A 57671-nucleotide genomic window follows, 5' to 3' on the forward strand; every position below is an offset into this window, starting at 1 on the left:
CGGCCAATGAGATTATTCGCAGCCTAACTTTCATCGATATCCGATTTTTCCCGTGAGTGCTCGCATTCACGGGTTTCGTCCGTTTATGACTCGAATTCCTGTCGATCACTGGCTACTGGCATTGAGAACCGTGCTCGCCGTCTGGCTGGCGCTTTATCTCTCGTTGCGTCTGGACCTCTATCAGCCAGCGTGGGCACTGCTGGCGGTGATGATCGTGACGTTGCAGCCGGTCATGTTCACGGGCGGCACGCCGCCGATCGGCATCATCATCGGCCGCAGCATCGCGCGGCTGTTCGGCACCCTGTTCGGCGCCATCGTCGGGCTGGTGCTGATCGCGCTGTTCGGTCAGCAGCCGATGCTCTATCTGCTGTTCGCCGGTGCCTGGCTCGCCTTCTGCCTCTACTGGGTCATGCTCGAGCAGGACGAGCATCTCGGCTACGTAATGATGCTCAGCGGCTACACCGCCACGCTGGTTTCGCTGACCGCCATCGGCACCGGTGTCGACGACATCTGGTCGGTCGCGCAGGGGCGCTTCAGCGAGACTGCACTGGGTATCGGCTGCGGGTTGCTGATGCATGTGGTGATCGCGCCGCGCTTCGGCAGCCGAGCGCTGCCCACGGCGCTCTCCGGCTTTCTCTCCAAGGCAGCGACCGAAGCGCTGGCATCGCTCGAGATGCCGCGCCCACGCACCACGCGGGATGCCGAACTCAAGTCGCTGCTGCAGGCGTATCAGCAGTTCGAGAAGCTTCGCGGACTCACGCGCCTGGAGACGCGCCGGCTGAGCCACTTCATTCCGGCACTGGATCGTTTCGCCAGCGACAGCCTCGCGCTGATCACGGCCGTGCGCGAGCTAGAGACGGCGCTCGACTATCTGCGGGCCTGCGATGACGGCGAGATCTGGCTAAACCGGCTCCGCGAGCAGGCCATTCCACTGTTGAAAGCGATCGAGAACGAGCCGGACGGCCAGCCCAGCGAGCGCTTGCTGCTGGCCGATTTCGAGTGGGACGAAGCGGCCGTGCCGGCGCGCTCGCGCGCACGCGCAGAGCTGGTGCGCCAGCGTCTGGGCGAGGTGATGGGCCTGCTTCAGCATGGGCGCCGCCTGCGCCATGCGCTCAATGATCCCGCCTCCTCCCGCATCAAGTCATTGCCGCGCGAGCGCCGTTCACGCAGCACGCACAACGAACATTTCGTCGCGCGCTACAACGCATTTCGCGTCTTCATCGGCTTCGAGCTGCTCGGCCAGTTCTGGATTCACAGCGGCTGGCACTCCGGTTATCTCGCGATGATGCTGCTCGGCGTCTTCACCATGCTGTTCGCCAAGGCGCCCAATCCGGCCGCGGTGGTCTATCAATTCATGTGGGGCACGATCGCGGCGGTCCTGCTGGGCGGCGTGCTGCTGTTTCTGATCATGCCGATGATCAGCGGCTTCTGGCTACTGGCCATCGCCATTGGGATACCGGTCGCCATCGGCACGCTGATGACGCCACATCCACGCTGGTCGCTGATCGGGCTCGCCGGCGCGATCACGCTGATGACGCTGCTCAACCTGCACTCGACCTACAATTTCGCGCCGACCAGCTATATCAATGGCGGTCTGGCCTCGATTCTGGGCACGATCGTGACCATGATCGTCTATTCGCTGCTGCGTCAGCGCTCGGCCGGGGAACGTCTCCAGACGCTGATGGCCTCCTACTGGCGCGGCCTGAGCCGGCTGATGCGAGAGCGATCCCTGCCCAATCGTGCACGTCTGGAGAGCCGTCTCTATGATCGTCTCGGCCGATTGGTCACCCTCGGAGGCAGCGACCGGGCACTGCGTGAAGCCGTCGATCTGCACGCCATGGCGCTCTGCGTCTGGCGCATTCGCCGCCTCCGGGATAGCCTCGGCGATCATCGCGCCGGCATCGAGGCCTGGCTTGCCGACATCGGCACACGGCTCGTCGCCCGCGAGCGCCACGACCCCGATAACTGGCGGCGACTCGCCGACGAGGGCATCCTCTGGGTCGAGCGCCTTTACGACGAAACCCGGCTGCCGATCGCCAGCATCGGCGAGATGGCCATGCTGAGCCATCTGATGCGTTCGGCCCCCGGCATCGAGCTGGAGAGCGGCGGACAAGCGAACGATGCCGAGACGAATGCCACCAAGGGAGCGCCCAGGCATGCTGGCTGAATGGTCCTTTCTGGGATTTCTGATCCCGCCGCTGGCGGTCCCGGTGCTGATCGCGCTCGGCCTCTATCTGCTGCTGCGCCGACTCTTCGTGCGTCTGCGGCTCTATCACTGGTTCTGGCAGCCGGTGTTGCTGGATATCGCCATTTACGCACTGCTGCTCTGGGCCGTGCTGACGCTCACCGGCTCGCTGCCGATCGCCGGATAGCGCTCGTTGGAAAGGATTCGCAGGATGAGGAAACAGACTCGATGAACTGGACTACCGGAGCGCGCAAGACGATTCGTCTCGTGCTGACGCTGATCGTGGTGATCGCCGCGATTCTCGCCGTCGCCCAGATCTGGAATCACTACATGCACGATCCCTGGACGCGAGACGGCCGCATTCGCGCCGATGTCGTCAATCTCGGCACCGATGTCGCCGGTCTCGTCGACGAACTCGACGTGCATGACAACCAGCTCGTACAGAAAGGCGATGTGCTCTTCACCATCGACAAGGCGCGCTATCAGCTCGCGCTCGACGAAGCGAAGGCCAATCTCAATCAGCTCGAACAGGATCGCGACGAGGCCCGCGCCGCCAACAACCGCCGTCAGCGACTGCACAATAACGTCATCTCCCAGGAAACCAAGGACAACGCCCGGTTTGCACTGAGCTCCGCCGAGGCTGCAGTGCAGAAAGCGAAAGTGGAAGTCAATCAGGCCGCACTCGACCTCGAGCGCGCCACCGTTCGCGCCCCGGTCGACGGCTACGTCACCAACCTGCTGCTGCGGCCGGGCCAGTACGTCACGGTCGGCACCGATGCAATGACGCTGGTCGATGCCGAAAGCTTCTATGCACTCGGCTACTTCGAGGAGACCAAGCTCGACAGTATCGACATCGGCGCACCGGTGCGCGTCCAGCTGCTCTCGAGCGACAAGCCGATCTGGGGCCATGTCGACAGCTTCGCCCGTGGTATCAGCGACAACAGTCTGGCAAGCCAGGGCAACGGCCTTGCCTCGGTCAACGCGTCGTTCGACTGGGTGCGTCTGTCACAGCGCATCCCGGTGCGTATCGCGTTGGATGACATCCCGCAAGGCACCAAGCTCTCTGCCGGTCTGACCGCAACGATCTATCTCGACGGTCATCGCGAAGCCGAAGAGGATGCGCCGGACTGGAAAACCGCGCTGCGGCGCTGGTGGGAAGGACTGATCAGCATCTGAGCATGGCGAGCGACGAGCGAGACGGCGCCGGTAGCGGGGCGCTGACAGCAGTGACGAGCGACGAGCGACGAGCTTCGAGGCAGCATTCTGACTCGTCGCTCAACGTCATGGGGCGCCAGAACAGGGCGCCAGAACAGGACGGCCGGATATCCCGCCGCCCTTCGTGCATAGATCGCTTCTGATGCCGCGAGACAGCGCGTGTTACCGCAACGCCGCGCAAGCCTTGGCGATTCGCCGACACGCCTCCATCAGCCGTTCGGTATCGGTCGCGAACGAGATGCGGAAATGCCCGCCCAGCCCGAAGGCGGTGCCAGGCACGACGGCGACCTGCGCCGATTCGAGCAGATATTGGGCCAGTTCCTGATCGCTGGTGAGCGTCTCGCCATCCGGTGTCTTTTTCCCCAACAGCGCTTCGCAGTTGGGAAAGAGATAGAACGCCCCTTCCGGCAGACGGCAATCAAGTCCATCGACGGCGTTCAGCGCTGCCAGACAGCGGTCGCGGCGTTCGGCGAAGATGGCGTTACGCGCCTTGATGTCATCCAGCGGCAGTGACAGCGCCGTTACCGCCGCCGCCTGCGAGACGGAAGCCGGGTTGGAAGTGGTCTGCGACTGCATCACCGCCATCGCCTTGATCAGATCTCGCGGCCCTGCACCGAAGCCGATCCGCCAGCCGGTCATGGCATGCCCCTTCGACACGCCGTTGATCGTCAGCGTGCGCGCCTTGAGCGCCGGCTCTACCTCGGCGAGCGTGCAGAACTCGAAGTCATCGAAGACCAGGTATTCGTAGATATCGTCGCACAGCACGAATACATCCGGATATGCCAGCAGCACGTCGGCCAGCCCGCGAAGTTCGGCGCGGGTATAGCCCGCGCCGGTCGGGTTGCCCGGCGAATTGAGAATCAGCACCCGCGTGTGCGGCGTAATCGCCGCTTCGAGCTGCGCGGGCGTCAGCTTGAAGCCCTGCTCCGCCGGGCAGGCCAGCGCCACCGGCGTGCCGCCGGCGAGACGCACCATATCCGGGTAGGAAACCCAGTGCGGCGCGGCAAAAATGATCTCGTCGCCGGGATCGACCAGCGCCATCAGCGCATTAAAGATCACCTGCTTGCCACCCGCGCCAACGCTGATCTCGTCGGTCGCGTAATCGAGTCCGCTGTCGCGCTTGAACTTGTCGACGATCGCCTGTTTCAGCGCCGGGGTGCCATCGACATCGGTATAGCGCGTCGCGCCGTCATCGAGCGCCGTCTTGGCCGCGTCGCGAATGGCCGCGGGCGTATCGAAATCCGGCTCTCCCTGGGAGAGCGAGATGACATCGATGCCATCGCGACGCATGGCGCCGGCACGGCGGCTGATCTCGATGGAAGCGGAGGGTTGAACCACGGAAAGCCGTTGGGCCAGTCGCGTCATGATGTTGTTCCCTGAAAATTCAGCTTGAGATTGGAGACATTGGCCAGTGAGCCTTCAGCGAGCGTCGACTAGGTCCGCCATCGGCCGGATAGCGACGCCGGCATTCTCCAGGCGCCGACGCAGCGTTGCCGCCATCTCGACCGCACCCGGCGTATCGCCGTGAACGCAGACACTGTCGATGGCGAGTGGAATCCGTTGACCGGAGACCGTGGTCACCGCCTGCTCCTCGAGCATTCTCAGCACCCGATCGGCCGCGACCTCGGGGTCATGAATCACCGCGCCGGGCAGCTTGCGCGAGAGCAGATTGCCGTTGTCGGCGTAGGCGCGATCGGCGAAGACCTCGTTGCCGACCTTCAATCCCATCTCGCCAGCCGTCAGCGAAGTCTGCATGCCGGGCATGGCAAGATGAACCAGGCTCGGATCAACGGCGAGTATGGCGCGAGATACGGCGAGTGCCAGCTCCCGATCCTCGGCCGCCATGTTGCCGAGCGCGCCATGCGTCTTGACGTGCCGAATGGGGTGACCGATGACCTCAGCCATCGTCTTGATGGCACCAATCTGGTAGATCAGCTGCTTCTCCAGATCCGCAGGACTCTCCCCCTCCAGGCGGCGGCGGCCGAACCCGACCAGATCCATGAAACTGGGATGCGCGCCGACCTGGACCCCGCGTTCGCGCGCGAGACTTAACGTCTCGTGCATCACCATCGGGTCGCCGGCGTGAAAGCCGCAGGCGATGTTGGCCGTGGTGACGATGTCGAGCATGGCCCGGTCGTCCCCCATCTTCCACGCGGCGAAACTTTCGCCCATGTCGCAGTTGAGATCCACGCTGAGACTCACGGTACCTCCTGAGAAATGCTATCTGAGCAGTGCTATCTGAGCAGTGCTATCGATGAATTGTTGTTGGTTGATGACGATTGTGCGATTCACGAACGCCGCTCGCCAGCGGGTATCGAACCGTCGCCCACCATGGTATACCAATAGTATGCACAAACGCAGAGGCATGTAAGAGCCGCTGCTGCTCGACGGCCGCTCGACGCCAGGCGTTGGCCCGCGCCGATCATGAGCTGCGCGATGCCCTCTTCGATAACAACGACACTGCAAGGAATCCGCTTTGCCAGATTTTACCTGCCTGATTGCCCAGCCGATTCATCAGGACGGCATGACCGCACTCCACGATGCCGGCATTCACACGATCGAGGCGCCCGCCCCGGACCCGGCGACCCTCGCCTCGCTGCTCGACGACGTCGATGCATTGATCGTGCGCAGCGCCGCCGTCACTCGCGAGATGCTGACACGCGCCCCAAAGCTGAAAGTCATCGGCGTCCACGGGGTCGGTGTCAACGCCATCGATCTCGAAGCCGCAACGGCGCATGGCGTCATCGTTGCCAATACGCCGGGCAGCAATGCCCAGGCGGTCGCCGAACAGGCCATCGCCTTGATGTTCGCCTGCGCCAGGCGTGTTCCGCTGGCCGATCGCACCGTTCGCGAAGGCGATTTCTTCGCCTTCAAATACGGCGTGCCGATGATCGAGCTGGCCGGGCAGACCTTCGGGGTCATCGGCTTCGGTAATATCGGCCAGCGCGCCGCACGGATGGCCCAGGGGTTGGGAATGCGGACCATCGCCTACTCACCCAACGCACCGGACGCGCGTTTTGCCGAGCTCGGCGTCGAGCGGGCCGACACGCTCGATACTCTGCTGGCGGATGCCGACGTGGTCTCGGTACACGTGGGATTGAACGAGCGCACGCATCATCTGATCGGTCGCCGCGAGCTCGAGCGGATGAAGCCCGACGCCATCCTCCTCAACACGGGTCGCGGCGGCACGATCGACGAAAGCGCCCTGGCCGAGACGCTCGCCGCCGGTCATCTGGCCGGTGCCGGACTCGACGTCTTCGCCGTCGAGCCGATGCCTTATGACCACCCGCTTCTTCAGCTCGATAACGTCGTCGTATCGCCGCACAATGGCGGCTCCACGGCGGCCAGCATGTCACGCACGGCGCGCGCTGCGGCGCAGAACATCATCGATATCCATCGCGGCCAGCGCCCCGCCCATATTGTCAATGACCGAGTCCATGCCGACGCGGTATCCCATCATCAGAAGGAGACGTCATGACGCCCGACGCCATCGATCTCACGCTGATCGAAACGCTGTTCTCCCGCCTGGCCGAACCCGACTCGGATCAGGTCGGTATCACCCGCGACGCCTACGGCCCGGGCGAGCAGCGCGCACATGAACTGTTCCTCGAGACCGCCCGTGAACTCGGCCTGGAGATAGAGCGGGACGCCGCCGGCAACCACTTCGCCATCTGTCCGGGCGGCGATCGTGCCCTGCCCGCCTGGGTGATCGGCTCTCATCTCGATTCCGTTCCTCAGGGCGGCAACTACGACGGCGCCGCCGGCGTCATCGCCGGGCTCGCGGCGGTCGCCGCCCTGCGCTCGCGCGGCATCACACCGGTGCGCGATATCATCGTCGCCGCCTTCCGCGCCGAAGAGAGCACCTGGTTTCCGGCCTCCTATCTCGGCAGTCGCAGCGCGCTTGGCCGACTCGATAGCGAGGAGCTGGCGCTTTTGCGTGCCGACAGCGGACGCACGCTCGCCGACCACATGCGCGACTGCGGCGGCGACCCGGAAGCAGTGGCGGCCGGTGACAACTGGCTCGGCCGGCGTACGCTTCACGGCATGCTCGAGCTGCACATCGAACAGGGCCCGACACTCGAGACCGAAGCCACGGCGCTCGGTATCGTCACCGGCATTGCCGGCAGCTTCCGCTACCGTCAGGCTCGCTGCTTCGGCGAGTGGGGACACTCGGGTGCGGTGGCCAAGCCCTATCGTCACGATGCGTTGATGGCATTCTCGGAAGTCGCCATGGCGCTGGAAGCGCGTTGGGAAGCACTGGAGCAGGCGGGCAGACGCGCGACCGTCACCGTTGGCCAGATCGCGACACCACCCGAGCAGCACGCCTTCAGCAAGATTCCCGGCGAGGTTGGTTTCTGCCTCGACGTACGCAGCGAAGAGCCAGCGACGCTCAAAGAGCTCGAGGAAGCGCTATTCGAGATCACCGATCGGGTCGCCAAAAAGCGCGGTGTCCGCTTCGATCTCGGCCCGCGTAGCGCCAGTACGCCGGCGCCGATGGACCCGACGCTGACGGCGCGCTGCCAGGCCATCGCCAGTGAACTCAAGATCGCCCATCGGCGACTGCCTAGCGGCGCCGGTCATGATGCCGCCACCTTCGCCAACGCGGGCATTCCCACGCAGATGCTGTTCGTGCGCAATCAGCATGGCAGTCATAACCCGTTCGAGGCGATGCGCATCGAGGATTTCGTCGAGGGCGTGAGAGTCCTGGCGGCCCTGATTCAGGAGTAGGCTGGCCCAGGAGTAGACCGATCCAGGAGTAGACTGGTCCAGGGACAGGTTCCGGGAATCGGCCGTGGGTCAGATATGGGCCAAACGGTTGATGATGCTTTGCCGCACGTTGCCGATATGGGCCTCCATCGCCGCTCTGGCACCTTCGGTGTCGCGCGAGCGCAGGCGGTCGAGAATCGTCAGGTGTTCGCGACAGCCGGGCTCGAAGCGCTCCGGTACCTGAACCAGATCGAAGACGCGCGTCTTCAGCCGTAGATCGGCAACCATCCGCGCCAGTAGCTGATTGTCGGCAGCAACGGCGATACCGTTGTGCAGCGCATCGTCGACCCGATGCAGATGTTCGGAGGTGCGGGCTTCCGGTGGCGTTTCGAGCAGCGTCGTCACCTGCTGAGTCAGCACTTCGATCGCATCGAGATCCAGTCGGGTCGCGGCATGCCAGGCGGACTCACCCTCGAGCAGCGCGCGCACGCGCAGAATCTCCATGTATTCGTGCACCGATGGCGCCTTGACCGCGAGCTGGCCACGCGCCACCCGAACCGCGAAGCCCTCGTGCTCCAGCCGGGAAAGCGCCTCGCGCACTGGCGTGCGTGAGATATCGAGCGCCTCGGCGAGATTGCGCTCCTGCAGCAGCGTACCGGCCGGCAGTCGGCCAAGCTGAATCATTTCGAACAGCTGCTGGTACGCCTGCCCCGCCAGGCTCTGAATGCGGGTTCCCTGCAAGATTCGGTCGATGTCCAGCGTCTGCATCGCAACGATTCCCTGATCTTGTGTGATTGTCGTCTTCCAGCTTTGAATGATCGAGCTTCGAGTATACGTGACTCAGCCGCCGAGCCGGGCCAGATAGTCTCCAAATGCCTGCTGCCGCCCTCGCCAGAGCTGCTCGGCGTGACCGGCCTCGACCGGCTCGAAGCAGAGCGTATCGCCGGGCTTCATCTGTCCCAGGCGAGCCAGGTCGGCACGAATCACCGTGGCGATCTTGGGGTAGCCACCGGTGGTGCCGCGATCGTTCATGGCGATGATCGGCTGCCCGTCGCCCGGAATCTGCACGCTGCCGGTCATCAGCGCGTCGGAGACGATATTGTGCCCCTTCGCACTGGCCAGCGTCGGCCCGGTGAGACGGTAGCCCATGCGGTCGGCCAGCGTCGAGATGCGCCACTGCGCGGAGAAAAAGCGCGCCTGCTTGGCACGGGCAAAAAAGGCTGCCTGCGGGCCGAGCACCACACGGATCGGACGTTTCTCGCGCTGCGGCAGGTGCTGCTCTCCCACGAGTCCCGCCCGTTCGCGACCGAGATCGGCTGCGGCCAATGGCAAGCGGTCGCCGGCGAGCAGCGCCCGGCCCGCGAAGCCGCCGATGCCGGCGCGAGCGAGCGTCGAGACGCTGCCCAGAAACGGTTCGGCCGCAAAGCCGCCGCCAACCGCCAGATAAGCCCTGGCGCCGCTCAAGAGTCGTTTCACCTGCAGCACGTCGCCCACTTCCAGCGCCAGCGTGCGAAAGGCATCCACGGGCGCGTCGTTCAGCAGAACCTCGGCGTCCCCGGCGATGGCGACCACGCAGCCATCGCCCTCGACGACCAGACGCGGGCCCATCAGCGTGATCTCGAGCGCGCCGGTATCGGGCGCATTGCCAACCAGCGCATTGGCGAGCCCAAGGCTCAGAGCATCGAGCGCGCCCGAGGGCGGCACCCCGAGATGCCCCTGGCCGTGACGGCCGCCATCCTGCAGTGTGGTCATCATGCCGGGCGCCTCGACTCGCAGCGCGGCCGTCTCGATCGCAAGGTCGGTCATCGCACTCATTCGCACCACTCCCAATCCGGTCGCCAGGCGCAGTCCGATGCCAGACGCGCGAACTCGGCCTCGTCGATAGGCACGAAGCGCACGCTGTCGCCTGCTTCGATCAGCATCGGCGGGTCGCGTCGGGCATCGAAGGTCGCCAGCGGCGTCTGCCCCAGCAGATGCCAGCCGCTCGGCGCTTCCACCGAGGTGACCGCTGTCTGCTGGCCGCCAACGCTGATACTGCCAGCCGGCGTGCGGGTGCGCGGTGAATCGCGCCGCGGCGTGTGCAGACTCGTGTCGAGCCCGCCGAGATAGGCGAAGCCGGGCATGAAGCCGATCATGTAGACGCGATAATCCGGCGCGCTATGCAGCGCGATCAGTTCCTCGCGAGAGAGGCCGTGGCGCTGTCGAAAGTCATCGAAGTCGAGCCCGAATTCACCACCGTAGGCGACCGGCACTCGCCAGCGGCGCGCCCGTCGCCGTGTTGCCGTCAGCGTCGAGAGCAGGGCTTCGAGTCTGTCGATCAAGGTCGCCTGGGTGATCGAGACACTGTCGTACTCGATCGCCAACGAGCGGTAGGTCGGCACGATACCGGTCACGCCGTCGATACCCGCCTCGCGAACCGCATTCGCGGCGCAGTCGATCCAGCGATTGATCTCGAGATCGATTCGCTCGCCGCACTCGATCAGCACGCCCTGATCGGCCAGCGCGACGATGGTGTAGTCAGGTGTCATGTCGGCCTTATCCTCGAGCTTCGACGAGATCGGGCAACCAGGTCACGATCTGCGGAAATACCGCCAGCAGCAGGGTGAACGCCACCATGATCAAAAAGAATGGCGCAACGGCGCGCGCGATCCTGCCGATCTTCATGCCGGTGATGCCATTGATCACGAACAGATTGAAACCGACCGGCGGCGTGATCTGCGCCATCTCGACCACCAGCACCAGGAACACGCCGAACCAGATCGGATCGAAACCGGCCTGGGTGATCAGCGGCAGCGTGATCGGCAAGGTCATCACGATGATCGACATGCCCTCGAGCAGCATGCCGAGCACGACATAGAACACCAGCAGCATGGCGACCAGCGCCAGCGGTGACAGACCCAGCGCGCCGATGGTATCGGCGATCGTTCGCGGTACGTTGAGAAAGCCCATGGCGACCGATAAAAACATCGCCCCGACGATGATCAGGCCAATCATCGAGGTAATCTGAGCCGCCCCCATCAGCGCACTCCACAGGCTTTTCCAGCTAAGGCAACGCTGCAGGAGGCAGACGATCAGCGCGCCCAGCACGCCGACCGCGCCGGCCTCCGTCGGCGTCGCCATGCCGGTCAGCATGCTGCCGATCACGAACGCGATCAACACCGCCACCGGGCCGAGCTGGACCAACGCACGCAGATAGTCAGCCGCTTTCAGCCCCCGCTGTCGTGGTGGCAGTTCGCCCGGCCGCGATAGCGCATAAAGACCGAGATAGACCATGAACGCGAGCGCCAGCAAGAGCCCCGGCACGATGCCGGCGATGAACATCTTCAGGATCGAGACCTGCGCCAGCACGCCGTAGATGATCATGATCGTGCTCGGCGGAATCAAAAAGCCGAGCGTACCGGCACCGGCCAGCGAGCCAGCGGCGATGCGAGCGTCGTAGCCGCGCGCCATCAGTTCGCTGGAGGTGATCCGTCCGACCGTCGCGGTCGTGGCTGCCGAGGAACCGGAGATCGCCGCGAACAGCGTGCAGCCGAGAATATTGGTGTGCAGAAGACGCCCGGGAATGCGGTCGACCCAGGGTGCCAGGCCGTCGAACAGCAGTTGGGTCAGGCGGCTGCGGAAAAGCAGCTCGCCCATCAGGATGAACAGCGGCAGCGCCACCAGCTCGGCACTGGTGGTCGAATTCCACACGGTCTGCGCCAGCAGCTTCTCCACCGGCATGAAACCGCGAAAGCTCTCCAGCGAGAGAATACCGACGCCGGCGAGACCCAGTCCGACCCAGACCCCGCTGGCGAGCAGCGCCACCAGCAGGCCGAAGGCCGTTAGCATGATCGCAGTCATGATTCACCCTCCGTAGGGCCAGAAGCGGCGGCGCCATCGTCATCGGGCGTCGTCTCCAGCAGACTCGGCGCTGCGATCAGCGCCACTGCCCTGACCACGAGCGTCAGCGTGAAAATGGTGATCCCGAGTAGCATCAGCGCCCGCGGCACGATCAGCGGAATCTGCTGAGGTGTGCTCGAAACCGTGCCGTTGTGCCACGTCTGCAGGCAGAAACCGACGAACGCCGCCGTAAAGAAGACCGCAATGGCAGCGCCGATCAGCGTCGCCAGTAGATCCAGCCAGCGCACGGCAGCCGCCGGCAGATGCTCGCGCAGCAGCGTGATGCGGATGTGCTTGTCGTTGCGCAGCGCCCAGCTACTCGCCATGAAGATCACCAGTCCAAGCAGATAGCCGCTGACTTCCCAGGTAAAACCGAGGCTCGTCCCGAGCAGGTTGCGCGAGACGATCTCGGAGAGCATCAGAACGAACAATAGCGCCATGGCGATAGCCGCCAGCATGCCGGCAGCGCGCGCCAGAAAGTCGCTCGCTTGGAGTAGACGAGAGATCATCGAGCCCCCTGTAGGAAACGACCGAAACCGACGCCGAAGTTGGAACTCGGCGTCGCGTGGGGAGGGTGAACGGTTACTCGGCGTCGCGCGCGTCGAGGTACTTCGTCATCAGCTCGTCAGCCTCGGCACCGGCGGATTCGCGGAATTGCTTCCACTGCGGCTGCGCGGCTTCCGTGAGCTGCTTCGACAATGTCTCGCTGGGGCTCGACATGTGGATGCCGTGATCGGCGAGGATCTTGGCGTTGCGCTTATCCTCGTCCTGCGACACCTGCTGGAACTGCGGCTCCATCTTCTGTGCCAGCGACTCGATCGTCTGCTGCTGCTCATCGGTCAGCGAATTCCAGGCATCGAGATTGATCGAGACGACATCCGGTGCGAGCTGCCAGTCGAGCTTGTTGAAGTAGTCGGTGAACTCCCAGAAACTGCCATCCACACCGGAGGGCGTCGAGGTCGTCACGCCGTCGATCGCCCCGGACGCCAGTGCGGGAACCACCTCCCCCCACGGCATCTGCACCGGTGAGGCGCCCAGCGCCTTGAAGAACTCGGTGCCGTTCTTGTCGACCGTGCGCAGCTTCACGCCCTGCAGGTCATCGACGCTCTCGACCGGTTGCTGGGTGAAGACCCCCTGACCGGGCCACGGCACGGTGTAGAGAAACTTCTGGTTGAACTGTGCAGCGGTCTTCTCGTAATACGGCCATGCCAGCTTGCGCAGCAGCGCCGCATCGTCCTGATCGCGCGTCAGATACGGGACTGACTCGATACCCAGCAGCGGTGCCTGCCCGACCTGCTGGGTCAACAGCATGTCGGCGCCCTGGACGATCCCGTCACGCACCGCGGACAGCAGCTCCGGCCCCTTGAGACCGAGATCGCCACCGGCATGAATGTCGAACTCGACTTCGCCATCGGTCGCCTTCTTCACGGCGTCGGCGAACTGGTTGAGCGTCTTGACCTGGAAATTGCCCTCCGGCCACGGCGTGACGATCATCAGTTGGGTGGCAGCCTGGGCGGAAAAGGCAACCGCGCTGAGAACGGTTGCCGCACCGAGCGCGGCCAGGCGGGCACGAGTGGATCGAGAGTGGATTGGCTTCATCGTTGACTCCAGAGCGTTGTTGTTGTCAACCACGCGGTGTGGCCTTATCTTGATCACGACTGTTGAAATTGCTGTCGTCGCCGTGGAATATCTTTGGCATACCAAGGAATGCAAGTCAATTCATCTAGTGCAATTGGTCCTTGGTCGAAGGATCGCCGCCTGCCGGTGGCTCGCCTCGGAAGCAGCCGTAGAGTTGGTGCTTCACGAAGGCAAAGGTTCCCGCAGCTTGTCACTCTCACCGCGATTTGGACTGAGCGGTGATGTCGAGCAAAAAATCATTACTTCCTAAATACTCATATTTAAAACAACATTGCTAAGCATGAGCTTTGGGTCAGCACAGAAAATGTTGTAATAGCGATGTAGTGACGACCCTAAAACCATAAACTGGTAGACGGTGTGCCACAAGACAGGAATCGCAAGTCAATCCATGACAAAAATAACAGAACTGATTTCTCAAAATCCCAAAAAACCCTCTCATTTGATGATGATGGGACTTATATGTTCATTGCTTGGCACCATGTTGGTAGAAGGCAGCATCGCGCCAATGATCGCGCTGGGTTTTCTACCCATCACGTGGTTGCCGGTATATACAACGGTAACGCGCATTCTGGATGTATCGAGCATGTTTATTGCTCGATACATCCACAAGCTCCCACCTGGCAATACATTAATATTTTGCGAAAGTGCAAACATTGGCTTTTCAATAATTGCATTAGCAGCTATTTTATTTAGTACGATAAGCCCAATTCTGATACTTCCAACCTACCTGCTAGCCATTTCTTTTCTACCTACTGTGATTGACTTGGCAGAGGAGATGTATGCCGAAACCTTATCCCGCGAGTCGGAGAACCGTGCAGCCAATTTCAATACGACTATGTTGATGCTGATACCGATCGCTTCTTCCGTCGTTGCTAGGCCAATAGGCAGTCTATTTGTCGACATCTCTGTCTCGATCATAATATTCGCAAACATAATTTTCTCTTTACTTGCATTGTATTTCAGATTGAAAGCCGTCAAGTTGTCGCGAAAAACAGAGCACCTTTTTACGCCACAGAAAAACCCTCAGGCCGATTTCCAGGTGACAAGCATTTTTCGATTTTTGAACTTCTCACCGGGTTCAGCGCTTCTCGTTCCCACTCTCTCGTTGGCATCCGGCATGACAAGCATTTATCTGACGATATGGATAGCAAGTCATTTCGATAGTCCGGCAACCACAATTTCTCTACTGATATTTGCGGGTGGCATTGGTACGACTATCGGCCCGTGGATAGGAAGAAGAACAATGCGAAAATACCGTTTCACGTCAGTCGCTGTCTTTTGTCTTCTGCTGTTATTCATTCTCCATTTGACAGGTTTTGTAGCGCTCAAAACAGAGCTTTTTCTAAGCACTGCGAGCACCGCCTTTATATCATGCAGCTTGGCATATATTTTTCTGACGGGTGTTGCCACCGGCGGTATCTTTCTCATCAATGTCACCGCTCGCCAGAAGCGTTACCGGGGCGAGGAATTTGCCAACGCGCTGGGGGTATCACATACGCTTTCAGCCATTCTATTCGCCGTGGGCTCATGGATCGGACTGACGCTGAACGTCGAGAAAGATCCAGCCATCGCTCTTCTGCTCGCCGCTTTAATCACGGCAATTCCTTTATTCGCGATAAACCGTAAAGACACGTTACGCCATGAAGGGAACTAGCTCGACGAGCACTCACCGGCTCGACCGACATGCTTCTGCCCAAACCTAAACCGCCGCCCGAAGGCGGCGGCGTCGATCCGATCGAAGGCGTCAGTCGAAGTAGCTGAAGGTCTCGCCCGGTTCGATATCGAGCAGGGTGTGGTAGATCAACTCGATCACGTGCTCGACGTCCTGCTTGTGGACCATCTCGACGGTGGTGTGCATGTAGCGAAGCGGCAGCGAGATCAGCGCCGAGGCGACTCCTGAATTGCTGTAGGCGAAGGCGTCGGTATCGGTGCCGGTAGCCCGTGAACGCGGGAGACGCTGGAACGGAATCTTCTGCTCGGTGGCGACCTTGATCAACCGCTCGCGCAGCTTGTTCTGGATCGCCGGGGCGTAGCAGATCACCGGGCCGTCGCCGATCTTATTGGCGCCCTCGCGACGCGGCTCGATCATCGGCGTCGAGGTGTCGTGGCTGACATCGGTGACGATGGCGACGTTCGGGTCGAGCCGCTCTGCGATCATCTCCGCCCCGCGCAGGCCGACCTCTTCCTGCACCGCGTTGACGATGTAGAGACCGAAGTTCAGCTTCTGCTTGCGCGCCTTCAGCAGGCGCGCGACCTCGGCGATCATGAAACCGCCGATGCGGTTGTCGATGGCGCGGCAGACCAGCTTGTCGCCATTGAGGACGAAGAACTCGTCCGGATAGGTGATCACGCAGCCGACGTGCACGCCTAGCGCTTCGACCTCGTCCTTCGAACTCGCGCCGACGTCGATGAAGATGTTGTCGAGCTCCGGCGGCTTCTCCTTCGGCCCCTGGCGCCGAGTATGGATCGCCGGCCAGCCGAACACGCCCTGCACGATGCCGTTGTCGGTATGGATGTTGACGCGCTTGGAGGGTGCGATCTGGTGGTCGCTGCCGCCATTTCGGATGACGTAGATCAGGCCGCTGTCGGTGATGTAGTTGACGTACCAGGAAATCTCGTCGGCATGGCCTTCGATCACCACCTTGTAGTCGGCCTGCGGATTGATCACGCCGACCGCGGTGCCGTAAGTGTCGGTGATGAACTCATCGACGTAGGGCCGCAGGTACTCCATCCACAGCTTCTGGCCTTCCCACTCGTAGCCAGTGGGCGAGGCGTTGTTCAGATAGCGCTCCAAAAACGTCATTGCGCCGGCGTCGAGCGGCGTCGCGCTGGACTTGGGGCTCTTGCGGGTGGTCTTGGTGCTTTTACTCGGGCTCTTGCTCATGCGTCCTTCCTGTCGTTTCCCGGGATAGTGTCAGATTCACGCTCTAGCTTAGCAGCCTCATTGTCGAGAATGCGCCATCGCCCATCGTCAGCGACTACGCTGAAGGTCTGGATACCGACCGGATACCGATGAGGGAGAGACAGGATGTCTGGCGAACCGTTGCGCCACCACGGACGCTTTTCTTATCGCCCGATCACCGACCGGGACGCCTGGCGCTGGCCGGGAAATACGAATCTCGCTATCTACGTCGCGCTCAACCTGGAACACTTCGAGTTCGGCCAGGGCCGCGGTCCAGGTATCGCACCGCCCGCGCCTGCCGGCGAACCGGACGTACTCAACTATGCCTGGCGTGAATACGGCAATCGCGTCGGCGCCTGGCGCTGTCTGGAACTGTTCGACGCCCTCGAGCTGCCTGCCGGCGTGATTGCCAATAGCGCGGTTCTCGATCACTGCCCCGCGCTGCTCGATGCCTTCGTCGCCCGCGGCGACGAGATCATCGCCCACGGGCATACCAACGCCGCGCGCCAGGGTCAGATGACACGAGACGACGAGCGCCGGATGATCGTCGAGAGTCGGCAGCGCCTGGCGGCACATCTGGGCCAGCCGCCCAAGGGCTGGCTGTCACCCTGGATTTCGGAGAGCGAGAGGACGCCGGATCTGCTGGCCGAGGCGGGTTTCGGCTACACGTTGAACTGGGCTCATGACGACCGCCCAACCCCGATGCGTACGGATCACGGCCGCCTGTGGTCGATCCCCTACCCGCAGGAGCTCAACGACATTCCGACGATCTCGACTCACCGCGTGTCGATGGACGAGTTCTGCGACATGATCCGCGATCAGTTCTTCGAACTACTCGAGCAGTCCCGAGATCAGCCGCTGGTGATGGGAATCGCGCTGCATCCGTTTCTGGTCGGCCAGCCGTTTCGCCTGCGCCGGCTGCGAGAGAGTCTGCGCGAACTGGCAGGCTATCGTCAGGCGCAGGGTGTCTGGTGGGCGACCCCCGGTCGGATCGCCAGTCACGTCATCCAGATGTCATCCCACGACTGAAAGTTCTCGAACGAGCGACCGCCATGCCTTCCAACCCTGTTCCGCCAAAGCCGATTCCTCTTCACGCTTTCGTGCTGTTATTCGTGATCGCTGGAGCCACCGATGCGTTGATCTATCGCCACAGCCATCAGTTGCTGGCGGTCTACATGACCGGCAACTCCTCCCACGTCGGTCAGGCGCTGGCGTTGCAGGAGTGGTCGGCGACGCTACCGCTGCTCGGCGTGATCGCGACCTTTTTCGGTGCCACGACGCTGGCTGCCTGGATCGGCAATCGCGCCGGCCGGCCCAACCCTGCCTGGCGAGCGACTGTGGTGCTGGTCATGACCGCCCTGCTGGTGGGCATCGCATTATCGATCATCGACGCCGAAGGCTACTCCCTGGCCGCGATCACCTGGATCGCCGCTGGCATGGGCACGCTGAATCAGGTCAGTGCGAAAGAGTCCGGCGTGACCTTTCTGACCGGTGCGCTGGTCAAGACCGGGCGAGCCTTGGCGGCCGGTGAATGGATCGCCTGTCTGGATGGCCTGATGCGCTGGGTAGCGCTGGTCAGCGGCGCCGCCATTGCCACGCTGCTCGATGAACGCTACAGCAATCAGAGCCTGCTATTCGTCATCGCCGCGCTGCTGCTGGGCGCCTTTCTGACGGGATGGAACGCACTGGCACATCAACGAGAGGCTTCCCGAGCATCGCCCAGCGGGGGCGCGCCGGAGTGATGACACGGCTTCTTCGCATGTCGATTGGGTCACGAGCAAGCGCCATCGGCACCGCGCGCGACCACTTACCCGATTAACGCCGAGTTACAACTTGCGGCGATTGTCGCCGAACTGGTTAACAAAAAACCTCATTCATTTTTGTTCTTCCCACCTCTAAGCTGAACGACATCAAAATAAACACCGCACGAAGCGGTGAATGGCGGAGGCGAACCGCGCGCTGGCGCAGCGCCCGCCGGGGGTGATTGAAGGGGCTGACTCAGCAACTTCAGGAACGAACGATATGCACAACTCGGATCGTGCGGGCGAGGCTCCCCGTCGCCTGGACAGCCAGTCGCCATGCCGCGCAGACAGCGGTACCTGCTGCGTGGATGTCACGTCGACAAAGAGACACTGCACCGCCTTGGCGGTATCTCTGCATGCTGGCGCCTTCAGGCCGAAGTTGACGCCCGATGCGGGCTCACGACATTCAGCCAGCCGCTGGACGATGCCAAACCCTCCCCGGCATCGCCAACGGTTTCTCGGCTTTCGGCCATCCCATCTACCTAGCTTGGCATCTTCGCCTATTGCGACCGCTCATGGCGCGGGTCTTCGCGTCTATCTCGACACCACCAGGAGGTGATCGTCATGACCCCTATGGCTTATCGAACCCAAGTTCATCCACTCAAGGCTTGTCGATTCGGGACCTATCGGATCAACAAGCACCTGTTGACGAGCCTAGTCGCCGTCGGCGCCACGCTGCCACTCGCGGCGGAGGCCTACGTCGGTCCCGGCGCCGGGCTAAGCCTGTTGACCGCGCTGTGGGGCATCATCGCCGCCATCGGCATGGCGCTCTTCTTCGTCATCATGTGGCCGATCCGGCGCATGCGCCGTCGACGCAAGGCCGAAGCTGCGGCGGCGGCCGGTGGCGATTCAGCCGTGCAGGCTCGTACGACGCATACCGAAGACGACCCGGAAACGCCGCCCACCACGTCTCAAGCAGAACAGACCGGACGGCAGACGTCTTCACCGCACGCTTCGCGGGCGGACTCCCGTTCCTGACGCCCTCTCTCGAACGGCCCGGGCACGGACGCCGGGCCGCGATACCTGACGTCAGTGAACACCGATGGCGCTGACGAGCGCCTCTCGTGCAGAAAACGACCGCGAATTCGTCTGTCGCTCCCGGCACGCCACCTGTCGCCAACCCGCCCACGCTCTGACGGGCGCGGCGGTACCCACTGCAAGCGAGTGCGCTCGCCCATTCTCTCGTGTCAGGAGGACACATGGGACTACTGGACCTGCCCGATCCGCTGTTCGGCGCCCTGGATGCTGGCTTGGCCACGTTCCTGCCTGGCAGCCTGCGGCTGGCGATCTGGGCCATTGTCGCCGGCGTCGGCACGCTGTTTCTCTATCGACTGCTATCGCCTCAGGGCAAGATCGGCGAGGCCAAACGCAACGCCCGCGCCGCCCGCAAGCGGCTCAACGAGTTCGATGGCGAGTTCAGTGATGCGGGACCGCTGATCAAGGATCAGTTCGCCAGCGCATTCAAGCATCTCGGGCTGGTCGTGCTACCCACGCTGGTCTCGATCTTGCCGCTACTGGCGCTGCTGACCTGGCTCGAGAGCCACTATGCCCACACCCTGCCAGAACCAGGCCAGACGCCCGAGATGCAGGTCACGCCGGACACCTATCAACCGCAATGGCGCGAAGAGGATACCGGCGCGCATTTGATCGTCAGCGACAGCGACGGCGAACTTGCCAATATCGCCATGACGGCGCCGATTCCGGTCGTCGAGCAGCGCCAGTGGTGGAACTGGCTGATCGGCAATCCGCTGGGCTATCTCTCACCGGAGAGCGGTATCGAGCGCGTGACGCTTGCGCTGCCACAACCGGAATATCTGCCGTTCGGCCCGGACTGGATGCGTCACTGGCTGGCGATTTTCTTTCCGGTCATGTTGATCGTCTCCCTGATCACCTACCGCTGGGCCAAAATCGAATGAGAGGCAAAAGGGCATGAACCAGCCAACCTCGAACCGCTCTCACCAGAGCACCAACGAGACTCCCCACGCTGACGAGCGCGTCGACGAGCGGCGGGAGAAGACCGTCACGGCCAACGATCCCGGCTTCGTCGTACCCGGCTGGATGCACTGGCTAGGCGGCTGGATCCATCGCAAGCCGCAGACGTGGATCAAGCTCGGCAATCTGGAGACTCGTGCCGTCGCCGATGCCATCGCCGACGTTCGCGTCGACCGTCCGGTCTACGTCTCCGGACTCGCTCGCTCCGGCACGACCATCCTGCTCGAGCACCTCGCCGCCAACCCGGCCGTTGCCACGCATCGCTACATCGACTTTCCCCCGCTCATGACGCCTTACTGGTGGAATCGCTGGCTAGCCAGGGTCCCCAAATCGGGAGAAAAGGCCCAGGAGCGAGCGCACAAGGATGGCATCGAAGTGACCTCCCACAGCCCGGAGGCCTTCGAAGAGATGCTGTGGATGGCGTTTTTCCCTGCCACGCACGACCCCGCGACCAGTTCGGTCATGGGAAGAGATCGCGAGCCTACCGCCTTCGCCCGTTTCTACGACGAGCACGTGCGCAAGGTTCTCGCAGTGCGCAAACGTCAGCGCTACGTCGCCAAGGGCAACTACAACCTGGTGCGACTAGGCTATCTGCACGCGCGCTACCCCGATGCACGCTTCCTGCTGGTAATCCGCGATCCTGTCTGGCACATCGCCTCGCTGATGAAACAGCAGAGGCTGTTCGTCGCCGGCGAAACCAGCGAGCCCCGTGCGCTAGAACACATGCGTCGCGTCGGCCACTACGAGTTCGGCCTCGATCGCCGCGCCATCAATGTCGGCAACGACGAGGAGACACGGCGGATCACCGCGCTCTGGGAAGCCGGATCACGCGGGGATCGAGCCAGCGAAATCGAAGGCTGGGCACGTTACTGGGCGGCGATCTACGCCCATGTCGCCGACACGCTGGATGGCGACCCCGAGCTGCGTAAAAGCGCTCTCGTCGTGCGCTACGAAGACCTCTGCAGCCAACCGCTCGACACCCTGCGCGACGTCTTCGCCCACGCCGATCTCGACATCGACGCCCCCACGCTCGAGCAAGCCGCCAGCGGCCTTCACGCCCCGACTTACTACCGGCCGGACTTCAGCGACGAGGAACTCGCCATGATCGCCGAAATCACCGGCCCGACGGCAAAGCGGTTCGGATACTGAGCGACGGGCGAAAACGGCGCCAGCTACGGGGCGCCAACAGAAACGGTGAGCGAAGAGCGAAACGGCGTCGGCTACGGGGCGCCAACAGAAACGGTGAGCGAAGAGCGAAACGGCGTCGGCTACGGGGCGCCAACAGAAACGGCGAGCGACGGTAGCATCACGGAAACTCAGGCAAGGACAAGAAACGGGGCGGCCGATTGGCCGCCCCGTTGCGTCTGGGTTTTAACCCCGTTTTACGCTGCGGGATGCTCCGGGTAAGTGCGCTCTTCCGGTGCCGGCGGAAAGTACTGGTACAGCCAGGTTTCACTGACCGTGTCGTCGTTGGCGACCAGATGCAGGCGCATGTTGATCGGATCCGTCGAGTCGCTGGTCGGATACCAGTCGAACTGGATGCGGAAGCCTTCGATCTCGTCGACCCAGAGAATGTCGAGCTGTTTGACGTCACCTTCCGGCACGTCGAGCGCCGTCTTGATGTCGATGCCGCTGTCGTAGAAGTGCTTGAGCTGGCCGCCGATGAAATCCACGGCGATGCGCTTGGCCCATACGTCCGGATAATGCTCGCCCGGCGCCCAGCCCTCGGGGAACCCGCCGATCCCGGTGAAGGTCTTGCGCACTCGCGCCATATCGGGCTTCACAGGTGGCTGCGCGCTCCAGTAGAGCTTGTAGCCGTAGCTGAGCGTCTGGCCCGGCTCGACGGCTTTTTCCGGCTTCCAGAAGGCGACCACGTTGTCCATCGTCTCGCCGGTCGTCGGGATCTCGAGCATCTGCATCTCGCCTTTGCCCCAGTCACCCTTAGGCTCGACCCAGAGGCTCGGACGCTCATGATAGTGCCCGACGATGTCCTCGTAATGGGTAAAGTCGTGGTCGGTCTGCAGAAGGCCAAACCCCTTGGGGCTGTTGTTGCTGAACGTGTTGAACTGCACCCGCGGCGGATTGTTCAGCGGACGGCAGACCCATTCACCGTTGCCAAGCCACATCGAGAGACGGTCGGAGTCGTGAATCTGCGGATGGTAGGTCAGGCACATGTCGCGCTGCTGGGTACCGCAGCTGAACATGCTGGTCATCGGCGTCACGCCGAGCTGGGTAATCGCTTCACGCGGGTAGAGATGCTTGTCGATCTCCATCACCACGCGCTGCTCCTCGCAATGGATGATGAAGCGATAGGCGCCGGAGAGACTCGGCGAGTCGAGCAGCGCGTAGGCGGTGAAGGTCGTGCTGCCCTCCTCCGGCGTCTCGAACCAGAAGCGAGTAAAGGCTGGAAACTCCTCGGTCTTGCCATCGGCGTAGGTGTTGACCGCCACGCCGCGGGCCGAGAGGCCGTATTGATAGGTGTCGTCGACGGCGCGGAAGTAGCTGGCACCCAGGAAGGAGACGATATCTTTCTCCGTGAGCAGCGGCGCCTTGAACACACGGAAGCCGGCAAAACCGAGATCGCCCTGCCCTTCGAGCTGGGAGACATCGACATCGGCACGGGAGTAGTCGAACAGATCGGGGCGGAAGTGAATCTCGCGCGCCTTCTGCGTATCGGCATCGATGGAGTACATGCGGACCGGCTGGTTGAACGCCATGCCGACGTGGAAGAACTGCACGTCGAGCTGGTCGCTCTTGTCGTGCCAGAGAGAGTGTTCCGGGTCGTAGCCGATCGCGTTGTACTGCTGGGGCGTCAGGTTGGCCAGCGTCGGCGGCAGCTTCTCGACGTTGCTCTGATAGGCCTTGGCGGCCAGATCCTTGGCAAAGCCCTGCAGCCACTCGAAGCTGAACGACTCGGCGTCACCATCGGCAATGCCGCTGGTAGCCTTGGCCGCGGCAAACAGGGGCGCCGAGGGCAAGCCATACCAGGCCGCCAGCGCAATGGCGCTCTTCAGCACACTTCTACGATCCATGAACACTCCATCCTTTGCGTGTTGTCCGTTCTGGCAGCGCGGCGCCAGTACCCACTCGCCGCGGACTCCCAGGCTCAAGTTCGGGCCGAACCCGCAGCATACCCGATCACGGATGATGCGGCGCTATCGATACGGATTCTCCTATCAGACGCCAACCGCCGATAGGGGTTCATTCCCGCAGCCGGTGACGAGATGCCTTTCATCGATCGGTTCGCGAACGTCGATGGCAGAGCTTGAGGAAGGAGATGATCGTATGGAGGGATGTCGGTCGCCAGATCACCGACAACGCCAGGCCGTCCAGCGCTTGAATGCGGGCTAACACGATTTGCTGGCAAACCGCTAGGCGACGAAAGATCATACGTCATATGTATGATATCCACAGATCGATCATTGCTTCTAAGATGCAAGGACATCGTCGGTCATCGCGCCCGAGGATGCCTATCACTGCCTTCATTCATGGGGACACTGCATGATCAACCGACGTCAGTTCTGCCAATTGACGATGCTGGGTGCCGGCGGCGCCTTGATGGCCAACAGCGGCCTGCTACGTGCCGCCCAGAACATCCCCTTCGGCGACGCCGGCTATCTGCCGATCAGCAAGGTCGCGGAGTTGCCGTGGCTCTGCAATGCGGTCGCCACCACCGCCGATGGGCGCCTGTTCGCCGGCCTGCCGCGCTGGCCCGGATTCGAGGACACCCCGAGTGTCGTCGAGATTCTCGACGACGGCACACTCAAACCCTTTCCGGGGGGAGAGTGGAACGCCTGGAAGCCGGGCAAGGCCACCGGCAGCGCGTTCGTCTGCGTCAACACGATCCACATCTTCGACGACGATTCGCTCTGGCTGGTGGATCAGGGGACACCCTCGTTTGGCGACCTGGTCGATGACCAGGCGCAGAAAGTGCTGCAGTTCAACACGCGCACCGGCGAACTGATCCGCCAGCTGCCCCTGCCCGATGAGGTGATGCCCAAGGGCGCCTCGCTCAACGATCTGCGCCTGGACAGCGAAAACGTCTATCTGACCGACTCCGGTCTCGGCGGTATCGTCATCGTCAATCTCGAAAGCGGCCAGGCCATGCGCCGCCTTCACCAGCACCCGAGCACGCAGGCATCGCCCAAACGCCCGCCGATCGCCGAAGATGGCAAGCCGCTGATGTCGAAAAGCGGCAAGGTGCCGATGGTCCACTCCGATCCGATCGAGATCAGTCCGGACGGCCGCTGGCTCTACTACCAGCCGCTGACAGGCCCGCTCTATCGCATCGAGACCGCCAAACTGCGAGACCCGTCGATCTCCGACGAGGCGCTCGGTGAAGCGGTCGAATTCGTCTTCGACACATCTCCGCTGACCGGCACCGCGATGGACAGCGCCGGCAATTTCTACATGGCGGAGATGGATCGCCCGCGAATCAGCGTTCTGACACCCGATGGTGACATGCGCGTTCTCGCCGAGGACAACGAGCTGTGGGGACCGGACGCCATGTTCATCACGCGGGACCGCAAACTGCTGATCCCCATCCCGCAGACGGCTCGCCTGGGCGCGCACCGCGGCCCGGATGGGGAATCGGTGTTCGAGCTGCCGTTCGACATCTACCAGCTCTCCCTGCCGGGATGGCTTGGTGACCGCGAAGTCGTCCCCAGCGCCGTGCCGGTCACCCGTTGATTCAGTAACCTGCAGCGCGATCGACGAGGCTCGACGGCAGCACGCCACACTCGAGCCCGGCCAGCGCTCGGGAGACTTCCTGAGCGACCTGAATCGGTGTCGAGTCGCAGGCGTCGTGAGGCGTGACCACGATGCGCTCGTGACACCAGAACGGGTGGTCCTGCGGCAGCGGTTCGACGGCAAACACATCCAGCGACGCCCCGGCCAGCTGGCCGGAGTCGAGGGCGGCGAGCAGATCCGATTCGACGAGATGCTCGCCACGACCGACGTGGATGAGCGCACCGCCGGCGGGCAAACAGTCGAATAGCTCGGCGTTGAGGATCCCCTGGGTCCACGGCGTCAACGGCAGAAGGTTGACCAATATCTGACTGCGCTCCGCCAACGAACGCAAGCCATCGTCTCCTTCGAAACCCACCGCATCCTGGGGTAGGTTGCGGCCACTTCGGGAGTAGATCCCGACCTCGTAGCCTAGCGCGAGCAAGGCTCTGGCAACGGCCCCCCCCATCTTGCCGGCACCCAGCAACCCGATGAAGGGCGGCGCGGCACCGCGCACCAGCAATTGCTGCCAACGTGACTCTCGCTGATTGGCAAGATAGTCACCGAAACGGCGGTGATGCCACAGCACATGCCAGACGACGAATCCCGCCATCGTCTGCGCCTGTGCCTCGCCGGCGATCCGCATGAGCGGCACGTCGTCCGGAAGGCTGGCACTAGCGAGTATGCCGTTGACGCCAGCCACGATGGAGGAAATGAGCCGTAAATTGGGATAGGTCGTAAAGGCGTCGCCGTCTGGGTCATAAGCCAACGCGAAAGTCACGGCGTTCGGATCTTCGACCGCATTCGGTAGCGACAAGCGAATGTGCGGTGCTACCTGCGCGAAAGCCTCGATGTAGGGAGCCATGATCGCCGGTGTTCCGAGTAGCACGCCTTGGTGGGACGTCTGTCCACCGGTTGGCATCTTCACGCGCGGGCTGTGGGTCGCATGCATACGTTCTGCCTTATTGATCGATCTTGTTGTCGTTGTGATTCCGTTTTCCCCTCCCACGAAACTCTCAATCGCGACTTAGTGTCTGTAGCCAGCGACTGAACACATCCGTGTCATCGGTCGGTTCGCTACCGAGCATTACCGCCAGCGCCCAGCCCAGCGCCGAACTGCCGGACTGCTGACGCAGGCCTTCTCCAGCGCGAAGATTAAGTACCAGAGTTGGACAGCAGAAAAGCGCTAGCCGCACGATCCGTTGCCAATCCGCGGGCAGCCAGCCGCGGCGATGCAACTCGGCCAACAGCGGAGACCAGTAATTCTCACCCTTGGCAGCGAGAAAATCCGCGCGCAACGGCGTTAGCGACCAGTCATGATCGACATATAGCGTCCCCCCCTCTTGGCGAACGTCGACTCGGTAGTGACCTTCGGCGTCTTCGGGCTCATAGAGCCACAGGGGGTGAGCAAATATGTTGTGAAAGGTTGCCTTGATTTCAGCCAGCAACGCGGGAATCTGCCGTCCGGCGAAAGCAGGATCGAAGGTCACCAACCGCGCCGGATTTCCGTCCACGTACCAGACGTTGGCGTTATGGGCATCTCCGTGCGCGGTCACCACGCCGTGGCCTGCCAAACGCTCCGGGGCCAGACGCTGTCCTGCCTCTGCAAATAGCGCTGCCAAGGTGTCGCGATAGCGCACGCCATTAATCACCCACTCCAGCTCCTTGAATGTCGCCCATGGCAGATCCAGTTCACCGAGCTGAAATCGCTGGTCGACGTAATATTCGGCTACCCGCCCGCCAAATCCAGCAGTTACCCCGTCACCGACCAGTCGATGATAAAAAAGCTGATGCACCGGCTCGGCTTGCACCTTGGCAGGGTCGCCAGACCGCAATGTCGCCAAGGTAGCGACCAGTGAATCGCGGTCGAGCTGTGCTTGCGCCGCAACCACTGGTGCCCGCGCCGCGCTGGACTCGGTAAAGTCGAGCTCACGGCAGACATCGGCCAGCCGACGCTCCTCGCGTCGGGTATAGAGCAGAATCTGCCGCCCCGGCTCGCCACAGGCATGACGCGGTACATCGACCTCGAAGCCGGCATCCTGCAAAAGCTTGGCGTTGTAGTACTCCGCCACCGTGCCGGACTCGCCCTCTTCGTGGTGATACTTGAAAAACATCACCTCATCATCGTCGAAGGTAACCAGCCCGTTGAGCGAGTTGAGGCTGTACTGGTCGCGATTGATCGTCACTTCGACCACGCCGCGCCCGGTCACCTCCGCGACCAGCTGCAGCAGATGATCGCGGGCCACGCCCCACTCCCCGCGCAGTGCGCAACGCCGTGCCTCGGCAGCAAGCGGGGCGCGTTCGACGCCAGAATTGGCATTCATGCGACATTCCTCAAATACAGGCCAGATAACCGCCATCGACGTAGAGAATTTGACCGCTGACATAGCGAGCCGCGGACGAACACAGGAAGACGGTGGGACCGACGAGATCGTCGAGCTCTCCGAAACGCGCCATCGGAATGGCCGCCAGCATGCGCTCGCGCCAAGCGACGTCCTGATAGAACAGATCGGTCATATCGGTATGAAAATAGCCCGGCCCCAGGGCATTGACCCGGATGCCGGTACCCGCCCATTCGCTGGAGAGCGCGCGGGTGAGACCGGCCAGCCCCGTCTTGGCCGCGCCGTAAGCGGCCGAGCCCGGAATGCCCACCGCTGTCGCCAGCGAGCAGAGGTTGACGATCGCTCCGGGGCGCCCCGCCTTTTGCAACCGATTGGCCAGCGCCTGTGCGCAGAAGAACGCGCCCTTGAGGTTGGTCGACAGCAGTGAGTCCCAGAGCGCCGTATCCACTTCGCCACTCGGGCAGACGCGTTCCAGCCCAGCATTATTGATCAGAATATCCGGCGTCAGGCTGAGGCGATCGAGGGTCGCGAAGGCAACTTCGATAGCATCTATATCGCCGATATCAGCGACCACCGGCCAAGCCTGCCTCCCACTGCCGCGAATCTCATCCGCGACGCTCTCAAGGGCCTTCCCGCTCCTTGCCATCAGGATCAGGTCGGCACCGGCATCGGCCAGCCCCAGTGCCAGTGCGCGCCCGATGCCGCGAGACGCGCCGGTGACGATCGCGCAACGGCCTTTCAGAGAAAACGCATCGGTCGACGACATTTCAAATCTCCTCCGACGGCTTGGCGTCGCAGACACTCGGCACCACCAGCGACTTGAGCCGGGCGCCGCCACCAGCAATCAGGGAGGTATAGCGGGCCGGCACCGCTTCGAGCGAAATCGGCGACTCACAGAGTTCACGCAGTGCCGGCGCCAATGCCGCGAGCCGCGCCATCACCTCGCGCTGCTCGTCACGAAACACGCTGCAGCCGATCAAATCGATTTCGCGCTCCACCAACAGGTTGGCATCCAGCTCCGCTAATTGATGAAACAGTCCTACCAGCGCCACTCGCGAGCCGCGGCCCATGGAGTCGATAAGCGCCTTCAGTGCCGCTGCCGATCCGGTAGCCTCGACTGCCAAACGGGGACGACGATCGGCCAATGCGTCAAACGTCAGGGCCTCGACACCGCAAACCCGCTCCAGCAGTGCTGCGCGCTCGGCATTACGCTCGACCAGGAGCAAAGGCCCCAGCGCCATGTCCCGAGCAAGAAGTGCAACCAGGCCACCGATAGTGCCACCACCGACGATGACCAGCGGCTGATCCGGATGGGGCGCGAGTCGCTTGAGCACATGCAGCGCGACACCGAGTGGCTCGGCCAACGCGGCGACCTCACTGGCGACGTCATCAGGCACTGCGATCAGCCTTTCCACCGGCTGGAGACACCATTCACCAAAAGCACCGTCACACAGCTCACCGACGAAGCCGAGCTGCTCGCACAGATTGGTCTCGCCGACCGCGCAACTTTCGCATTCTCCGCAAACGGCACGGGAGTCGACCACCACACGCTGTCCGACCTGCCACGCGGTCACATCGGGACCGACTGCGACGATCTCGGCGCAGAATTCGTGCCCAGGTGTGACCGGCAAGTGTGCGATCCAGGCGCCAGTCTGGAAGTTGTGCAGATCGGAGCCACAGATCCCTGCCGCCAGCAGACGCAACAACACTTCGCCTGCGCCGGGGCCAGGCGGTCGGGAGATCGTCTCTACCCGCAAGTCGCCCACACCATGCAGGCGCACTGCTGTCATTTCGTCGGCCATTACCCTTACTCCGCCTTCCGGTCCAATAGGCTGCGACGAAGCGACGAGACCGCACGGGCGTGCCCGTCGAAACCCTCGTAACGGGCAAGTGTTTCGGCCGGTCCGGCCAGCTGGTCGTAGCCGGATCGGGTCACATACCCCACCGAAATACGCTTCATGTAGTCATGCACCGACAGCGGCGAGGCGACCTTGGCCATGCGGTTGGTCGGCAGCACCGCGTTGGGTCCGAGCACGAAGTTGCCGATGGTCACCGGCGTGTAATTGCCGAGCAGCACTTCCCCGGCATTGGTGATCCGGCCGAGCACCGCCATCGGTTCCTCGGCCAGCACCTCGAGGTGCTCCGGGGCATAGGCGTTGACGAAATCGATGGCCGCATCGAAGTCGCGCGTCAGCACGATGCCGCCGTGCTGGCCCCCCAGCACGGTCCGGGAGAACTCGGCGCGCTGCGACACCATCTCCGCCCAGTGGCGTGGCAGCGCTTCTCGCGCTTCGGCGGCGACTCGCTCGCTCGAGGTCACCAAATAGGCAGACGAGTCAGGACCGTGCTCGGATTCGATGATCAAGTCGAGCGCGGCCAGCGCGCCATCGGCACTGTCGTCGGCCAGAATCACGCACTCACTTGGCCCGGCCGGTGTGCCCGGCTCGAGACGATCGCTCAGGCGCCGCTTGGCCGCCACTACCCACGGGCTACCCGGGCCGACGATCTTGTCGCAGCGGGGTACGCTTTGGGTACCGTAAGCGACGGCCGCCACGCCCTGGGCACCGCCGCACTTGTAGACGTGCTCGATGCCGATCAGCTTGGCGGCTACTAGCGTCGCCGCGTCGACGCGACCATCCGGCCCCGGCGGCGTGATCACGATCGGCTTCGGCACGCCTGCGACCAGCGCGGGAATGGCGGTCATCATCAGGACGCTGGGAAAGGAGCCCTTGCCTCTCGGCACGTAGCACGCCACCGCGTCGATCGGCACGTGGCGGTCGCCGGCATAGACGCCCGGTTGCATCTCCTTCCACCACATCTCTTCAGGCTTTTGCGCCTCGTGAAACCTCCGAATGTTACCGGCAGCGTAGCGAATCGCGTCGATCACTTCCGGCTCGACGGCGTCGAACGCCGCCTCGAACTCCTCTGGCTCGGCAGCGATAGAAAAGGTTTCGGGCTCGACCTTGTCAAAGGCACGTCCGAAGCGAATCAAGGCGGCATCGCCCTCGTCGCGGACGGCGGCGATGATCGGGTCGACCTTGTCGAGGAAATCGGAGAGATCCGCTTCCGTTCGGGCAAGAAGCGCTTCGGGAATCTCGGCGGTGTCGCGCAGATCGTGGAAAGAGATCGACTGGGTCATGACGGTTCTCATTATTTTCAGAAAAAGAGCCGGCCCCGGAGAGCCAAGCGAGGAGTGAGATGCTGATTAGAACGCCGGTAGCGCCGGCATGTCTTCGCGAATGGTGTCGAGCACGTGGCGCTTTAACGCGGTGAACGCCGCACTCTCCATGATGGTCTCGTCTCGCGGGCGCGGCAGATCGACATCGAATATCGCCTTGACGTGACCGGGATTGGCGCCGAGCGCGACGATCCGGTCGGAGAGATAGACCGCTTCCTCGACGTCATGGGTGACGAACAACACTGTCAGACGATGGCTCTCCCAGACCCGCGTCAGCAGCAGCTGCATTTGATGGCGGGTCATCGCGTCGAGCGCACCGAAGGGCTCGTCCATCAGCAGGATCCGCGGCTTGTAAGAGAGCGCACGTGCGATGGCGACACGCTGCTTCATGCCACCGGAGAGCTGATTCGGCCAGGCATTGGCAACCTGACTCAGCCCCACCAGGGCCAGGTGCTCGTCGGCAATCCGTCGGGCACTGGCGCTGTCGTTACCTGCGGCCAGCAGCGCGAACTCGACGTTGGCACGAACGCTCTTCCACGGCAGCAAAGTGTAGGACTGAAAAACCACACCGCGATCGAGCCCGGGGCCGTCGATCGGCTTGCCATCGACGAGAATGTCGCCGCCGTCGAAGGTCTGTAGCCCGGCGACTAACGTTAGCAAGGTGCTTTTGCCGCAGCCGGAAGCCCCAACCAGCGAAACGAACTCGTTGTCGCCGAGCGTCAGATCGATCTGCTCCAGCACCTGCTTTCGCTGTTCGCCATGTCCGTAGGATTTATCAACGCCGGCAATGGTCAATTCCGCCATGTCAGGCTCCTTGTCGGTAACGAAAGAGACGGCGTTCGACCAGGCGCATGATCTGATCGGTCAGTAGGCCTAACAGTCCCAGCACCAGGATATAGCCGATGATCGTGTCGGTCTGGAAGTAGCGCTGCGAGACCACGATGCGATATCCCATGCCGGAGTTGGCCGCGACCAGCTCCGCCAATACCAGCCAGGTCCAAGCCCAGCCAAGGCAGATGCGCGTCGCATCCCATATGTCGGGCAGCGCTCCGGGCAGTACGATACGACGCACGATGGCAAGGTTGCTCATACCTAGCGTACGGCCGAGCCCGATGTAGTCCTGAGGCACGCGCCGCGCCGCATCCATGATCATCAACACCTGCTGAAAAAAGGTGCCGATCCAGATTACCAGCAGCTTCTGAAATTCGTCGGTTCCTACCCAGAGGATGGTCAGCGGCACGAAGGCCACCACCGGCATATAACGCACGAAATCGACCAGAGGCTCGATTACCGCCCGCCATATCCCATAGGTGCCTGCCAGCACACCGATCGCGACCGCCATCATCGTCGAAGCGAGGAACGCCAGCGCGATCCTGAGCAGGCTGACACCGATATCCGATAGCAGTGTGCCATTGGCGACCATGGCCGCGAGACGCTCGATAACCGCGAGCGGCGTTGGCATAAAGATTTTCGGTACCAGACCGCAAGCGGTCGCGACCCACCATAGCACCAGCAAAGCGGCGAATACGGCGATGGCTACGCCCCAGAAACGGCGACGCGATAACGGTTGCTGAAGAGAAAACCATGGAGATGACGTTCCTCGCCGCGGCGAAGAGGTGCTTGATTGAGGCATGAAGCTGATCTCGACTGGAGGGTGGCGTCGATCGCGAACTCACGCCGTGCGCGATCGACTGCCGATTACTGCGTACCGAGAGCGTCGACGAACCGGGTATCGATCAGATCGTCTGCGCTGATGTCGCCCTGCACGAAGCCCGCTTGAGTAGCCGCTTCGAGGACGTTGGAGAACGTCTTGCTCAGAAATTCGCCATCGAGCGCCGCGGCAGTATCCGCCAGCGTGTAGTAACGAACGCCGTCGAACGCGGTTTCGAGCGATGTGGCATCCGCCCCGATAGCCGAAGCGATCAGCGCTTGGTCATCCTTGCGGTGGGCGCGGTAGTGTTCGACCGCATGATCCCAACTCTTGACCATGGCCAGCACCTGGCCGGGACGCGAATCGATCACCTCATCGCGCACAACCAACACGTCACTGATGAGACCGGGATTGTCGCTGCCGTCGTACAGGACGTGTAACCCGTTACCATTGGCCTTCGCGGCGCTGAGGTAGGGCTCATAGGTGACGGCGACGGGGACGCGACCGGCGATCAACGAACTCCCCGCAGAGGAGGCAGGCATGGGAACCGGCTGGATATCGTCAATGCTCATGCCGGCGCTCTTGAGTGCATCACGCAGGAGAATATCACTGGTCGTGCCCTCCTCGTAGGCGATCTTCTTCCCGGCCAGATCATTCAGCGAGGTAATGTCCGCATTGGCAATCATGGCATCAGCATGCTCGCTGACATCGAGCAGGGTGACGATATGAATCGGGACACCGGACGACTTCATCGCCATGGCGGTATGCAGTGCCACGCTCGCCGCATCCAGGTCCCCACTGACGAGAGCCGCATTGATATCCTTGTCCTCGGCGAAGTTGACAATATCGACCGAGTCCAGCCCGTTCTCTTCCAGAAAGCCTTGATCTTCAGCGACATACCACTGCCCATAGCCGAGCCATGGCTCGACGCCCACACGGAAATCACCGGATTCGGGAAGCGTATCGGCCGAGAGTGTCTGAGCGAAGGCAGCCCCCGCCACAACCAGACAGAGAGGAGCAAACAGCGCGGCCGACAAACGTGATCGGCAGCGAGCATTCAACGAGATCATGGGCGATTTCCTTGTGTTGTTGTATCGCGATGATGAAGCTGTCTATACATTAAAACCACAGCGCTGTGGCATTCGCAATAGGTTTACTCTTATCCCCTTGAAAGAACGAGCTTGACGCCAGGCGATCGCGGATTGAATGTATATACAAGACCTGGATACGAGCCGGAATCCCTTCCTATGCCGGTTGATCCATAATAAAAAGGAGCCTTGAGTGAGACGCCGATACCCTTCCCATTACCTTTGGCGGCGCGCCAAGAGTATCGATGAACTCGCGATCATGGCACGTCACCGCCTGCCCGCCTTCGCCTGGGAGTATCTCGATGGCGGCGCCGAGGACGAAGTCACTCTTGCCAACAACCGGCGCGCCTTTGGTGGCTGGCAATGGCAGCCAAGAACATTGCGCAACATCGAAACGCTCGAGACTCGGACCTCGCTACTCGACGAGCCGGTGGCATTGCCGCTGGCGATAGCGCCGACCGGTTACAACGGGATGCTGTGGAAGGATGGAGATATTGCCCTCGCTCGCGCCGCCAGCCATCTTGGCGTGCCGTTCACCTTGAGCACCGTCTCCTGCAATAGCCTCGAGCAGATCGCCGCAGCCGTACCCGAGGCACGACTCTGGCTCCAACTCTACGTTCTGCATGACGAGACGACTCGAAACGATATGCTGGAACGCGCTCTGGCTGCCAACGCCGATGCGCTATTGGTCACGACCGACGCTGTCGTTCTTGGGCGGCGCGAGTGGGATTCCCGATGCTTTGCAAGGCCACGCCGCCTGGGCCTCAAATACCTTTTCGATGCCGCTCTGCATCCGCTATGGGCCCGGCAAGCCCTATGGCCGCAAGGGCTACCGACGCTTGGCAACCTGACACACTACTTGCCAGAGGGCCAGCATAGCGCGGCCAGTGCAGCCAGCTATATTGGTCAGCAGATGACCCGTTGCCTGACCTGGGAAACCCTGGCAGAGATTCGCCGCCGCTGGCCGAGAAAGTTGCTGGTCAAGGGCATCCTCAATGCCGAGGATGCCCTTGAGGCAAGACGCATCGGTGCCGACGGCGTCGTCGTGACCAATCACGGTGGGCGTCAACTCGATGGCGCGCCAGCTTCCCTCGACGCACTATCCGAGGTCGTCGATGCGGTCGGGGACTCGATGCATGTTCTGCTCGATAGCGGCATTCGTCGCGGCAGTGACATTGCCAAGGCGGTTGCGCTAGGGGCCGAAGGCGTTCTCAGCGGGCGCGCGACGCTCTATGGGCTGGCACTGGGAGGAGAAGCCGGGGCTGGCCACGCTTTGACACTGATGCATGAGCAGCTAACCAACGTGATGGCACAGCTAGGGTGCGGCCGTGTCGACCAGCTAGACCCAGGTTACCTGCGCCGCTCGCTCTATCCATCGGGTTTGACACCATAGGAACTCCCGCTAGGTCCGATACCGACCGCGGGTAACGCCCATAGCTGTCGTCGGGCGTCATAAGCCCTTGTCATCACGATCGACCATTACGGATCTTCCATGTCGTCATCCGCACCGCGAAAGCCCCAATCCCGCCAGACGCTGTATCGCCAACTCAAGCAAGTCGTGCTGGAGCGCATCCAATCCGGCCAGTGGCAGCCGGGGGAGATGATCCCGTCCGAGAACCGTCTGGTCGAAGAGTTCGGCATGTCACGCATGACCGTCAATCGCGCGTTGCGTGAGCTGACAGACGAGGGTTATCTGGTTCGAACCGCAGGCGTGGGCACGTTCATTGCCGAGATTAAACCCCAATCTAATCTCCTGATGATCGTCAACATTGCCGATGAGATTCGTGCTCGGGGTCATCGCTATCACTGTGAAGTATTGGCGCTGGGACGCGTTTCAGCACCGCTGTCTGTCGCGGCGGCGATGGAGATCGCCACCGGCCATTCCGTGTTCCACCTGCGCTGCATCCACTACGAGGAGGGTGTTGCAGTACAGCTCGAGGATCGCTACGTTGCCCCGACCATGGTTCCAGACTTTCTGGATCAGTTCTATGGCGACGAACTGCAGCCGGCACGCTACCTGCTGGATCACGTACCGGTGGATGAAATGGAGCACATCGTCGACGCACTGCTGCCTGAGCCCGGGGAAGCGGCGGACCTCGATATGTCGACGTCCGAACCCTGTCTGGCGCTGGTGCGGCGAACCTGGGCGGGGGGGAACGTCGTCACCTACGTACGCTTCCTACATCCCTCATCGCGTTACCGCCTGGGGAGCCGCTTCCCTGCCGGCACTCGCTATCATGCCGGGTAAGAGCGACGAGTATCGTTGTCACCCGGCGCCTGCTGCCGCTTCGCCCCAATGTCGGCACTTGCTGGTCTGGCCGATGCCGGGATTGAAGGCGTTGCAGGGGTCGAGCTCGCGATAGAAGCCGGCGAGCGCGGGCTTGGCCTGGTAGAGATGCCCGACGTTGTGCTCGGCGGGGTATTCGGCGCCGCGCGCATCCAGCAGTTCCCACATGCGGTGCTCGAGCGCGAGACAGTCGGTGCCCTTGGCGACGATGTAGTCCTGATGCAGCACGTGACAGAGAAAGTGCCCGTAGTAGAGCTTCTTCACCAGAGGCTTCTCGACATCCTCCGGCAACGTCTCGAACCAGTCGCGCTCGCTGCGCTTCAAGGCGATATCGAGCGCGACGATATCCTCGACGGTGTCGCGGTGCATGATGCGATAGCGCACCGCAGCGCCGGCAGCGGCGAATCGGTGCAGGAACGCTTTGGCGCCCTCGTCCGCCGTGCATTCGAAGCATTCTCCTTCAAAACCGCCGCCTTCAAAACCGTCGCCTTCAAAACCGCCACCTTCGTGACGTTCAAAGTGTTCTCCCAGCAAAGCCCGCGTCGATTCCACGCTCTCGCCGGAGACCTTGAGCATCAGATGGTGTTCGAAGCGGTCGCGATACTCGGTCAACCGCCTGGGCAGGTGTGACGGGAAGCATTGACTGAGGCGCTGCAGCAGCCGGTCGGACATGTTGGCCGGCAGCTTCAGTCGATCACAGAAGCCGTCGAATCGATTCTTGAGCGCAAAGAAGCGCGGCAGCCGCCCGGTGCCCAGGGCGCGAATGGTCAGGAAGGTGTCCTTGCCGTACTGCTCGGCGATATCGAACGCCTCCCGGTGCATGTACTCGGCGGCAATCGGTAACGTCTCCGCCTCGGCGAGAAGACGCCGGCGCAGCTCGGTCAGTGACCGGGTGTCGTTGGTACCCAGGTAGAACACCTGGGTACCCTGCTCCTGGGGAAAGGTGTCCAGGCGCAGCGCGAAGACCATCAGCTTGCCGGCCGAGCCGGCGGCTTCATGCAGCCGACGCGGATCGGCGTTGAAACGCGCCGGAGTCTCGGCATCGATCTCACGTACGTGGTCGATGTAGTCCGGATCGGACGCCGCCGCATCGCTGTGGGCGATATCCGCGGCGGTGTACTGGCCGTGCTCGAGACGAAAGAGGATCGCCTCGGCGTCTTCCTCGCCGTTTCTGTCAAGCTCGACGCCGAGATGGTTGACCAGCCGGAGCTGGCCGTCCTCGTCGAGCCGAGCGTGGATCGAGAGTTCGGTGTAGGCCGGGCCGCGCTTGACCAAGGACCCGCCGGAATTGTTGCAGACACCGCCGAATACCGACGCGCCGAGACACGAGGAACCAATCACCGAATGCGGCTCGCGACCCAGCGGGGCGAGCCGTTTCTCCAACTGATCCAGCGTCGCGCCGGGCAAGCAGATCACCTGCCGGCCTTCATCGATCACCTGCAGTCTATTGAGCCGTAGCGTGCTGACGATGACGATCTCGCGGTCGTAGTCGTCGCCGTCCGGCGTCGATCCGCCGGTCAGGCCGGTGTTGGCGGCCTGAGTGATGACGATGCGATCGCTCTCGATACACGCCTTCAACACACGCCACTGCTCGACCAGCGAGCCGGGGCGCACCACGGCCACCACCGGACCGTCGCCGAAGCGGAAGCCCTTGCGATAGCGTCGCGTGCCGACCTCGCTGGTGATCACGTGGCGCGGGCCGACAATCGCGTTCAAACGCTCGATGAAGGCTGACTTGTCAACGGCGCTTGCCGGTTGATGACGCATCCGGACTCCTTTTTCGGTTGCGGGCGCTCGATACCTGAATACCGTCAATGGCACGAAAAACCGCCCGGCTTGGCGACGAGCCTCTCGGCTGGTCAAGCGTCTCTGCTACTGACCGAGACCTTTCGACAACGACGGCTGCACGACCTCGATCCAGTAGCCGTCCGGGTCCTTGACGAAGATCACGTTCTTCATCTTGCCCTGATCCGAGCGCTTCTTGAATTCGACGTTGTTCGTGTCGAACCAGTGTTCCGCGGCAGCGAGATCAGGCACCGAGAAGCAGATATGGCCGAAGCCCTGCGGCTCGGCGTTACCGTCATGATAGGCAAGCTCGGGATCGTTCTCGCTGCCCCAATTGTGGGTCAGCTCCAGTACGCCTTTTTGGCCGAAGGTGTAGGCCGTACGCTCGCCGTCGTCTTCGGGGATCGCGGCGGGATCGTCTGGCCGCGCGAGAAAATAGAGCGTGAACTGCATCTCCGGGAAGTCGAGCTTGCGCAGCAGACGCATGCCGAACACGCGGGTGTAGAACGCAAGCGAGCGCTGCGGCTCCTTGGCCCGCAGCATGGTGTGGTTGAGTACGAAGCCCTCGGTCTCGCGCGGCGCGGGCTCGACACCGGGGATCTGATCTTCGCTGATCGCCATTGAAGGTTCCTTATCTTTTAGAGAGTTATAGGGTCTTTTGGAGAGATATAGGGAAACGTGGCACAACAGATGAGGGCAGCGCCCGCCGGTCACAAGCGGCCGAGCGCACCTCTCTGATATCGAAAAATGCCTGAAGGATCAGCCGAGCGAGTGAGACGCTAGGCGCACGGAGCGCAGGACCCGGAGCCTATGGGGTATAGGTGAGGAGTCCGATCGGACCGGCGCCCCGGCACCGCGCAACACAGCGACTTACTGGCGCAGGCCATCATTCAGGCATTTTTTACGAGAACTGAATTCCGCCATCAATCATCACTGACTGCCCGGTCATGTAGTCCGAATCCGGCGAGGCGAGATAGGAGACATAGCTGGCCACGTCTTCCGGGACCGACACACGGCCCAGTGCGATCGAGCCGGCGTAGGTCTTGAGCGCTTCGCCTTTCTGCCAGCCTTCTTCGGCGGCGAGTTTCTCGTCGATCAGCTCCCACATGTCGGTGCCGACGATGCCCGGGCAGTAGGCGTTGACGGTAATGCCGTGCCTGGCCCACTCCATCGCGGCGGCCTGGGTCAGCCCGCGCCCCCCCCACTTGGAGGCGGAGTACGGCCCCAGCAGCGCGAACGGCCGATAGGCGACGATCGAGGCCGCGCCGATGATCTTGCCGCCGTTGCCCTGCTTGATCATCTGCCTGGCGGCGGTCTGATAGCACAGGAAGACCCCGCGCAGGTTGACCGACATCACCTTGTCCCAGTCGTCGGCGTCCAGCTCCAGCAGCGACTGCACGTGAGCGATACCAGCGTTGGCGATCATCACGTCCAGCGAGCCGAGATCGGCGACCGTCTGGGTCACCATGTCCTCGACCTCGCCCTGTTTCGAGACATCGGCGATCGCCGCCGAACTCTTGCGGCCCTTGTCGCGGATCTCGCCGGCGAGCCCCTCCAGCGCCGAGCGATTGGCAGCGATGTCGTTGACCGCGACGTTGTGGCCGTCTTCCGCCAGTCTCAGCGCGATGGCGCGACCGATACCGCGTGCGGCGCCGGTCACCAGCACGTTGCGGGGCTTTATCTGAGGCTTCGTGGTGTTAGCCATGTCGTTTCTCCTGTTGCTTCTGGTTTCATGGGTAGCGATGGAACACGCCGCCCGGCGAAAAGCCTGCCTCGTCCTGAGAACAGACCCGTTAGCGGAAGTGGGTGGTGTTCGCTGTTAGCTCGCAGCTCGTGGCTCGCAGCTCGTCGCCATTGCCTAAATAGCCTGAGCTTTCATTTGTTGCCCGATATGTTCGGCCTGACGCATCGCCATCGCGATGATCGTCAGCGTCGGGTTTTCCGCTGCCGAAGTGGTGAACTGGCTGCCGTCGGAGATGAACAGGTTGCTCACTTCGTGGGTCTGGCCGAAGCCGTTGCAGACGCCGTCTTCCGGCTTCTCGCTCATGCGGCAGGTACCGAGATTGTGGGTCGAGGGATACGGCGGCACTTCGTAGATATCGGTGGCGCCGGCGGCGCGATAGACATCGCTGCCTTGCTGATAGGCGTGGTTGCGCATGGCGATATCGTTGTCGTGATCGTCGTAGTGAACGTTGGCCACGGGCAGGCCGTGCTGATCGCGCACGTCGTGATTAAGGGTGATGCGATTGGTGTCTCGCGGCATGTCCTCGCCCACCAGCCACATCGCGGCCAGGTGATCGTACTGGTCGATCATGCGGGTGAAGTCGCGCCCCCAGGCGCCGGGATTCAAAAACGCCGCCGCCAGCGGCAGGCCCAGGGCGATGGTTTCCATCTCGTAGCCGCCGGCGAAGCCTCGGCCCTCGTCGTGACGCGCTTCGTCGGGAATGATCCCGGCCATCACCGTGCCGCGATACATGTGCACCGGCTGCTCGAAGGCGGCGTAGACCGAGCCGGTCATGTGGCGCATGTAGTGCTTGCCGACGTGGCCGCTGCCGTTGGCGAGCCCATCTGGGAACTGCCCGGAGGCGGAGTTGAGCAGCAGCCGCGGCGTTTCGATCGAATTGCCGGCGACCGCGACCACCCGCGCCTTCTGATGGCGCATTTCACCATTACCATCGAAGTAGCTGACGCCAGTCACCTTGCCGCTGGCGTCATGGGTGATCTCGGCAACGTGCGCGTGCGTGCGCATCTCGCAGTTGCCGGTCGCCAGCGCTTCGGGAATCTCGGTGTTGAGCGTCGACCATTTGGCGCCGGAGCGGCAGCCCTGGAAGCAGAAGCCGCGCTGCTGGCAGTGCCCGCGGCCGTCCATCTCGCGGCTGTTGATCGCCATGCGCCCGGTATTGCACTCGTAGCCGAGCTTCTGAGCGCCTGTATACATCACCTTGAAGTTGTTATTGCCCGGCAGGCCGGGAATATCGTTGGTGCGGGTGACGTTGAGCCGCTTTTCGGTGCGATCGTAATAGGGCGCGAGATCGTCGTAGCCGATCGGCCAGTCGAGCAGCGTGGCGCCTTCGAGATCGCCGTAACGGGTGCGGGCTTGGAACTCGTGGGGCTGAATGCGCAGGCTGCAGGCACTCCAGTGGGTGGTCGAACCGCCCACCGTCTTGCAGATCCACGCCGGCAGATTGGGGAAGTCCTGCGCTACGCGCCAGCTGCCGGAGGTAGTGCGCGGATCGAGCCACGAGAGCTGCTCGTAGGCGCGCCACTCATCGGTGTGAAAATCGGTGCGCGAATGCAGGCCGCCAGCTTCCAGCAGCACGACCTTGATGCCCTGCTGAGCGAGCCCGTTGGCGAGCGTGCCACCGCCGGCACCGGAGCCGATGACAACCACCACGCCGTCGTCGTCATGGCCGAAAGTACGCTGATTGGTGTAGTCCACGGCGTATCTCCTCTTTTTCGAGAGCCGTCTGTTTCCAGGTTCTGGCCCCGAGAACCGTCAAGCGTCGGCGTCCGATATCAGACCGGCGCCGCATCGTTCGGAATCGTGCCGCTCACCGCGATCGGTGGCTCCGGCAACCAGTCGATATCGCTGAAGCCGCGATGCAGGTAGCCGGCATCGTCGACCCCGCCGCCGTAACCGAAGTGAGCGAACGCCAGCGGGTTGTTGTAAAGCGCAACGATGGCGCTGCCGTGGACGGTCTTGAAGAAAGGCGAGCCGGCCACGGCCTCGACCTGGGTCTGGCGATCGTCTTCGTCCAGCGACAACCAATTACCGTTGGCTTTGCGATCGAGCGTCGCGATGCCGTCGGTCAACTGCTGTCGCACCTGCGCATCGGCGGCCTGACGGTCGAGATCCTTGACCACCAGGGCATAGACGGCATCCTCGAGCGTGTCGTGGGGCAGCAGATGGCGAGTGAAGGTGAGCAGCGTCCGCGCCTGATGGTCGTCGAACTGTTCAGTGGTGACGGCCCAACTCCGGCTCGGCGCGAGCATGGCGACAGCGCCGTTGGTGAACGCCAGCGTGCCGACCAGGGCGCCGCCGCTGGTCTTGAGAAACACGCGACGCGAAAGCGATGTATGGGTCATGGTGGTCTCCTCGTCTGCCGTCGTCGGCCCTGCCTCGACGGTCTGCGCTCAGACTAGGGGGCCAGAGAGGAGCGCGGGTAATAGCGGACTACTACTGCGGCCAATGTCTTAGAGACCCGGCAACACGACTCAAGTCGCATGGTCAGCGCCCCGGTTAGGAGGCTAAGTTCGATGAATCGCATGGACCGTACGACACCATGCGGCTGATCAGGAGACCGTCATGTGTCATCTCTACGCGAGCACCGAAACCTGCCGTTATGACAACGTCACCCGCTCCGTTCGCCTGCAGGGTTGCGTGACCAGCGTGCGTCTGGAGAGAGAGTTCTGGGAGATACTCGACTCGCTGGCCGCCAGCCAGAAGCTGTCGACGGCGCGATTCATCAGCCAGCTCTACAGCGAGGTGATCGAAGAGAAGGGCGAAGTCAGCAATCTCGCCTCGCTGCTGCGCGTCGTCTGCGCCGTCCATCTCCAGCAGAGCGCGGAGCTGGTTCCCCTGCCCCGCTCCGCCTGTCTCTGAAGGCCGACGATTCACGCTTTGCACGCTACCGACCCTGCTCTACACTCGAGGCAAACCGGCAGGCGGGGCCTCGGACATGACGACAGGCAGAGCGGCGTATTTCACGGAAGGTCATCGACCGCTCCTGCTGATGCTCCTCTTCGCGCTTGCGCTGTTGGCCGGGTGCAGCTCGCAGAAGACCATCGCGACCCGTGATGATGGTCCCGCCATCGATGGCAACAACCTCTCCATCAATCGCATTCTGGTGATGTCCGCGGCGAAGGACGCCCTCGGTACGCCCTACCGCTGGGGCGGCACCACGCCCGCGGGTTACGACTGTTCGGGGCTGGTACAGATGGCCTACAGCAAGGCGGGGATCTCGCTGCCGCGAACCTCCAACGAGCAGTTTCACGCCCTGCGGGAGATCGATGTTGCCCGGCCCGGGGATCTGCTCTTCTTCGGCTCCGGCAGCCGCGCGACGCACGTCGGCATCTACATGGGCGACCGCCAGATGATTCACGCGCCGGGCAGCGGGCGGACCGTGACGGTCTCTTCTCTCGATATCCGCTACTGGCGCAAGCACTATCTCGGCGCCGCCGCGCCCACACAGTGACGTCGGGCCTTCTTTATCACCCCACGTTCGGGAGATCGGCGGCGCCGGTCGGTCGGGCGCTTTCTCGCGGCGCCCTTCTCTCAAACCCTCGCCCGGCCTCGTCTCTCAGCCGCCATTCCCGCCATCCGTTCTCGACAGATACATTGCGCACGATTGCTCGGCGGGATGATATTGCGTGAGCTCTTCCATGTCTGATTTCCTCCATGTCTGATCGCCGACGCATCGCCGGCGTCTGCCTCGCCATCGCCGCCGCGCTCTATGTCGCCGGTGTCTGCCTCGAGCGTGCGCATCCGGGCTTTGTCTGGCTGACCGCTTTTGCCGAGGCGGCGCTGATCGGCGGGATTGCCGACTGGTTCGCGGTCACCGCGCTGTTCCGGCATCCACTGGGGCTGAAGATTCCGCACACGGCGATCGTGCCGCGCAATCGCGCTCGCCTGGGCCGCAGTCTCTCTACCTTCATCCGCGAGAATTTCCTCGACGAGCAGTATGTCCGCGACAGCGTGGCACGCTTCGATCTCGCGGGCGCCCTGGTCGACTGGCTCTCTCGGCCCGCGCGGCAGCGCGCACTCGCCGAGCGGCTCGCCACGGCCCTGGCCGGCGCGCTCTCGGCAATACGCCAGGAAGCGGCACGCACCTTTCTCGTTCAGGCGCTGCGCTACCAGCTCGGGCGTCTCGACAGTTCGCGAGCGCTGGCGTCCTCGCTGCAGGTCCTGGTGGCCGAGCGTCGCCATCAGGCGCTGCTGGACGACAGTCTCAAGCGGCTGTCCGGCTGGCTGGCCGAGGAAGAAAACCAGGAGCGAGTGAAGCATTTCATCACCGACACGGTCTTCCGCCTGTTCAATCCCAAGGTGCTGGGCCGCGAGGTCAGCTTCAACCGCCTGGCCGGCTGGCTGATACGCGAGCGCATGGTCGAACAGAGCGCGCGCCTGATCCAGGCCGTGAGCGAGGACCCTGAACACCCGTTGCGACATCATCTCGATCGCCAGTTCGCCGCCCTGATCGACGAGGTCCGCACCGACCCGAAGCTGCGCGAGCGACTCGACACCCTGCGCGACGATCTGCTCGCCAACGAACGCCTGGCCGATTGGCTCGGCGCGATGTGGGAAGACATCGCGGCCTGGCTGGCGAGCGATCTGACGTCTCCGGATTCCGAGGTGCGAGGCTACCTCGAGCGCTTCATCGGCTGGTACGCCGATTCGCTCCAAAGTGACCCGGCGGCTCGCCAATGGATGAACGACCAGGCGCTGGCGATCATTCCACCGCTGGTACAACGCAGCGGCCCTCACGTCGATGCCTGGATCGAACGCTATCTGGAAAGTCTCGACAGCCGCGAGATCGTTACCCAGATCGAGAAGAACGTCGGTAACGATCTGCAATACATCCGCATCAACGGCACCCTGGTCGGCGGCCTGATCGGCGTGGCGATCCATGCGCTGACGCAGCTGGCACTCTGGCTGGGCGGCTGACGCCCGCGTGATGGGCTTGCCAGCTCGACATTCGTGACCTAACGGTGCGACAGCCAGTCGGCAGGCGCATCGGGCGAGTGTTCGATTCCCCTTGAGAAATCAAACCCGAGCTACCACGTTGTAGAGATGCAGGATAAACCCATCGTCATGCCAGTCGGCTGCCAACGGCAGCGCCGCCTATCGTTATCGCCAACGGTTGTTTCACGGCGGCCACGGGGCTCGGCAAGATGGGAATCCGATTCCTGGCTTCGATGAGAAGCCGCCACTGGCAACAAGGAGAGCGTCATGGCTTTGCAACTCGGCGATACCGCCCCGGATTTCACCCAGGAAAGCACCGAGGGACCGATCAAGTTCCACGAATGGGCCGGTGACAACTGGGTCATTCTGTTTTCGCATCCCGCCGACTTCACGCCGGTCTGCACCACCGAACTGGGCGAAGTCTCGCGCCTGAAACCGGAATTCGAGCGTCGTAACGCCAAGGCGATCGGCCTTTCCGTCGATCCGCTCGACGATCACACCCGTTGGGTCGGCGACATCGAGGAGACTCAGGGCTGCGGTCTCAACTTTCCGCTGCTGGCAGATGCCGACCGCAGCGTCAGTGAGAAGTACGGCATGATTCACCCCAACGCCAGCGGCACCAACACCGTGCGTTCGGTGTTCATCATCGATCCCAACAAGACCGTGCGCCTGACGATCACCTATCCGCCCAGCACCGGCCGCAACTTCGCCGAGATCCTGCGCGTGCTCGATAGTCTGCAGCTGACCGACAGCCACAAGGTCGCCACGCCGGTGAACTGGACCGACGGGGACGACGTTATCATCGTGCCCTCGATCGACAACGAGAAGGCCAAGGAACTCTTCCCCAACGGCTGGGACGAGAAAAAGCCTTACCTTCGCGTCACCAAGCAGCCGAACAAGTAAGCAAAAGGTTTGGCGAAACGACAATGCCCGCGCTCGAGAGCGCGGGCATTGTCGCTGAAAAGCGGTACGCTAATCAGCAGCGTGTGCAGTGCCTCGGCGACTTGTCGTGGCCCAGGCGCAGCACGCGCCGCGGCGAAGGCAACCGCGCTGTCGGACGCACCAGCATCATCGACATGACGCGCACCACGTGCGCGAGCACGTAAACGGCAACGGCCATGAGGATCAACGCCTTGATGCGCCCTGAAATTTTCACGCGGTCTCTCCTTGAATCGGGGTCTACGGGTAGGTGACGCCAAGGATAAGACCACACAACTGTGACGGAAAATTGAAGGCGTCGATAATCGCCATATCGGGTATCGATGGCAGTCATCGAGATGCCGATCGGTCGCCGGGCTCTACCGGGTCAATTTCCCCGTAATCCCTCGAAGAAACTCACCGCATTCTGTTCCAGCCCTTCCAGATAATAGCCGCCCTCCTGCACTACCAGCGTGGGGAGATCGAGCGCATTAATCTCGCGGCCCAATCGGCCAAAGCCCTCGGTGGTGACCGCCACCTTGGCCTGCGGATCCTTCTCGTGGATATCGAAGCCGAGCGCCAGCACCAGTGCATCGGGCTCGAACAGTTCGATCGCCTGACGCGCCTCGGCCAGGCGCGCGAAAAAGACCGATTCCTGTGAGCCGTGCGGCATCGGTAGATTGAGGTTGTAGCCGACCCCCTCGCCCCGGCCGCGCTCGTCCTCGAATCCGCAGACCGCCGGATAGAAATTGGTGGTGTCGCCGTGGATCGAGATGTACATCACGTCCGCGCGCGCGTAGAAGATCTCCTGCACACCCTGGCCGTGGTGCATGTCGGTATCGAGCACGACGATGCGCGGGAAGCGCGAGGTGAGATGCTGGGCGGCGATGGCGGCATTGTTGAGAAAGCAGAAGCCGCCGGCGGAATCGATACCGGAATGATGCCCCGGCGGACGCGACAGCGTATAGGCGAAGCGTTCGCCTCCCATCAGCGCTTCGGCGGCACTGACGGCACTTTGCGCTGCCCAGTAGGCGGCCTTCCAGGTGTGCTCGCCCACCGGCGCACTGCCATCGGCTAGATAACGCGCCGCTTCGGCAAGAATCCCGCGCAGCGCATTGGGCGAACGCACGAAGACGTTGGAAATCACCTCCTCGCCCCAATCCTCGCCCAGCTCATGCCAGCGTCGGTAGGCGCTCTCGAGAAAGCGCAGGTAAGGCAGCGAATGCACGGCGCGCAGCGGGCCGACGCCGTGATCGACGGGCGCTTCGATGTCGAAGCCAAGCCGTCTCGCAGCCGCCAGCAGGTATTCGGCGCGCTCGCGCACCTCCTGAGGTTGGCGCATCCTGCCGCGGGAGAAGTATGTCTGCGGCTGATGCTTCAACTGATCGTCGTGAAAGAAGGTCTTCATGCGCTGTTATCCTTGTCGGTATTACGCTCGGCAACGAGCGTCTGCTGGCGCAGTGGCCAGCGCCTCTCGACTTCTGGCTCGCGATGTCTGGCTCTGGCACCGCTTTGGGCGCCTGAAACGCACTTCGCGGCTCTGGGCGCCGTTGACTCCCGGCGCCGGCTACGGGCGCCTATGGCTCTTGGCGCGGCTTCGGGCGCCTTTAACTAGTACCCCGCCTCGCGATCCACCAGACTCGTCGGCAGCCGCCCGGCGTCCAGCCCCTCGAGCGCCGCAGCGACCTCCTGAGCGACCTGCGCCGGCGTGGAGTCGCAGGCATCGTGCGGCGTGACCACGATCCGCTCATGGCGCCAGAACGGGTGACCCCGAGGCAGCGGCTCGACGGCGAAGACATCGAGCGACGCCCCCGCCAATTGGCCGCTGTCGAGCGCGGCCAGCAGATCTGCCTCGAGCAGATGTTCGCCGCGCCCGACGTGGATGAGTGCCCCACCACGCGGCAGGCAGGCGAAGAGATCCGCGTCGAGAATGCCTCGCGTCTGTGCGGTCAGCGGCAGCAGATTGATCAATATCTCGCTGCGCGCGGCGAGACGCTCGAGCGCCTCGCGCCCGCCGCTGAAGCCGGTCACGCCTGCGGGCACGTTGCGACCGCTGCGCGAGTAGATGGCGACGTCGTAGCCGAGTGCCAGCAGCGACTCGGCGACCGCACCGCCCATCTTGCCCGCCCCCATCAGACCGACCCGGATCTCGCTGGCATCCCGGTCCAGCAGATGTTCCCAGCGAGACAGACGCTGATTGGCCAGATAGTCGCCGAAACGACGGTGATGCCACAGCACATGCCAGGTGACGAACCCCGCCATCATCTTTGCCTGCATCTCCCCGGCGATCCGCATCAGCGGCACGTCGCCGGGCAGGCTCGCGCTGGCGAGAATACCGTTGACGCCCGCCGCGATCGACGACACCAGGCGCAGGTTCGGATAGGGCCGGAAGGCGTCATCGTCCGGGTCCCAGGCCAGCGCGAACGCGATCGCAGCCGGATCGTCGACCGCCTCGGGGGGCATCAGTACGAGATTTGGCGCCGCGGCTTCGAACGCGGCCAGATAGGGCGCCATGATCGACGGCGTGCCCAGCACCACGCCGTGCAGAGGCTTTGCCATGCTCAACCCTCGAAATCGGGCTGGATTCGCGCCAGCAGGCGCAGATACGCCTCCCACTCGGGATCACGATCACCGATGTCATGATCGGCATCCCACTTTTCGTACTGCTGCGCGGTGTGCTCGGCCAAGGCGTCGTCGGGCCGGCGAACTTTCATGCCGCTCGCCATCACCGCGAGCTGAGCCTGGCAGCTGCGCTCCAGGTTGTGCATGCGCTTGAACGCCTCGCCCACGGTACGCCCGCAAACCAGCATGCCGTGATTGCGCAGCACCATCACCGACTTGTCGCCGAGATCCGCCACCAGGCGCTCTCGCTCGGCCAGATCCAGGGCGATTCCTTCATAGTCGTGATACGCCGTGCGGCCGTGAAACTCCATCGCCCACTGATTGAGTGGCAACAGCCCCTCTTCCAGGCAGGAGATCGCCACGCCGGCCACCGAATGGGTGTGCAGCACGCAGTGGACGTCCGGGCGCGCCTCGTGGATCGCACTGTGGATCGTGAACCCCGCCTTGTTGTACCCCGCGCTATCCGGGTCGTCGATCACGTGGCCATCGAGATCGATGGTGACCAGGTTGGCCGCCGTCACTTCCTCGAAGCGATAGCCATAGGGGTTGATCAGAAAATGCTCCTTGTTCGCCTCGGCGCGCGCAGAGATGTGCGTGTAGATGCTGTCGTCCAGACCAAAATGCGCGATCAGCCGATACGCTGCTGCCAGATCGCGGCGCGCCGCGCGCTTCTCGGCCGTCTGCGGGGCGTCGGTTGCCATGTTCACGTGGGCTCTCCGTTGTGATTGTCTCGAGGCTAACCTAGCAAGGCTTGCGCAAACTGTCGACAGTCGACGATTATCGCGTCATTGCGCTAGCATGACACCTCGAGACATCCAAAGAGCTTCCATGACCGCAACGACCCAAGGCTTTGCCGCCATCCAGCAGCGCGACCTGGTCAATCAGATCGCCGACAGTCTGACCGAAGCCCTACTCAGAGGGGATTTCGCGCCGGGCGTTCACCTCGCCGAAGCGCAGCTCGCGCGGGACTTCGGTGTCAGCCGAGCTCCGGTTCGCGAGGCCGCACGCCTGCTGGAAAGTCGCGGTATGCTGGTCTCTCAGCCGCGCCGCGGCTTTTTCGTGCGCACCTTCAGCGCCGAGGAGCTCGAGGATGTCTTCGATCTTCGCCTGTGCCTCGAGCGCCACGCGATCGGGCTGCTCGCCGGCCAGTTCTCCGAGTACAAGGAATCGGCGCTGACCCGCCAGCTCGACACCATGCGCCAGGTTGCCGAGCACGGCACCGCTGCCGAGCAGATCGAGGCCGACGTCGCCTTTCACCGCATGCTGTGCGAATTCAGCGGCAATCGTCGTTTGCTCAAGGTATTCGACGAGCTGTGCCACGAAATGCGCTTCTGCATCCTGTTGATCGGCCAGCTCTACGACGACCCGCGCCGCGTCGCCGACAGCCACCAGCCGGTGCTCGACGCCCTGCGCACCGGCGATGACGCCGCCTGCGAAGCCGCCATCGACTACCACATCGGCATCGCCCAGCAGCGTGTGGTGGAGATGTTTCGGGAGAGGGAGGGAATCTGATCCCCTGGCATGCGCCAGTCGACCGGCTCTCCCCCCCCTCAGCTTGTAATGAGACTGATTCGCGTTTAAGGTAAGCCACCTAGCCTCCCTTAACCCATCGAGTCACGTCTCATGCCCGCCGACGCCGTCGCCATCGAGAGCCTCTATCGCGCGCATCACGGCTGGCTGCGGGGTTGGCTCACGCATCGCCTCGCGTGCTCGGAAAAAGCGGCGGATCTGGCTCAGGACACCTTCCTGCGTCTATTGACGCGACGATGTGCCTCGTTGGGCGAGGCACCGCGAGCCTTGCTCGTCACCATCGCGAAAGGGTTGGTCGTCGATCACTGGCGGCGCAGCGCGCTGGAGGTGGCCTACCGCGAGACATTGGCGGCGCTACCGGAAGATCAGACGCCCTCGCCGGAGGTCCAGCTCGAGGCGCTCGACCTGCTGGAGCGCCTGGCGGCACTGCTCGACGGTCTCGAACCCATGACCCGCGAGGCGTTTCTGCTGCGCCAGCTCGGCGGGCTGAGATACGCCGCCATCGCCACGCAACTTGGCGTTTCGACCCGCAGCGTCGAGCGCCATGTGCGCGAGGCGCTCTATCACTGCTATCGGCTGCGCTTCGCGGATGCGTGAGTCGAGCGCCGCGCCTGCCGCCTCGGTCGTGCGACGCGCCATCGACTGGCATATCCAGCTCGAATCCAGCGCCGGCGCCGACCATGATCGAATTCGCACCCAGATCGCACGCTGGTGTGCCGAGCGCGAAGCACATGCGCTGGCCTGGGCGCGAATCGCGCGCTTGACCGGCGAATTCGACGACATGGTCCGACAGCTCCCCGAACCGAGCGCCAGTCTCGATATTCTGGGCCGAGCCGAGCGTGAGGTGGATCGCCGCCGCGCCATGAAGCTGATGCTGGGTGGCCTGGCGATCGGCGGTGCCGGGCTGTGGTTCGCTCGCCCCCGTTTGCCGTGGCAGGCGGATTACGTCACCGGTACCGGCGAGCAGCGCCATCTTCGACTCGACGATGGCACGTCGATCATGCTCAACACCGACTCGGCGCTGAATGTGGCGTTCACGCCGGATGAGCGCCGGCTGATCCTGAAAAGTGGCGAAATCATGATCGAGAGCGGTCCGGATACGGGTAGCCCGCACCATCGTCCGCTGCGACTGAGCTGTCGTCATGGCATGTGCGAGGCTCTGGGAACCCGGTTCAGCGTGCGCGATGAGGCGACCTACAGTCAGTTGAGCGTCAGCGAGGGCCGCGTGGCGCTCGATCCGCTCGGCGCGGCGCGGCGCATCCTCGAGCGAGGCGAGACCGTGCGCTTCGACGGCACGACCTCGACGTCTGTCACCCGCCCGGTGCTCGATCCCGATGCCTGGAGCCGAGGTATGTTGGCGGTGCGCGATATACGCCTGGCGCGCTTTCTCAAAGAACTCGCGCGCTACCGGCATGGCGTCGTCGGCTGCGACGAGCGCATCGCTGACCTGCGCCTCTCCGGCGTCTTCCAGCTCGATGATCAGGCACGGCTGCTGCGCCATCTCGAGCGCACGCTGCCGATCAGAATCGTGTCGCGTACGCGTTGGTGGGTCCGCGCCGAGCCTGCCTGAGAAGCAAGCGGCGGGATTTTCCGATACGCCGGACATCCATCCGGCAGAGGGCAACCGGCCGATCCCCAAAACATTCGCGCTGGTGTGTCGGGTTTTTCGATCTCGTCCGGTATTCCCTGTAAGCACCTTGCGCAACGCGCGCCATTAACGGTGCCGCTATCCATCGACAGGGGAACGATTGCATGACCACGCCGACACGACGCCAACGTGGATCGACTCGCCGTCCGTTGCAGAGGCAGCTGCCGCCAGCCACGCTCGCCGCCCTGCTGGCTTTCACCGCTCCGCCGCTACTCGCGGCGCCGCAGCCACAACCTGCCGCCAGCGTCACCATCGCCGCCGGCCCGTTGAATCAGGCGCTCAACCGCTTCGCGGAGGCGACCGGAGTGACGCTCTCGTGGACACCGGACCTGGTCGGCGGACATCGCAGCCAGGGCGTCAGCCGCGCCGCGAGCACGGATCAGGCCCTGGCCACGCTACTGGAAGGTACCGGCCTGGTCGCGCACCGAACCGATTCCGGCTACGTCATCGTCAAGGCGCCGCAGACATCGAGCGCCAACCTCGCGCCGATCACCGTCTCGGCGACCGGACTCGTCAGCGGCGTCGCGCCAGTGGACGGTTATGTCGCTACCGCCAGCCGCTCGGCGACCAAGACCGACACGCCGCTGGTGGAGACGCCGCGCAGCGTCAGCGTTGTCACCCGCGATCAGATCGAGGCTCACGGCGCGCGCAATATCGAGGACGCCGTTGCCTACACTTCCGGCGTCAGCGTCGGCAATTACGGCTTCGACCCGCGCTTCGATCAGATTCAGGTTCGCGGCTTTGCCACTACCACCAGCGGCAATTTTCTCGACGGCTTGCGCCAGCCCTACGATAGCTGGCTCGCCTCGCCCAATACGCTGCCCTACGCGCTGGAACGCATCGATGTGATCAAGGGGCCGGACTCGGTGATCTTCGGCCAGGTCAGCCCCGGCGGCGTGGTCAACCGCGTCAGCAAGCGGCCGAGCGCGGACGCCGACAACGAGATCACCCTCACCGCCGGCAACAAGAACACCCGCCAGGCCGAGTTCGATGTCGGCGGCGCCTTCGACGCAAGCGGCGACGTGCGCTACCGCGTGGTCGGCATGGCGCGGGATGCCGAAAGCGACGTCGAACAGATTCCTGATGACGCCAGCTTCATCGCGCCCTCGGTTGCCATCCGTCTCGACGACGACACGACGCTCACCCTGCTCGCTCAGTATCAGGATCGCGAGACCGGCGGCAGTCCCGGCTATTACCAGGAAGGGGACGACCTGACCGACTTCTGGACCGGTGACGAGGATTTCGACAAGGCCTCACAGCATCAGTGGCAGCTCGGCTGGGAGTTCGAGCATCGGTTCAACGACGCGCTCTCCTTCAGTCAGCACACCCGCTATCAGGTCATCAGCGCGGTCAATCAGTACACCGACGGCTACGACAATGTCGGTAGCGTGGTCGAGCGCACCGCATCGGGGATCTACGAAGACACGAGCTCGGTGGTCACCGATAACCGACTGACCGGCGAGTTCACTACCGGCGCGCTCGAACACACGCTGAGCGGCGGCGTCGACTATAGCTATCTCGACTACGACGTGCTCTACGCCTACGGCGACGCGCCCTCGATCGACCGCGACGATCCGGACTATCACCAGCATATTCCCGCACCCGACACTATCGTCAGCGACATCGACGGCCGCGCCGAGCGCACCGGAGTCTACCTGATCGACCAGATCGCACTCGGTCGCTGGCGTTTCTCCGCCGGCCTGCGCCACGACTGGGCCGAGGACGTCACCCGGGATGCCGTTTCCGGCAATGACCGGCAGCAAGACGATGCCGGTTCCGGCCAGTTCGGCGTGCTCTACGCCTTCGACAACGGCGTTTCACCCTATCTGAGCTACGCCACCTCGTTCGAGCCGCAGTCCGGCACCGATGCCAGCGGCAATCATCACGCACCCTCCAAGGGCAGCCAGTGGGAAGCCGGCGTGAAGTATCAGCCTCCGGGGCGCAGCCTGCTGCTGACCGCCGCGGCCTATCAGATCGAACAGACCAACGTGCTGACCACCGACCCCGACAATCGCAACTACTCCGTCGCCACCGGCGAGCAGCGTATGCGCGGTCTCGAGCTGGAGATGGTCGCGGATCTCACCGACGAGCTCAGCATGACCGCCGCCTATACCCTCAACGATCCGGAAATCACCAAGGATAACGACGGCAACACCGGCAACACCCCGGTCAACGTCTCCCAGCATCTCGCCTCGCTGTGGCTGGATTACGACATCGATCACGGCCCGCTGCGCGGCGTCGGCCTCTCCGCTGGCGCGCGCTATATCGGCAGCTCCTGGGACGACGCCGAGAATACCCACAAGAACGACGGCTACACCCTGGTCGACGCCGGCATTCACTACGACCTTTCCGGCAAGCTCGCAGGCGTTCGCGTGGGCGTCGATGCCCACAACCTGGCCGACAATCGTTACCTCGTCTGCGAAGGCGGCTACTGCTATCGCGGTGCCGGCCGCCGCGTGCTCGGCAGCGTCAGCTACCGCTGGTAACGGAGATCTCGCATGAGTCGATCAAAGACACCGTCCGATCCACAACGGCGACGGATGCTGACCGGGCTCGCCCGGACTAGCCTGGCGGGAGCGAGTCTCGCCAGCCTGGGCATCGCCGGGTCGGCCACTCTGGCACGGGCGGGCCGCGTCTCGGCAAGCCAAGCCCCAGCCGATCCGCCGGTCGTGCTCGATCACAGCCGGCAGTGGCGGATACACAACGCCGCCGGCGACGCCTACCGCATCATGATCAGCCTGCCCGAGGGCGCGCCGCCCGAGGGCGGCTATCCGGTACTCTACGTGCTCGACGGCAATGGCTACTTTCCGCCCTTCCACGCCGCGCGAGAAACGGTCGAGCGCTACCGCAAGACGATCATCATCGGCGTCGGCTACCCGGAGGCGCAGGCGCTCAACTTCCTGCGCCGCTCCTACGACTTCTCACCACCGGCACCGCCTGATCACGACGACCCGCCGCAGGGCGGCCAGGACGAATTTCTCGCCTTCCTCGAGCAGCGCCTGATGCCGAAGGTGGAAGCCGAGCTGCCGATCAACCCGCACCAGCAGAGCCTGTTCGGCCACTCGTTCGGCGGCATGTTCGCGATCTATGCGCTGTTCAACCGCCCACGCCTATTCGCCCACGTGGTCGCGGTGAGTCCCACGCTGTGGTGGGACAGCCACTACCTGCTGGCGCTGGAGCCCGGCTTCGTTGAAGCCGTGAACACGCGACAGTTCAAGAACCCGCCGAGCCTGGCGCTGATCGCCGCCGAAGGCGACACACCGCAGGAGATTCAGGAAGCGCAAGCGATGGCGGCACGGCTCGAACCGCTTGCGGCCTCTGGCTTCCGCTCGAGCTACGCCCTGATTCCCGGCGTCGATCACGAGACAGTACCGTTCAAGATCGTGCCCCGAGTGATGCGCGAGGTCTTCGAAGTGGGTTATACGCCGTAGCGCGGCGCGTCGCACGGCCCGCTGGCGTCGTGTCAAACTGCCGTTTTCCATGCGGCAGGCAAGCAATGAACACACTGAAGCAAGCGAAACACTGGGTCTTCGACATGGACGGCACGCTGACGGTCGGCGTGCATGATTTCCCGGCGATCCGTCGCGAGCTGGAAATTCCCGAGTCGGCGGACATTCTCCACCACCTGGAGACGTTGCCCGCGGCGGAGCGAGAGGCGAAGCACGCGTGGCTGCTCGAGCATGAGCGTGAATTGGCGATGCGCTCGACGGCGGCGTTCGGCGCGGTGGCGTTGATTCTCGAGCTGCGAAGCCGCGGTTGCCGGCTCGGCATTCTGACCCGCAACGCGAAGTCACTCGCACACATCACCCTCGAGGCCATCGGTCTGGACGACTGCTTTGCGTATGACGACGTGCTCGGTCGCGATGAGGCGCCGCCCAAACCGCACCCTGGCGGCCTGACTCACTTTATCGACAAATGGCAGGTCGCACCGGGCGAAACCGTCATGGTCGGCGATAGCTGGCTCGATATGGCCTGCGGGCGGGCAGCGGGCTCGCGCACGGTGCTGGTCAACGCGCCCGAGGCAAGCGAGATGCCGGAAGCCGATTGGCAACTCGAGGACTGCCATGCGCTGGCGCAGCTGATCGAGAAGGTTCGCTAGATTCCCGGAATCCCGATCGGCCCCGGTGCATCCGGAATGGGTGAACAGCCGCTCAGTGCCAGGGTACCGACAACGATGATGGCGATCAGAATCAAAGGCTTTGCCATCGGCATGACCGACACCTCCTCCAAGATGAATGTGCCTCGAGTCTAGACGACTCATCTCAACGCTCCACTCGCGCGCCGCGCACAGGCTTCAGTAAAAGCCGAATGATTGGATAGTGAGGGCTTCCTTCCTGATTTAACCGATGCTACAAATACAAACCACGGCAATAAAGATAAACCTTGGTTAATTTGAATCATCGGCTAATGATTCGCGCTCGAATCAACCCAATTTGTCGCTGCAGGACGCGAACCACTGCGATAGAGGAGAAGTCGAGGTGAAAGGGCATTTCCCACGTTCGGTGCTGACACGCGCCTTCGCTATCGCGCTCGGCGCGTTGACGTTCTCGTCATTGGCGGTGGCGCAGGACGGTGACAAGCTCAAGTCGGTGACCACCTTCACCGTGATCGCGGACATGGCGCAGAACGTGGCCGGCGACGCGGCCACGGTGGAGTCGATCACCAAGCCGGGCGCCGAGATTCACAACTATTCGCCGACGCCGGGCGACATCCTGCGCGCCCAGGATGCCAATCTGATTCTCTACAACGGCCTGAATCTCGAGCTGTGGTTCCAGCGTTTCTTCCAGCACCTCGACGATGTGCCTAGCGTGGTCGTCACCGACGGCGTCGAGCCGATGAGCATCACTTCGGGGCCCTACAACGGCAAACCGAACCCGCATGCGTGGATGTCGCCGGACAATGCGCTGATCTACGTCGATAACATCCGCGATGCCTTCATCGCACAGGACCCGGACAACGCCGATACCTATCGCGCCAACGCCGAGGCCTACAAGGCCAATATCAAAGCAGCGGTCGCGCCGATCCGTGCCGAACTCGAAGCGATTCCCGAAGAGCAGCGCTGGCTGGTCTCCAGCGAGGGGGCGTTCTCCTATCTGGCGCGGGACTTCGGCCTGAAGGAGCTCTACCTGTGGCCGATCAACGCCGACCAGCAGGGCACCCCGCAGCAGGTACGCAGAGTCATCGACGACGTTCGCGAGCACGACATCCCCACTGTCTTCAGCGAGAGCACCATTTCCGACAAGCCGGCCCGCCAGGTCGCCCGCGAGACCGGCGCCCACTACGGCGGTGTGCTCTACGTCGATTCGCTGAGCGAGCCCGATGGCGCCGTACCGACCTATATCGATCTACTCGAGGTGACGTCTCGAACCATCGCCGACGGCCTGACCGAAGGCGTCGCAGAAGGACAGGCGCGATGACCGATACCGACTCTCGAGCGTCATCGAGCGACGCACCGACGACCGCCACCCGGGCTTCGAAGGCCGCCGAAACCCGAGCGTCGGGTGGCGGTATCCTCGTGGACAACGCGACCGTGACGTATCGCAACGGCCATACCGCGCTGCGCGATGCCGGCTTCGCGATCCCGACCGGCACCATCACCGCCCTGGTGGGGGTCAACGGCTCCGGCAAGTCGACCCTGTTCAAGGCGATCATGGGCTTCGTGCGCCTCGCCCGGGGCGAGATTCGCGTGCTCGAGATGCCGGTAAAAAGTGCACTGAAGCAGAACCTGGTCGCCTACGTGCCGCAGTCCGAGGAGGTGGACTGGCAGTTCCCGGTGCTGGTCGAGGACGTGGTAATGATGGGCCGTTACGGCCACATGGGGATGCTGCGGATTCCGCGTCAGGCCGACCGTGACGCGGTCGACGCGGCGCTCGCCCGCGTCGATATGAGCGAGTTCCGCAAGCGCCAGATCGGCGAGCTGTCGGGCGGCCAGCGCAAGCGCGTCTTCCTCGCCCGGGCGCTGGCTCAGGATAGTCGCGTGATTCTGCTCGACGAGCCGTTCACCGGCGTCGACGTCAAGACCGAGGATCAGATCATCCGGTTGCTGCGAGAACTGCGCGACGAAGGCCGGGTGATGCTGGTATCGACCCACAACCTCGGCTCGGTGCCGGAGTTCTGCGACCGCACCGTATTGATCAAGGGCACCGTGCTCGCTCACGGCCCGACCGAGGAGATCTTCACCCAGAAGAATCTCGAGCGCGCGTTCGGCGGCGTGCTGCGCCACTTCATGCTCGACGACGATGGCAGCGAGCCGCGTCAGCCCTTCGGCGTCTTCACCGACGACGAGCGCCCGCTGGTCCTGCACAACGGTATCGCGGCGCGGCGCAGGCGCCATCGGGAAGAGACTCCCCCGCGATGAGTGTGCTCCTGGAACCTTTCGGCTACGGCTACATGGTCAACGCCATGTGGGTCTCCGCGCTGGTCGGCTGCGTGTGCGCCTTTCTCTCCTGCTATCTGATGCTCAAGGGCTGGTCGCTGATCGGCGATGCGCTGTCTCACTCGATCGTCCCCGGTGTCGCCGGCGCCTACATGATCGGCCTGCCCTTCTCGCTCGGGGCTTTCCTGGCTGGCGGGCTGGCGTCGCTGTCGATCCTTTTCCTCAACCAGCGCAGCAAGTTGAAGGAGGACGTGATCATCGGCCTGATCTTCACCGCGTTCTTCGGCCTTGGCCTGTTCATGGTGTCGCTGTCGCCGACGTCGGTGAACATCCAGACCATCGTGCTGGGTAACGTGCTGGCGATTTCACCCACCGACACGCTGCAGCTCGCGATCATCGGCGTCGTCTCGCTGGCCGTGCTGCTGGTGAAGTGGAAAGACCTGATGGTGGTCTTCTTCGACGAGAATCACGCCCGCTCGATCGGTCTCAATCCGGGATTGCTCAAGGGTGTCTTCTTCGTGC

54 protein-coding genes (1 of these 54 only partly in view) are annotated in these 57671 nt (G+C 63.1%); 27 read left to right on the plus strand and 27 right to left on the minus strand.

Annotation, left to right across the window (positions count from 1 at the left end):
• Window positions 1-85: 85 nt before the first annotated feature.
• Genes IE125_RS08315 through IE125_RS08325 form a run of 3 tightly spaced genes read left to right on the plus strand, consistent with a single transcriptional unit; the run spans window position 86 to window position 3361 of the window.
• Window positions 86-2167 (plus strand): FUSC family protein, encoded by a 2082-nt coding sequence (locus tag IE125_RS08315; protein WP_189444170.1) that lies wholly within the window; start codon window positions 86-88, stop codon window positions 2165-2167.
• Window positions 2157-2372 (plus strand): DUF1656 domain-containing protein, encoded by a 216-nt coding sequence (locus IE125_RS08320; RefSeq protein ID WP_189444171.1) that lies wholly within the window; start codon window positions 2157-2159, stop codon window positions 2370-2372. The genes IE125_RS08315 and IE125_RS08320 overlap by 11 nt, the downstream gene beginning before the upstream one ends.
• Before the next feature lie 41 nt (window positions 2373-2413).
• On the plus strand, window positions 2414-3361 hold the full coding sequence (locus IE125_RS08325; protein ID WP_189444172.1) for an efflux RND transporter periplasmic adaptor subunit: 948 nt from the start codon (window positions 2414-2416) through the stop codon (window positions 3359-3361).
• Between the two features lie 201 nt (window positions 3362-3562).
• Here the strand turns inward: IE125_RS08325 and IE125_RS08330 are convergent, their stop codons facing one another.
• Together IE125_RS08330 and IE125_RS08335 are read right to left on the minus strand one after the other, a co-directional pair.
• Window positions 3563-4765: a pyridoxal phosphate-dependent aminotransferase gene (locus IE125_RS08330; RefSeq protein ID WP_189444173.1), complete on the minus strand. Its 1203-nt coding sequence runs from the start codon at window positions 4763-4765 to the stop codon at window positions 3563-3565.
• Window positions 4766-4819: 54 nt separating this feature from the next.
• Window positions 4820-5602, minus strand: coding sequence for a LamB/YcsF family protein (locus tag IE125_RS08335; RefSeq protein WP_189444174.1), 783 nt, complete (start codon window positions 5600-5602; stop codon window positions 4820-4822).
• Window positions 5603-5876: 274 nt separating this feature from the next.
• Between IE125_RS08335 and IE125_RS08340 the strand changes: the two genes are divergently transcribed.
• Together IE125_RS08340 and IE125_RS08345 are read left to right on the plus strand one after the other, a co-directional pair.
• On the plus strand, window positions 5877-6878 hold the full coding sequence (locus IE125_RS08340) for a hydroxyacid dehydrogenase (protein ID WP_229809000.1): 1002 nt from the start codon (window positions 5877-5879) through the stop codon (window positions 6876-6878).
• Window positions 6875-8128, plus strand: a complete 1254-nt coding sequence (locus IE125_RS08345; protein ID WP_189444175.1) for a Zn-dependent hydrolase — start codon at window positions 6875-6877, stop codon at window positions 8126-8128. Before IE125_RS08340 ends, IE125_RS08345 begins: the two co-directional genes overlap by 4 nt.
• Window positions 8129-8197: 69 nt before the next feature.
• On the opposite strand, the gene IE125_RS08350 is transcribed toward IE125_RS08345, so the two are convergent.
• From IE125_RS08350 to IE125_RS08375, 6 genes are all read right to left on the minus strand, one after another.
• The gene (locus tag IE125_RS08350; protein WP_189444176.1) at window positions 8198-8875 is read right to left on the minus strand and encodes a GntR family transcriptional regulator; all 678 of its coding nucleotides are present in this window, start codon (window positions 8873-8875) and stop codon (window positions 8198-8200) included.
• Between the two features lie 72 nt (window positions 8876-8947).
• Window positions 8948-9922 (minus strand): 5-oxoprolinase subunit C family protein, encoded by a 975-nt coding sequence (locus IE125_RS08355; RefSeq protein ID WP_229809001.1) that lies wholly within the window; start codon window positions 9920-9922, stop codon window positions 8948-8950.
• Window positions 9919-10635, minus strand: coding sequence for a 5-oxoprolinase subunit PxpB (pxpB, locus tag IE125_RS08360; RefSeq protein WP_189444177.1), 717 nt, complete (start codon window positions 10633-10635; stop codon window positions 9919-9921). The genes IE125_RS08355 and pxpB overlap by 4 nt, the downstream gene beginning before the upstream one ends.
• A gap of 7 nt (window positions 10636-10642) precedes the next feature.
• Window positions 10643-11947 carry a TRAP transporter large permease gene (locus tag IE125_RS08365; protein ID WP_189444178.1) on the minus strand — a complete coding sequence of 435 codons (1305 nt, stop codon included), beginning with the start codon at window positions 11945-11947 and terminating at the stop codon, window positions 10643-10645.
• Window positions 11944-12495: a TRAP transporter small permease subunit gene (locus IE125_RS08370; protein WP_189444179.1), complete on the minus strand. Its 552-nt coding sequence runs from the start codon at window positions 12493-12495 to the stop codon at window positions 11944-11946. The genes IE125_RS08365 and IE125_RS08370 overlap by 4 nt, the downstream gene beginning before the upstream one ends.
• Before the next feature lie 73 nt (window positions 12496-12568).
• Entirely contained in the window at window positions 12569-13585 is a 1017-nt protein-coding gene (locus IE125_RS08375) for a TRAP transporter substrate-binding protein (RefSeq protein ID WP_189444180.1), read from the minus strand.
• Window positions 13586-14012: 427 nt separating this feature from the next.
• On the opposite strand from IE125_RS08375, the gene IE125_RS08380 reads away from it, so the two are divergent.
• On the plus strand, window positions 14013-15278 hold the full coding sequence (locus IE125_RS08380; protein ID WP_189444181.1) for an MFS transporter: 1266 nt from the start codon (window positions 14013-14015) through the stop codon (window positions 15276-15278).
• A 90-nt stretch (window positions 15279-15368) separates the two neighbouring features.
• Here IE125_RS08380 and IE125_RS08385 read toward each other — a convergent pair whose 3' ends face one another.
• On the minus strand, window positions 15369-16508 hold the full coding sequence (locus IE125_RS08385) for a M42 family metallopeptidase (RefSeq protein ID WP_229809002.1): 1140 nt from the start codon (window positions 16506-16508) through the stop codon (window positions 15369-15371).
• Between the two features lie 144 nt (window positions 16509-16652).
• Here IE125_RS08385 and IE125_RS08390 point away from each other — a divergent pair, with 144 nt between their 5' ends.
• The 5 genes from IE125_RS08390 (at window position 16653) to IE125_RS08410 (ending at window position 21469) form a co-directional block, all read left to right on the plus strand.
• Window positions 16653-17555 (plus strand): polysaccharide deacetylase family protein, encoded by a 903-nt coding sequence (locus tag IE125_RS08390; protein ID WP_189444182.1) that lies wholly within the window; start codon window positions 16653-16655, stop codon window positions 17553-17555.
• Between the two features lie 23 nt (window positions 17556-17578).
• Window positions 17579-18268 (plus strand): YoaK family protein, encoded by a 690-nt coding sequence (locus IE125_RS08395; protein WP_189444183.1) that lies wholly within the window; start codon window positions 17579-17581, stop codon window positions 18266-18268.
• 624 nt (window positions 18269-18892) lie between these two features.
• A complete protein-coding gene (locus IE125_RS08400; RefSeq protein ID WP_189444184.1) occupies window positions 18893-19306 on the plus strand; it encodes a hypothetical protein in 414 nt (137 codons plus the stop codon).
• A gap of 221 nt (window positions 19307-19527) precedes the next feature.
• Window positions 19528-20244 (plus strand): hypothetical protein, encoded by a 717-nt coding sequence (locus IE125_RS08405; RefSeq protein ID WP_189444185.1) that lies wholly within the window; start codon window positions 19528-19530, stop codon window positions 20242-20244.
• A gap of 13 nt (window positions 20245-20257) precedes the next feature.
• Window positions 20258-21469 carry a sulfotransferase gene (locus tag IE125_RS08410; RefSeq protein WP_229809003.1) on the plus strand — a complete coding sequence of 404 codons (1212 nt, stop codon included), beginning with the start codon at window positions 20258-20260 and terminating at the stop codon, window positions 21467-21469.
• Window positions 21470-21702: 233 nt separating this feature from the next.
• Here IE125_RS08410 and IE125_RS08415 read toward each other — a convergent pair whose 3' ends face one another.
• Complete coding sequence (locus IE125_RS08415; protein WP_189444186.1) at window positions 21703-23352, minus strand: OpgD/OpgG family glucan biosynthesis protein; 1650 nt, start codon at window positions 23350-23352, stop codon at window positions 21703-21705.
• 469 nt (window positions 23353-23821) lie between these two features.
• On the opposite strand from IE125_RS08415, the gene IE125_RS08420 reads away from it, so the two are divergent.
• Window positions 23822-25009 carry an L-dopachrome tautomerase-related protein gene (locus tag IE125_RS08420; RefSeq protein WP_189444187.1) on the plus strand — a complete coding sequence of 396 codons (1188 nt, stop codon included), beginning with the start codon at window positions 23822-23824 and terminating at the stop codon, window positions 25007-25009.
• Between the two features lies 1 nt (window position 25010).
• Here IE125_RS08420 and IE125_RS08425 read toward each other — a convergent pair whose 3' ends face one another.
• The 8 genes from IE125_RS08425 to IE125_RS08460 form a co-directional block, all read right to left on the minus strand.
• Entirely contained in the window at window positions 25011-25997 is a 987-nt protein-coding gene (locus tag IE125_RS08425) for a 2-hydroxyacid dehydrogenase (RefSeq protein WP_229809004.1), read from the minus strand.
• 64 nt (window positions 25998-26061) lie between these two features.
• On the minus strand, window positions 26062-27369 hold the full coding sequence (locus tag IE125_RS08430) for a hypothetical protein (RefSeq protein WP_189444188.1): 1308 nt from the start codon (window positions 27367-27369) through the stop codon (window positions 26062-26064).
• Between the two features lie 10 nt (window positions 27370-27379).
• Window positions 27380-28153 (minus strand): SDR family NAD(P)-dependent oxidoreductase, encoded by a 774-nt coding sequence (locus tag IE125_RS08435; protein WP_189444189.1) that lies wholly within the window; start codon window positions 28151-28153, stop codon window positions 27380-27382.
• A 1-nt stretch (window position 28154) separates the two neighbouring features.
• Entirely contained in the window at window positions 28155-29189 is a 1035-nt protein-coding gene (locus tag IE125_RS08440; protein WP_229809005.1) for a zinc-dependent alcohol dehydrogenase, read from the minus strand.
• A gap of 5 nt (window positions 29190-29194) precedes the next feature.
• Window positions 29195-30526, minus strand: a complete 1332-nt coding sequence (hisD, locus tag IE125_RS08445) for a histidinol dehydrogenase (RefSeq protein WP_189444190.1) — start codon at window positions 30524-30526, stop codon at window positions 29195-29197.
• 66 nt (window positions 30527-30592) lie between these two features.
• Window positions 30593-31369, minus strand: a complete 777-nt coding sequence (locus tag IE125_RS08450) for an ABC transporter ATP-binding protein (protein WP_189444191.1) — start codon at window positions 31367-31369, stop codon at window positions 30593-30595.
• A gap of 1 nt (window position 31370) precedes the next feature.
• Window positions 31371-32027, minus strand: a complete 657-nt coding sequence (locus IE125_RS08455; RefSeq protein WP_229809006.1) for an ABC transporter permease — start codon at window positions 32025-32027, stop codon at window positions 31371-31373.
• A 236-nt stretch (window positions 32028-32263) separates the two neighbouring features.
• Window positions 32264-33286, minus strand: a complete 1023-nt coding sequence (locus IE125_RS08460) for an ABC transporter substrate-binding protein (RefSeq protein ID WP_189444193.1) — start codon at window positions 33284-33286, stop codon at window positions 32264-32266.
• A gap of 211 nt (window positions 33287-33497) precedes the next feature.
• On the opposite strand from IE125_RS08460, the gene IE125_RS08465 reads away from it, so the two are divergent.
• Complete coding sequence (locus IE125_RS08465) at window positions 33498-34697, plus strand: alpha-hydroxy acid oxidase (RefSeq protein WP_229809007.1); 1200 nt, start codon at window positions 33498-33500, stop codon at window positions 34695-34697.
• 99 nt (window positions 34698-34796) lie between these two features.
• Entirely contained in the window at window positions 34797-35552 is a 756-nt protein-coding gene (gene hutC / locus IE125_RS08470) for a histidine utilization transcriptional repressor HutC (RefSeq protein WP_189444194.1), read from the plus strand.
• Window positions 35553-35570: 18 nt separating this feature from the next.
• Here the strand turns inward: hutC and dld are convergent, their stop codons facing one another.
• The 5 genes from dld to IE125_RS08495 form a co-directional block, all read right to left on the minus strand.
• Window positions 35571-37358 (minus strand): D-lactate dehydrogenase, encoded by a 1788-nt coding sequence (dld, locus tag IE125_RS08475; RefSeq protein ID WP_189444195.1) that lies wholly within the window; start codon window positions 37356-37358, stop codon window positions 35571-35573.
• Between the two features lie 105 nt (window positions 37359-37463).
• Window positions 37464-37997, minus strand: a complete 534-nt coding sequence (gene gloA, locus IE125_RS08480; RefSeq protein ID WP_189444196.1) for a lactoylglutathione lyase — start codon at window positions 37995-37997, stop codon at window positions 37464-37466.
• Between the two features lie 280 nt (window positions 37998-38277).
• Window positions 38278-39081: an SDR family NAD(P)-dependent oxidoreductase gene (locus IE125_RS08485; RefSeq protein ID WP_189444197.1), complete on the minus strand. Its 804-nt coding sequence runs from the start codon at window positions 39079-39081 to the stop codon at window positions 38278-38280.
• Window positions 39082-39234: 153 nt separating this feature from the next.
• Window positions 39235-40815, minus strand: coding sequence for a GMC family oxidoreductase (locus IE125_RS08490; protein WP_189444198.1), 1581 nt, complete (start codon window positions 40813-40815; stop codon window positions 39235-39237).
• 77 nt (window positions 40816-40892) lie between these two features.
• Entirely contained in the window at window positions 40893-41462 is a 570-nt protein-coding gene (locus tag IE125_RS08495; RefSeq protein WP_189444199.1) for a twin-arginine translocation signal domain-containing protein, read from the minus strand.
• A gap of 220 nt (window positions 41463-41682) precedes the next feature.
• On the opposite strand from IE125_RS08495, the gene IE125_RS08500 reads away from it, so the two are divergent.
• The 4 genes from IE125_RS08500 (at window position 41683) to IE125_RS08515 (ending at window position 44958) form a co-directional block, all read left to right on the plus strand.
• Window positions 41683-41979 (plus strand): ribbon-helix-helix domain-containing protein, encoded by a 297-nt coding sequence (locus IE125_RS08500; protein ID WP_189444200.1) that lies wholly within the window; start codon window positions 41683-41685, stop codon window positions 41977-41979.
• 76 nt (window positions 41980-42055) lie between these two features.
• Entirely contained in the window at window positions 42056-42571 is a 516-nt protein-coding gene (locus IE125_RS08505) for a C40 family peptidase (RefSeq protein ID WP_189444201.1), read from the plus strand.
• 203 nt (window positions 42572-42774) lie between these two features.
• Window positions 42775-44037 (plus strand): DUF445 domain-containing protein, encoded by a 1263-nt coding sequence (locus IE125_RS08510; RefSeq protein WP_189444202.1) that lies wholly within the window; start codon window positions 42775-42777, stop codon window positions 44035-44037.
• 285 nt (window positions 44038-44322) lie between these two features.
• Entirely contained in the window at window positions 44323-44958 is a 636-nt protein-coding gene (locus IE125_RS08515) for a peroxiredoxin (RefSeq protein ID WP_189444203.1), read from the plus strand.
• Between the two features lie 73 nt (window positions 44959-45031).
• On the opposite strand, the gene IE125_RS08520 is transcribed toward IE125_RS08515, so the two are convergent.
• The 4 genes from IE125_RS08520 to IE125_RS08535 all read right to left on the minus strand — a co-directional run bounded on the left by IE125_RS08520 (window position 45032) and on the right by IE125_RS08535 (window position 48296).
• Entirely contained in the window at window positions 45032-45211 is a 180-nt protein-coding gene (locus IE125_RS08520) for a hypothetical protein (protein WP_189444204.1), read from the minus strand.
• Between the two features lie 150 nt (window positions 45212-45361).
• Entirely contained in the window at window positions 45362-46381 is a 1020-nt protein-coding gene (locus IE125_RS08525; protein WP_189444205.1) for a histone deacetylase family protein, read from the minus strand.
• A 203-nt stretch (window positions 46382-46584) separates the two neighbouring features.
• Window positions 46585-47532, minus strand: coding sequence for a 2-hydroxyacid dehydrogenase (locus IE125_RS08530; protein ID WP_189444206.1), 948 nt, complete (start codon window positions 47530-47532; stop codon window positions 46585-46587).
• 2 nt (window positions 47533-47534) lie between these two features.
• Entirely contained in the window at window positions 47535-48296 is a 762-nt protein-coding gene (locus IE125_RS08535; protein ID WP_189444302.1) for a class II aldolase/adducin family protein, read from the minus strand.
• Between the two features lie 127 nt (window positions 48297-48423).
• Between IE125_RS08535 and IE125_RS08540 the strand changes: the two genes are divergently transcribed.
• The 9 genes from IE125_RS08540 to IE125_RS08580 form a co-directional block, all read left to right on the plus strand.
• Entirely contained in the window at window positions 48424-49107 is a 684-nt protein-coding gene (locus tag IE125_RS08540) for a GntR family transcriptional regulator (protein ID WP_189444207.1), read from the plus strand.
• Between the two features lie 111 nt (window positions 49108-49218).
• Window positions 49219-49722, plus strand: a complete 504-nt coding sequence (locus tag IE125_RS08545) for a sigma-70 family RNA polymerase sigma factor (RefSeq protein WP_189444208.1) — start codon at window positions 49219-49221, stop codon at window positions 49720-49722.
• Window positions 49715-50695, plus strand: a complete 981-nt coding sequence (locus IE125_RS08550; RefSeq protein WP_189444209.1) for a FecR domain-containing protein — start codon at window positions 49715-49717, stop codon at window positions 50693-50695. Before IE125_RS08545 ends, IE125_RS08550 begins: the two co-directional genes overlap by 8 nt.
• A 182-nt stretch (window positions 50696-50877) precedes the next feature.
• Entirely contained in the window at window positions 50878-53259 is a 2382-nt protein-coding gene (locus tag IE125_RS08555) for a TonB-dependent siderophore receptor (RefSeq protein WP_189444210.1), read from the plus strand.
• Between the two features lie 12 nt (window positions 53260-53271).
• Window positions 53272-54204, plus strand: a complete 933-nt coding sequence (locus IE125_RS08560) for an alpha/beta hydrolase (RefSeq protein WP_229809008.1) — start codon at window positions 53272-53274, stop codon at window positions 54202-54204.
• Window positions 54205-54269: 65 nt separating this feature from the next.
• Window positions 54270-54872, plus strand: coding sequence for an HAD family hydrolase (locus IE125_RS08565; protein WP_189444211.1), 603 nt, complete (start codon window positions 54270-54272; stop codon window positions 54870-54872).
• 379 nt (window positions 54873-55251) lie between these two features.
• Window positions 55252-56190: a metal ABC transporter substrate-binding protein gene (locus tag IE125_RS08570; protein WP_308430126.1), complete on the plus strand. Its 939-nt coding sequence runs from the start codon at window positions 55252-55254 to the stop codon at window positions 56188-56190.
• A complete protein-coding gene (locus tag IE125_RS08575; protein ID WP_189444212.1) occupies window positions 56187-57131 on the plus strand; it encodes a manganese/iron ABC transporter ATP-binding protein in 945 nt (314 codons plus the stop codon). The genes IE125_RS08570 and IE125_RS08575 overlap by 4 nt, the downstream gene beginning before the upstream one ends.
• On the plus strand, window positions 57128-57671 hold the 5' portion of the coding sequence (locus IE125_RS08580; protein WP_189444213.1) for a metal ABC transporter permease. It continues 359 nt past the right edge of the window; the window shows 544 of its 903 coding nt (coding positions 1-544); its start codon is at window positions 57128-57130; its stop codon lies beyond the right edge, outside the window. Before IE125_RS08575 ends, IE125_RS08580 begins: the two co-directional genes overlap by 4 nt.

This window comes from Salinicola rhizosphaerae (assembly GCF_014652715.1).
Lineage (GTDB): Bacteria > Pseudomonadota > Gammaproteobacteria > Pseudomonadales > Halomonadaceae > Salinicola > Salinicola rhizosphaerae.

Coding starts and splice junctions, on each gene's coding strand:
- IE125_RS08315 (WP_189444170.1), top strand. CDS start 86: ATGACTCGAATTCCTGTCGATCACTGGCTACTGGCATTGAGAACCGTG.
- IE125_RS08320 (WP_189444171.1), top strand. CDS start 2,157: ATGCTGGCTGAATGGTCCTTTCTGGGATTTCTGATCCCGCCGCTGGCG.
- IE125_RS08325 (WP_189444172.1), top strand. CDS start 2,414: ATGAACTGGACTACCGGAGCGCGCAAGACGATTCGTCTCGTGCTGACG.
- IE125_RS08330 (WP_189444173.1), bottom strand. CDS start 4,765: ATGACGCGACTGGCCCAACGGCTTTCCGTGGTTCAACCCTCCGCTTCC.
- IE125_RS08345 (WP_189444175.1), top strand. CDS start 6,875: ATGACGCCCGACGCCATCGATCTCACGCTGATCGAAACGCTGTTCTCC.
- IE125_RS08350 (WP_189444176.1), bottom strand. CDS start 8,875: ATGCAGACGCTGGACATCGACCGAATCTTGCAGGGAACCCGCATTCAG.
- IE125_RS08355 (WP_229809001.1), bottom strand. CDS start 9,922: ATGAGTGCGATGACCGACCTTGCGATCGAGACGGCCGCGCTGCGAGTC.
- pxpB (WP_189444177.1), bottom strand. CDS start 10,635: ATGACACCTGACTACACCATCGTCGCGCTGGCCGATCAGGGCGTGCTG.
- IE125_RS08365 (WP_189444178.1), bottom strand. CDS start 11,947: ATGACTGCGATCATGCTAACGGCCTTCGGCCTGCTGGTGGCGCTGCTC.
- IE125_RS08370 (WP_189444179.1), bottom strand. CDS start 12,495: ATGATCTCTCGTCTACTCCAAGCGAGCGACTTTCTGGCGCGCGCTGCC.
- IE125_RS08375 (WP_189444180.1), bottom strand. CDS start 13,585: ATGAAGCCAATCCACTCTCGATCCACTCGTGCCCGCCTGGCCGCGCTC.
- IE125_RS08380 (WP_189444181.1), top strand. CDS start 14,013: ATGACAAAAATAACAGAACTGATTTCTCAAAATCCCAAAAAACCCTCT.
- IE125_RS08385 (WP_229809002.1), bottom strand. CDS start 16,508: ATGAGCAAGAGCCCGAGTAAAAGCACCAAGACCACCCGCAAGAGCCCC.
- IE125_RS08390 (WP_189444182.1), top strand. CDS start 16,653: ATGTCTGGCGAACCGTTGCGCCACCACGGACGCTTTTCTTATCGCCCG.
- IE125_RS08395 (WP_189444183.1), top strand. CDS start 17,579: ATGCCTTCCAACCCTGTTCCGCCAAAGCCGATTCCTCTTCACGCTTTC.
- IE125_RS08400 (WP_189444184.1), top strand. CDS start 18,893: ATGACCCCTATGGCTTATCGAACCCAAGTTCATCCACTCAAGGCTTGT.
- IE125_RS08405 (WP_189444185.1), top strand. CDS start 19,528: ATGGGACTACTGGACCTGCCCGATCCGCTGTTCGGCGCCCTGGATGCT.
- IE125_RS08410 (WP_229809003.1), top strand. CDS start 20,258: ATGAACCAGCCAACCTCGAACCGCTCTCACCAGAGCACCAACGAGACT.
- IE125_RS08415 (WP_189444186.1), bottom strand. CDS start 23,352: ATGGATCGTAGAAGTGTGCTGAAGAGCGCCATTGCGCTGGCGGCCTGG.
- IE125_RS08420 (WP_189444187.1), top strand. CDS start 23,822: ATGATCAACCGACGTCAGTTCTGCCAATTGACGATGCTGGGTGCCGGC.
- IE125_RS08425 (WP_229809004.1), bottom strand. CDS start 25,997: ATGCATGCGACCCACAGCCCGCGCGTGAAGATGCCAACCGGTGGACAG.
- IE125_RS08430 (WP_189444188.1), bottom strand. CDS start 27,369: ATGAATGCCAATTCTGGCGTCGAACGCGCCCCGCTTGCTGCCGAGGCA.
- IE125_RS08435 (WP_189444189.1), bottom strand. CDS start 28,153: ATGTCGTCGACCGATGCGTTTTCTCTGAAAGGCCGTTGCGCGATCGTC.
- IE125_RS08440 (WP_229809005.1), bottom strand. CDS start 29,189: ATGGCCGACGAAATGACAGCAGTGCGCCTGCATGGTGTGGGCGACTTG.
- hisD (WP_189444190.1), bottom strand. CDS start 30,526: ATGACCCAGTCGATCTCTTTCCACGATCTGCGCGACACCGCCGAGATT.
- IE125_RS08450 (WP_189444191.1), bottom strand. CDS start 31,369: ATGGCGGAATTGACCATTGCCGGCGTTGATAAATCCTACGGACATGGC.
- IE125_RS08455 (WP_229809006.1), bottom strand. CDS start 32,027: ATGCCAACGCCGCTCGCGGTTATCGAGCGTCTCGCGGCCATGGTCGCC.
- IE125_RS08460 (WP_189444193.1), bottom strand. CDS start 33,286: ATGATCTCGTTGAATGCTCGCTGCCGATCACGTTTGTCGGCCGCGCTG.
- hutC (WP_189444194.1), top strand. CDS start 34,797: ATGTCGTCATCCGCACCGCGAAAGCCCCAATCCCGCCAGACGCTGTAT.
- dld (WP_189444195.1), bottom strand. CDS start 37,358: ATGCGTCATCAACCGGCAAGCGCCGTTGACAAGTCAGCCTTCATCGAG.
- gloA (WP_189444196.1), bottom strand. CDS start 37,997: ATGGCGATCAGCGAAGATCAGATCCCCGGTGTCGAGCCCGCGCCGCGC.
- IE125_RS08485 (WP_189444197.1), bottom strand. CDS start 39,081: ATGGCTAACACCACGAAGCCTCAGATAAAGCCCCGCAACGTGCTGGTG.
- IE125_RS08495 (WP_189444199.1), bottom strand. CDS start 41,462: ATGACCCATACATCGCTTTCGCGTCGCGTGTTTCTCAAGACCAGCGGC.
- IE125_RS08500 (WP_189444200.1), top strand. CDS start 41,683: ATGTGTCATCTCTACGCGAGCACCGAAACCTGCCGTTATGACAACGTC.
- IE125_RS08505 (WP_189444201.1), top strand. CDS start 42,056: ATGACGACAGGCAGAGCGGCGTATTTCACGGAAGGTCATCGACCGCTC.
- IE125_RS08510 (WP_189444202.1), top strand. CDS start 42,775: ATGTCTGATCGCCGACGCATCGCCGGCGTCTGCCTCGCCATCGCCGCC.
- IE125_RS08515 (WP_189444203.1), top strand. CDS start 44,323: ATGGCTTTGCAACTCGGCGATACCGCCCCGGATTTCACCCAGGAAAGC.
- IE125_RS08525 (WP_189444205.1), bottom strand. CDS start 46,381: ATGAAGACCTTCTTTCACGACGATCAGTTGAAGCATCAGCCGCAGACA.
- IE125_RS08530 (WP_189444206.1), bottom strand. CDS start 47,532: ATGGCAAAGCCTCTGCACGGCGTGGTGCTGGGCACGCCGTCGATCATG.
- IE125_RS08535 (WP_189444302.1), bottom strand. CDS start 48,296: ATGGCAACCGACGCCCCGCAGACGGCCGAGAAGCGCGCGGCGCGCCGC.
- IE125_RS08540 (WP_189444207.1), top strand. CDS start 48,424: ATGACCGCAACGACCCAAGGCTTTGCCGCCATCCAGCAGCGCGACCTG.
- IE125_RS08545 (WP_189444208.1), top strand. CDS start 49,219: ATGCCCGCCGACGCCGTCGCCATCGAGAGCCTCTATCGCGCGCATCAC.
- IE125_RS08550 (WP_189444209.1), top strand. CDS start 49,715: ATGCGTGAGTCGAGCGCCGCGCCTGCCGCCTCGGTCGTGCGACGCGCC.
- IE125_RS08555 (WP_189444210.1), top strand. CDS start 50,878: ATGACCACGCCGACACGACGCCAACGTGGATCGACTCGCCGTCCGTTG.
- IE125_RS08560 (WP_229809008.1), top strand. CDS start 53,272: ATGAGTCGATCAAAGACACCGTCCGATCCACAACGGCGACGGATGCTG.
- IE125_RS08565 (WP_189444211.1), top strand. CDS start 54,270: ATGAACACACTGAAGCAAGCGAAACACTGGGTCTTCGACATGGACGGC.
- IE125_RS08575 (WP_189444212.1), top strand. CDS start 56,187: ATGACCGATACCGACTCTCGAGCGTCATCGAGCGACGCACCGACGACC.